This window comes from Phenylobacterium sp. LjRoot219 (genome assembly GCF_964252995.1).
Taxonomy (GTDB): Bacteria; Pseudomonadota; Alphaproteobacteria; order Caulobacterales; family Caulobacteraceae; genus Phenylobacterium.
In genome coordinates this window covers 3,148,904-3,203,219 of record NZ_CAXUQI020000001.1, presented here as the reverse complement: position 1 = coordinate 3,203,219, position 54,316 = coordinate 3,148,904, and the positions used below count along the sequence as shown (strand labels likewise).

Here is a 54,316-nt window from a genome sequence, read left to right as displayed (position 1 = left end):
AGCACGCCGTCGATCGTGGCGGCGCCGACGGGGAAGCCGGCGACCAGGTCCTGCGCTGGATTCTCGGTCGGGTCGTTCCAGCGGAACAGGTCCTCCAGCGGCAGCTGGATGCCGAACTTGTCGTCGATCTCGTCGAGCGTCGCGCGAATGGTCGGCGGCGCCGCGGCGGTCGCGTAGTAGCCGACCTGCGGGCCGTACACGGTGAACTGGCGGCCGTCGTAGTAGAAGCGCCGCTTCTTCTGATCCGAGTTCACGTCGATGACGAAGGCGTTCGGCTTCTTGATCTTGTAGTTGACGACGCTGTCGATCTGCACGCGCTGGCCCTGGTCGGTGACCACGTCGAGGCTGGTGTTGGACATCAGTCCGACCGCCGGCAGGGTTGCGAGGTAGGCGCTCATGCGCTTCAGCGCCGCCAGGGCCTCGGGATCGACGCCCTGGCCGGGGGCCATGGCGATCGCCGGCGGCGCCTGGGCTGCGGGGAGCGACGCGGGCTGCGAGAAGCCGGGCGACGTCGAGACGAGGCAGAGGCTCAGGCAAACGCCGGCAACGGGCAAAATTCGCATTGGTTCGGCCTCTCTGCCTGCTCGGCGACGGGCTTGAAAACTACCACCGGGCCCATGCCGAACCTATGCGACGAAACCCTGAGAAGCTGTGGCGTGCGCCCCCAGGAACCCGCGGCGGTTGCATGGGTGGGGCGGGAAGTTTCCGGCGTTCCCCTCATGGTTCCACCCGGTAGGTGGCGGACCGGGCGGGCTGTAGCCTCGCCAATCCTCTTTGGCGGTCTGAAGCACCATGAGCGAGCGGGCTGCGGCGAGCCCCGGGCGGCTGTTGAGCGCGGCGCTGGCGATCCTGGCGATCAGCGTCGCGGCCTGGGCGCAGGATTGGCCGGGCAAGCCGGCGATCACGCCGGACCTGCAGGCGGCGATGGCGCAGGCCGACGCCGGCTCCCCCGCCGACCTGCTGCGCTTGGCGGACGCCGGGCGTCCAGACGCGCAGTTCTACGCCGCGACCATGCTGATGTTCGGCCGCGGCTCGGTCGCCAAGGACCCGGTGCGGGGCTGCGCCTATGCGGAGAAGGCGGCCGCTAGCCGGCCCGACGCCTCGCATCTGGCGGGCGAGTGCTACCGGCAGGGCGTCGGCGGCCGGCCGGACCCGGCGAAAGCCAAGGCGGCGTTCGAGCGGGCCGCCCAGATGGGCTTCGCGCCGTCGAAATGCGCCCTGGGCGAGCTGCTGCTCGCCGAGCCCGGCCAGGGGCCGCGCGGGCTGGCGCTCTGCAAGGAGGCCTCGGCGGCCGGCGACGTCGACGCGACGGTGGCGGTGGCCGACGCCTACTTCGAAGGGCGCGGCGTGCGGGCCGACCACGCTGAGGCGCGCAAGTGGTATGAGAAGGCCGCGCCGTCGAACCCGCAGGCCGCCCGGCGGCTGGGCGAGATGTACGCCCAGGGCGACGGCGGCAAGCGCGACACGAAGAAGGCGCTGAAGCTCTGGCAGGACGCCGAGAAGGCCGGCGACCCGCTCTCGGCGATCCTGGTTGCCGACCAGCTGTTCTCGCAGCTGACCGGCGGCAAGAAGCCCGGTCCGGGCACCTACGCCTTCAAGGGCGGCATCCCGGTGGCCGACATCGAGGTGGTCGAGCAATGGTACCGCGAGGCGCAAGCCCATGATCCGCGGCCCGACGTGCAGAAGCGCGCGAAGGACGCCTTGGCGGTCCTGGCGAGCTTCAAGACCGCCGCCAAAGAGGTCCCGTCGAAGCGCTAGCGACGCGTAGTCACTGCAGCGCCATGTCCAGGGCGGCGCCCCGGCCCAGGGTACGGCTGGCGCCGCCGACGCGGATGTCCAGCGGCTCGCCCTCCAGCAGCGTCGCGTGGACCCCGCCGGCGTCGATGCGCACCGCCACCGAGCGGCCCTTCCAGCAGGTGCGGAAGGATAGGCTGCGCCAGGTCGGCGGCAGCTTCGGATCGAGCGTCAGGGTGTCGCCGCTCAGGTCCAGGCCGCCGAAGCCGAGCACCACCGCCTGCCAGATCCCGCCGAGGCCGGCGATGCGTATGCCGCCGGCGGCGGCCGGTTCGGGGTCGAAGGCGGAAATGCGGTGCAGGTAGCGCAGCGCCAGTTCGGCGTCGCCGAGACGCGCGGCGACCAGCGCATGCATCGCCGGGCTGAGCGAACTGCCGTGCGCGCAGCGCGGCTCGTAGTGGCGGAAGTTGGTCTCGGCCGTCTGGTCGGGAAACGCCTCCGGCAGCAGGGCGACGAGCGCCACCACGTCGGCCTGCTTCACCACCTGCGAGGCCTGGGTCCGCGCGTGGCCGATCACGACGTCGATCGGCAGCGTGCGGTCGGCGTAGGCGGCGAGGTCGAGCGGCTCCAGCGCATGATAGCCGGCGAACTGTTCGTAGAGGCCGGTGGCCGGATCGAAGCCGGTGACGATGCGGTCGACCGCGTCGCCCCAGTCGGCCAGTTCGTCGTCGCCGAGCGCCAGCTGCGCGCGCAGCGCCGCGGCGCGCTCCGGCCAGCGGGCCTGCAACGCCTCGACGGTGTCCAGTCCACGGGCGATGTTCCAGCGCCCCATGACGTTGGTGAAGGCGTTGTCGTCGATGTCCTCGTGGTATTCGTCCGGCCCAATGACGTGGCGGATGTGCCGCCGTCCGTCCGCCTCCGGGACGGCTCGCGAGGCCCAGAACCGGGCGGTCTCCAGCAGGATCTCCGCGCCGGCCGACAGAAAGAAGGCGTCGTCCTCGGTGGCGCGCCAGTAGCGCCAGACCGCATGGGCGATGTCGGCGCTGACGTGCTGCTCGATGGTTCCGCAGAGGACGTCGACGAAGGCGCCGGTGGGCGAGATCACCTGCGCCGGCGTGGTCTCCTCGCCGGTGTCGGCGGATTCCCAGGCGTAGAGCGCGCCCTTCCAGCCAAGCCGTGCGGCCTTGGCGCGCGCCGCCGGCAGGGTGCGGTGGCGGTACATCAGCATCGCCCGCGCCGCCTCCGGCCAGACGGCGGTGTAGAACGGCAGCAGATAGATCTCGGTGTCCCAGAAGACGTGCCCGAAATAGGCGTCGCCGGAGAGGGCGCGGGCGCCGACCGAGACGCTTTCGTCCTCGGGATTGGCGGCGCTGGTCAGGTGGTAGGCGGCGAAGCGGACCACCCGCTGCACGTCGTCGTCGCCCTCGATGACCACGTCGCTCGCGCTCCAGCGCTGGTCCCAGGCCGCCTCGTGCGCGGCCAGCACGCCATCCCAGCCGAGCGCCTGATTGCGCGCCAGCGCGGCGGTGGCCCGCCCGGCGACGTCGTCCTCGGGCGCGTCCTGCCGCGCGACCGCGACCTGACGGTCGAACTCCACCATCTGGCCGGCGACCGAACGCCAGCGCCAGACCCAGCGCAGCGGGAACGGACGTTCAGGCTCGAGCGGCGCGCCGCCGACCCGCAGAGCGGCGGCTCCGGCCATCGCCAGACCCCGCGCCGAGCCTTCGGTGCGCCAGGCCCCGAGGTCGGGCTCCAGTCGCACCGGCTCCATGCCCAGGTCGGCGAAGGCGAAGGTCGCCTCCAGCTGAACCTCGACCCCGTCGCGATCCAGCGAGAACTGCATCAGCTGAAGGCCCGCCGCGCGGTCCGCCTGCGACAGCAGCCGCAGTTCGCGCCCGGTTCCGGTGACGCCGGCCGGACTGCGATGCGTCCAGCCGGACAGCAGCACGCCGCGGCGCATGTCGAGCTGGCGCGCGCTGCGCAGCACGTCGCCCTCGCGCGCCAGCACCACCTTGCCGTCGAGGCAGATGCGCACGCGCGACCAGTCGGCGATTGGCACCAGGGCGGGCACCGGCGGCTCGACATTAGGGGTGTCGAACAGGCCGGCGACGTAGCAGCGCGGCCAGGACGCCCAGCGCAGGTAGCCGAGCCAGCTGAGCCAGGTCGGCCCGCGGCTCACCGAGCGCGCCGCGCGCATGCCTAGGAAGCCATTGGCGAGTGCGAAGCGGGACTCGACGGCGCTTTCGGTCAGCACGCTGTAGCCGCGATGGCTCAGCACCCAGCCGCGGCGGCTGGGCTCGAACGCTTCGTGCATCATGGGGCGCTCCTCGGCGGCGCGCGCGCGCAGCGAACCGGCGGCCAGGGCGACGACGTCGACCTGGTCCAGGTCGGTGACGACGAGGTCGGCGCCGGCGTCGCGCAGCAGCTCCTCGTCGCCGAGGCGGGCGACGCCGATCGACGCCATGCCGCCGGCGCGCGCCGCCTGCACCCCGGCCGGGGCGTCTTCAACCACCACGCACTGCGCGGGCGGCGCGCCCAGCGCTTCGGCGGCGAGCAGGAAGAGCGCGGGATCGGGCTTGCCGCGCGGCACCTCGCGGCCGTTGAGGTCGGCGTCGAAGATCGACAGCAGGGTGCGGCCGTCGGGCAGCGGCAGCCGGCGCAGCATGGCGGGGGCGTTTTTCGAGGAGGAGGCGAGCGCCAGCCGCACGCCGGCGGCATGCAGCGCGGCGGCGAAGCGGACGGCGTCGGGGAAGGACTCGAACGCGCCGTCGGTGATCAGCCGCTCGATCAGCGCCTGCTTGGCGGCGGCGTAGGCCGGCGCGCGGGCGGCGGCGTCGGGCGCGCCGAGGCCCTCCAGCGCGGCGCGGGCCCCATCCATCCGTGGCCGGCCGGCGACGTGCGCCTGGTAGAATTCGGTGGTGAAGCCGCTCGGGTCGGCGAACCCAGCTAGCGCTTCGCGCCAGGCGCGCTCGTGCGGCGAGGCGACCAGGACGCCGTCGACGTCGAAGATGGCTGCCTGCATCGTCCGGCCCTCGATCGAGGCGCCCCACGGCGGGCGTTATAGGCGCTGAACGCGGGCTTGCCCCTGGCGCCGACACCCGAGGCGGGCATGGGGCCTCACCGGATCATCGCCTCAGGCCTCGGCCTCCGGCGGCCCGTCGACCGGCGCGCGGATCCGGCAAACCAGGCCCTCCGGCGCGTAGGTCAGCTCGGCCGGCTCGCCCAACTCGCCGGCCAGCACCTTGCCGAACAGCCGGGCCCCGAACCCGGTGCGCGGCGGCTCGCTGACCGGCGGACCGCCGCTCTCGCGCCACTCCAAGGTCGCCGTCGCACCGGTCCGCTCCCAGGTCAGCTGCACGCGGCCGTCGGGCCGGGACAGGGCGCCGTACTTCACCGCGTTGGTGGCCAGTTCATTCAGCGCCATCGACAGCGCGATCGCGGTCCGCGGCGAGATCCGCACCTTGGGCCCGGTCAGCGCGATGCAGCCGCCGTGGTTGTAGGCCCGGGTCGTCTCCTTGGTGATCTCGCTCAGCTCCGCGCCGCGCCAGTTCTCGCGGGTCAGCACGTCGTGGCCGGTGGCCAACCCGATCAGCCGTTCGCTGACGGCGGCTTCGACCTCGCGGGCGACGCCGTGTTCGCGCAGGGTCTGGCTGACCAGCGACTGGACCGTGGCCAGGGTGTTCTTCACCCGGTGGTTCAGCTCGTTGATCAGCGTCCGGTGGCGCTTCTCGGCGGCGCGCACCTCGGTCACGTCGGCGCCGCTGCCCACATGGCCGCGGAAGGCGCCGGAACGGTCGAACCGCGGCCGCCAGTAGAGCTGCAGGATCCGCACCTCGCCGTCCGGGCGGCGGAAGCGGGCCTCGTAGCTGGCCGCGCTCTGGGTCGCCCGCGCATGGGTTCGGGTCAGCAGCAGGCCGGCGCGGTCCTCGGGATCCAGCGCCTCCATCCAGCCCTCGCCGAGCAGTTCGCGCGCCGGCCGGCCCAGGGCGTCGGCCATGGCCTGGTTGACGAACTCCAACTTGCCGTCCGCGCGGCTGAGCCAGGCGGCCGCCGGCGTCTCGTCGGCGATCTCGTGGTAGCGGGCCTCGCTCAGCGCCATCCGGCGCTCCGCGGCGCGCACCTGGGTGATGTCGCGCCACACCACCCCGACGCCGCCGGCCAGCGGAAAGGCCCGCACGGACAGGACCCGGCTGCGGCCGCGGACGCGCAGCCCGAGCTCGGCCTCCTCGGCCGCGCGCCGCCCGGCGACCCGCCGGGCGAGCTCGGCGAAGGCGCTGTCGCTGGGCAGGCCGGCGATCCCCCACAGCTTCAGGCCCAGGATGTCCTCGCGCGCGCAGCCCAGCAGCTGCTCGGCGGCCGCATTGCAGTCGGTCAGGCGCCAGTCGGCGTCGACGCTGAGGAAGCCCTCGCCGAGCCCGTCGACGATCTCACGGGCGCGCTCCTGGGCTTGAACGGCGACGCCGGTGGCGGGATCGGTAGTCAGGCTCAAGCGGCTTCTCCGCATCGGCGCACGCGCCCCCAGGAGCGGGCCGGTGAGCCTCCACGGCCGGCCGGCGCAAGCCAATCGGGCGAAACCCCAGGGGAGGCCGCAGGGCCCCGCGAGCGCTGTGTGGGCGGGATTCGCCGGCGCGTGGAGCGGCCTCGCCGGGGCGCGAAACCGCCCGGGCGCCACATATTTCAACTTTGCCGTGCCGGAAACGTATCTCCGTTACCTAGAAACTAAGCACGATACGTCGTCGTGACGTCGGCGGATTGCGCGGCTTTTTCGCCCCTGCATCCTGGCCTCGCAAGTCGATGCGCGACACGTCCGCCGCGCGATTCATTCCGCGGGCAAATAAAGCGGCAGGGAAGAAGCGTTCAGAGGAGAGTGAACACCGTTATTCGAATGCACCAGATGGGGGATGGCGTGGTCAAATTCTCTAAGTCGACCTTGGTTACAGGCGTATCGAGCGTTGCAATACTGGCGCTGTCCGCCGCGAGCGCGGCGGCGCAAACCTCGACAGCACCGCCGGACGGCGACCGAGCCGCCACCGTTGATACGGTGATTGTTACAGGCACCCGCACCACCGGCCTACGCGCCGTGGACAGCCCCGCGCCGATCCAGGTGCTCGGCGCCCAGGCCCTGTCGCGGGTCGGCCAGCCGGACCTGATCCAGGGGCTGGCGCAGACCATACCGTCCTTCACCGCCGAGGCGTTCGGCGGCGACACCGCCAACCTGACCCTGACCGCCCGCCTGCGCGGCCTCAGCCCGAACCACACCCTGGTGCTGGTCAACGGCAAGCGCCGGCACCCGACCGCCAACCTGCACGTCCTGGGCGGGCCCTACCAGGGCGCGGCCAGCGCCGACCTCAGCCTGATCCCGGTCGCGGCGATCGACCACGTCGAAGTCCTGCAGGATGGCGCCGCCGCCCAGTACGGCACCGACGCGATCGCCGGGGTCGTCAACATCATCCTGAAGGACAAGTCCGCCGGCGGCATGCTCGAGGGGACCGCCGGCCAATACTACAAGGGCGACGGCGAGACCGGCGCCGTCTCCGCCAACTTCGGCGCGCCGATCGGCCCGAATGGCTTCATCAACCTCACTGGCGAGATCCGTTTCCACGACTTCAGCCAGCGCGGCGGAGCCGACCAGCGGATCTCGGACGTCGACGGCAATCTGCTGCCCGGCACGCCGGCCGAATGGGTCAACATTCCCGGCTATCCGCGGGTGAACCGCATCCTCGGCGACGCCCAGCAGACCATCAACAGCGTCTTCTACAACGCCGGCTACGACGTCGGCGCGGTGCAGCTCTACAGCTTCGGCAGCTTCGCCTACCGCCGGGCCGAGGCCTACGAGAACTTCCGCGTGCCGAGCCGGGTGGTCGCCTCGCCGGTGCTCGGCGTGCCGGGGACCTACGGCGATCCGGACGCCATCGTCTTCGCCCCGCTCGGCTTCAGTCCGAAGGAGGCCCTGCGCGAAACGGACTACGCCGCGACCGTCGGGGCCAAGGGCGAGGTCGCGGGCTGGACCTGGGATCTCGGCACGACCTACGGCCGGGACATCAACGACATCTACACGCGCAACTCGGCCAACGCCTCGCTGTTCGTCGACACCCACTTCACGCCGACCGAGTTCTACGACGGCACCTTCAAGAGCACCCAGTGGACCACCAACCTCGACCTCACGCGGGAGTTCGAGGTCGGCCTGGCGGCGCCGCTGAACGTCGCCTTCGGCGGCGAATACCGCCGCGACACCTATTCGATCACCAGCGGCGACGCGGCGTCGATCTACAAGGAGGGCGGCCAGTCCTATCCCGGCTTCCAGCCCACCGACGCCGGCAGCCACGAGCGGGAGAACTACGCCCTCTACCTCGACCTCGCGACCTCGCCGATCGAGAACCTGAAGGTCGACGTCGCCGGCCGCTACGAACACTACAACGACTTCGGCGACACCACCGTCGGCAAGCTCACCGCGCGCTACGACTTCACCCCGATGTTCGCGCTACGCGGCACGGTGTCGACCGGCTTCCGCGCGCCGACCATGGCCGAGTCCTTCTATTCGGCGACCAACGTCTCGCCGGACTCGGCTTTCGTGCAACTGCCGCCGAACTCTGAGGCTGCGACGCTGCTCGGCTTCGAGCCGCTGAAGCCCGAGAAGTCCGAGAACCTCAGCTTCGGCCTGGTCGCTCACCCGGCCACGAACCTGTCGATCACGCTCGACGCCTACCAGATCAAGGTGAAGCGGCGGATCATCGGCACCGGCGCGCTGCTCGGCCAGGACGGCACGACCATCATCTCCCAGGCCGTGCTCGACGCGATTGCCGCCCATGGCAACGTTCTCGACCCCAGCGTCAGCTTCGTCGGCGCGACCCTGTTCACCAACGGCGCCGACACCCGCACCCGCGGCGTCGAGCTGATGGTCACCTATCGCAGCGACCTCGACGACTACGGCACGATCGATTGGAGCCTGGCCGGCAACTACAACAAGACCACCCTGACCGACATCGCCCCGGTGCCGGCGGCGCTGGTCGGCGGCATCGGGGCGCTGCTGTCGCCCACCGCGATCAGCGACCTGACCACCGCCTCGCCCAAGGCCAAGGTGACCGCCGGCGCCTTCTGGGCCATGGGCAAGTGGCAGGTGAACGTCCGCGAGACGATCTACGGCCCGGTCACCGAGGTGGTCAGTCCGGACGGCACCGGCGGCGGCCCGGACGCCGTCGAGTCGCACATCGGCACGACCGGGATCACCGACGTCGACGTCGCCTACCACGTGACCGAGAACATCAAGGTCGCGGTCGGGGCCAACAACCTCTTCAACAAGAAGCCGCCGAAGATGGCGCAGTTCGCCCCCGACGGCGGGCTGGCGGACGGCAGCAACGTCTATGACGCGCCGCTGACGATCAGCCCCTGGGGGATCAACGGCGGCTACTACTACACCAAGCTCACCTACAGCTTCTGAGTTCTCGCCGGCGCGTCGCGCACGGCGCGCCGGCCCCTCGTTTTTCCGGATGCGAAGGGGATTTCTCCGGGATGGAACATCAAGTCGGGACCGGCGCGGGCGTACTCACGCGTCGTAGATTCTTCGAGCAGCTCGCCGCGGCGGGCGGCATGTCGCTGGCGGTCGCAGGGCTCGAGGCCCTGGGCTTCGGCTTCGGCTCGGCCCAGGCCGCGCCGCCGGCGCTGAGCGGGGCGACCAAGGGCAAGAAGGTGGTGATCCTGGGCGCCGGCCTGGCCGGCATGACCGCAGCCTACGAGCTCGACAAGGCGGGCTACCAGGTTCAGGTGATCGAGGCGCGCAGCTTCGCCGGCGGGCGCTGCCAGACCGCGCGCAAGGGCTTCAAGTACACCGACCTCGCCGGCTACAGCCAGACCTGCGACTTCGACGAGGGGCACTACATCAACCACGGCCCGTGGCGGATCCCCTACCATCATCGCTCGACGCTTTATTACACCAAGCTGTTCGGCGTCCCGCTGGAGAGCTTCGTCAACGACAATGACGCGGCCTACGTCTACTTCGAGAAGGGCGAGGGGCCGCTGAAGGGCAAGCCGGTCCGCAAGGGCGAGGTCGCCGCCGACGCACGCGGCTACGCCGCCGAACTGCTCGCCAAGTGCGCCAGCAGGGGCAACCTCGACGCGCCGCTCTCGGCCGAGGACCGCGCCAAGTTCATCGAGTACGTGATCCACGAGGGCCGGCTCAACCCGAAGGACCTGAGCTACACCGGCGCCGAGGGGCGCGGCTTCGCCGTCCATCCCGGCGCCGGGATCGACCCCGGCCCCGGCAAGCCGTCGGCGCCCTACGCCTTCAAGGACGTGCTGGATTCGCGCGCCTGGCAGGTGCTGAGCTCGGTCACCGAGTTCGAGCAGCAGCGCACCATGCTGCAGCCGGTCGGCGGCATGGACCAGATCGCCAAGGGCTTCGAGCGCCAGGTCGGCCGGCTGATCCGCTACTCGACCAACGTCGAGAAGATCTCCCAGGGGCCGGACGGCGTCAGCGTCGCGGTGCGCGACGCCGGCGGCCAGCCGTCGGTGATCACCGCCGACTACTGCATCTGCACCATTCCGCTGTCGGTGCTGCGCGGCATCGACATGGACGCCACCACGACGTTCAAGACGGCGATGGCCGATGTCGCCTATGCGCCGGTCAACAAGATCGGCCTGCAGATGAAGCGACGGTTCTGGGAGGAGGACCACGCGATCTACGGCGGCCACGTCTACACCGACATGCCCGGGATCAACTCGATCTCGCTGCCGTCCTACGGCTGGCAGGGGCAGAAGGGCGTGATCCTCGGCTACTACGCCTTCGGCTCGGAAGCGGCGCGGATCAGCGCGATGCCGCCGAAGGAGCGGGCGGCGTTCGCGCTGGCGGCAGGCCAGAAGGTCTTCCCGCAGTATCAGGAGAGCTTCGAGAACGCCTTTTCCTTCTGCTGGCACCTGGCCGAGTACAACCTCGGCGGCTGGGCCGAGTGGTCGCCGGAGGCGCGCGCCACCGCCTATCCGGCGCTGGTGAACGGCGAGGGCCGCGTCTACCTCGCCGGCGAGCACATGAGCTACCTCGGCGGCTGGCAGGCCGGGGCGATCGAGTCCGCCTGGCAGCAGGTCGCGCGCCTGCACGCCCGCGTCCAGCAGCAGGTCTGAGCCATGGGCAAGCACAGCGCGTTCGCGGGGTCCGCGGCCCTGCTCGTGGCGGCGAGCCTCGCCGCGCCGGCGTTGGCCGCCGATCCGCCGGGCAAGGAGATGTACATGGCCAACTGCTCGGCCTGCCATCGCCCCGACGGCGCCGGCGTGAAGGGGGCCTTTCCGGCGCTCGCCGGCAACGCCTTCGTCGCCGGTCCGAAGACCCATCCGCTGATGCGGGTGCTCAACGGTCGCGGCGGCATGCCGGCCTTCAAGACCGAGCTGAGCGACCAGCAGCTGGCCGCCATCCTGACCTACGTGCGCTCGAGTTGGGGCAACAAGGCCGACGCGGTGAAGCCGGCCGACGTGGCCGCGGTCCGCAGCGGCCCGGGGCCGGCCCAGGTGCGCAGCCTCCAGGCCCACTGATCCAGACCTACCGACAACGAGGGGAGACCAGATGAAACCCACGCTCTACGCCGCCGCCTTCGGGCTGGCCGCAGCCTTGCTCGCGCAGCCCGCCGCCGCCCAGGAGGTGGTGCGGCTGGGGCCGCCGGAGGGGGCGATCGCCGCGGCGGTCGCCGTGCCCCCGGGCTACGGGATGGTCTATGTCAGCGGCATGGTCCCGCCGGTCATCGACACAAAGGCGGCGCCGGACTCCGTCGCCGCCTACGGCGACACCAAGACCCAGACCCTGGGCGTGCTGCAGCGCCTGTCCGACGCGCTGAAGCTGCGCGGGCTGACCTTCTCCGACGTGGTGATGATGCGGGTCTATCTGGTGGGCGACCCGGCCAAGGGCGGGAAGATGGACTTCGAAGGCATGATGGCGGCCTACAAGCAGCACTTCGGGACCGCCGCCCAGCCGAACAAGCCGGCCCGCGTCACCGTCCAGGTCGCCTCCCTGGTCGGCCCCGGCATGCTGGTTGAGATTGAAGTGCAGGCGGCCGCAAAGCCCTGAGTTCTCCCCTTCGCAGGGGGCCGCCGCCCTGAAGGCGCGCACCACCGCCGCGGCGCTGCGGACGGACCGGTGCGCGCCGATCTGCGTTTGAGGGCCACGCCGGCCCGACATCCCTCCCGTTGATCGCCTGAGCGCCCCGCTGCGCTCGGCCCGCCGTCGCCGGCGCGCGCGTCCACGCCGCGCCTGAGCCGCCGCCGCTCAAGGCGGCGCTTTTTGTCAAGCTCTACCCTTGCAACGAAGTGCGTCCGCCACGACTTGGTCAGTCAGCGTGCGCAGCGAGGCCTCCCAGGCTCAAGGTGTGGGCGCCTGTACAGGATTACCCCGCATGGTCACCGCGCGCCGGAGGCGCGCAAAAGCACTCGGAGCGTTCCGTGAGACAACTCGCCCCCTTCGTCCTGGCCCTGTCGCTGCTCGCGCCGGTCGTCGCCCACGCCGCCCCGGCCGCCGCCATGAGCGAGGAGCCCGTGGTCATCCAGCTGAATCACTGGGACCTCGATCTCCGCCAGCCGCAAGGCGCGGCCACGATGCTGGCCCGGCTCGAGCGCGCCTCGCTGAGCGCCTGCGGCGCCTCGCCCTTCAGCTACCGCCTGGTGCAGGACGAAGTCCGCGCCTCCGCCTGCTATCGCGAAAGCCTCGACCGCACGGTGGCGGCCCTGGGGGCGCCGGCGGTCACCGATCTGCATCGCGCCCGCGCCAACTGAGCCTGCGTCGATCGTCAGCGGCGGCGGGCCTCCCGCCGTCGCTTTTGTTTCTGCAGTGAATTTTAGCCCCGGTCCCAGGCCGCGGGCGCGCCTGATTTGGGCGCCGGGCGCCTGCCGCTCCAGCAAAGCCCGGCGTCGACGGCCTCCAGCCAAGCTGGGCCTTGTGATGTGACGTCATGTTACGCAACCCTGGGTCTCGGCTTCAGGGCACGTCAGTTCGTCCAGGGCCGAAGAGGAACGCCGTTAGGGGGTTGTCATCAACCTCAATACGGATCCGAAGCAAATGAAGCGTCTCATGACTTTGACGGCAGTGGCCGTCGCCCTCGTCGCCGGTCCTGCGGCGGCGGAATCGATCCGCATCTCGACCGCCGGCAAAGCGCCGGAACAGGTCAAGGCGGAGGTCTACAAGGCCGCCGCGCAGCTTTGTCGGGCTGAAGCCGCCGAGTCTGGGCTCGGCGTCTACACCCACTCCAGCTGCGTGAAAGCCACGGTGAACGCCGCGCTGGCCAGCGTGCCGGCGCAGACCAAGCTCGCCGCCCGCTAAGGCGCCCGCCGGGGCCGCGGCGCGGTCCCGGCGGAACGGCGGGCGCCGACGCAAAACCTCCGCAGAAGCGGCTTAGGCAGACCTGTTTTCCAGTGTTGGAGGATCGCGCGTTGAATGCTGTGACCCCGGTGCGTATGGCCGGGCTTGTGCTGGTTCCCGACGCCGAACTGGTGGAGGCGGTGGCCAGGACCCCGCTCGATCAGTACGTCATCTGGAACGGCCGCTCGCGGGGCGGCCGGCCGAACTCCGTCCTCACCCAGGCGCTGACCTGCGTCGAGGCGGTCTGGACCCCGATCCCCTTGCGGATGCTGCTGCGCCAGGCGGCGCGGCTGTCCGGCGGCTACGGCCTGCGGCCGGAGGCGGTGAAGAAGGGCCTCTGGAGCCATCAGGCGGCGACCCCGGCCTGTTATTTCCTGGTCCGCGCCACCGCTGGCGGCGAGTACCGCGCGGTCACCGACGTGCCGCGGCCCTCGTCCTGGCCGCAGCCGATCCGCGCCGGCGAGGTGGTGCTGAGCCCGAGCGGCCGGCTCGACCTGGCTGTGCAGGCCGAGCGGCCGATGGCGCCAGCGTACGCCCGGCGCTGACGGTCAGCTGGCTGCGGTCACCAGGACGGCAGCGCCTCGGGGTTGGCGATCACCGCGCCGCTGTCGGAATTGACCGCGACCCGGTGCTGCTGGCCGTCCTTCAGGATCGCGACATTGTAGGCGTGGACGTCGGTGCTGGGGTCCGCGGCGCCTTGGGCGATCCCGGCCGCGACGGCCGGCGCGCCGCGCATCGCCGATTCGGCGGTGCGGATGGCGTCGGCCAGCGGGATCTTGGCGTTGGTCACGAGGCTGGCGTTCTTTTGCCCCTGCCAGTTCAGCATCGACGTCGGCGTCTTGGTTTCCGTCAGCGTGAGGGGCTTGTTGGCGGGCTTGTGGTACCGCTGGAACCTGATCTCGTTGCCTTGCGCCAGGGCGACGTCGTAGCCGGGAATGCCGTCGACGTTGTTGTAGCGGATCTCGGCCACGCGCCCGCCGCTCAGCTGTTCGATCGTCGCCACCGCGCTCGGCAGGGCGGTGGGGTCCCCGCCGAAGCCGGCGAGGTTGATGTTAGGGATGGGCTTCATCCCCACGCTCTGGCCAAGGGCTGGAACCGCGGCCGCCAGGCTGCCGGTGGCGACCAGGACAAGAAGCAGAGCGCGCATGTCGTTTTCCTCGCACGTTGTCCCCCGCGCAAATGCTAGCGCCGCCGCAGGAAAGTTTCGCGCTCACCGACACCTGACCCGGGGTGCGGAAATTCCTGAGGGCGTCGTCAGGGTCGCCGTCAGTTCCTGACGGTGCATGCTGTGGGCGCCGAAGTGCGAGTAAGTCGCGTTAGACGCAGGCTCCTACACCCCAAGCCATAGCTTGACGGTGAGTTGTCGGGAGCCGTCCTGCTCAGGCCGCCGCCCGCCAGTATTTCCCGTGTGCTGGATTGTCAGACTAGATCAACGGCGAGACCGCCCGCCGGAAACCGCCAAACCCTGATGAACTCAAAAGGGAATGGCGGTGAGAGAGGGATTCGAACCCTCGATAGAGTTTCCCCTATACACGCGTTCCAGGCGTGCGCCTTCAACCACTCGGCCACCTCACCCCGCAGACCAGGGCCGAGGCCCCGGGCGGAAGGCGCGCAATATACTGACGCGGCCTAGCCGGGCAAGCGCCGCTTCGCTGTAGCCTGCAATCGTTGGGGATTGAACAGGCTGGCGGGCGCGGCGGCGACCAGCGCGGCCTCCAGTCGGCGGCTGTCGGCGAGCCAGCGCGCGAGCTCGCGATCGGGCGCTTTCTTCTCCGTGCGCAGCGCCTGCTGCGCGGCGGCGAGCCGGCTCGAGGCGGCGCGCAGGTCGCCGCGCTGGGCGGCGAGGTCCTCGCCGTCGAGCCGCTCGTCGATCAGGCCGAGCCGGGCGCGAGCCCCCGCCAGCATCAGGATCGCGCTGGTCTGGTCGCCCGCCTCGATCTCGGCGCGGGCGGCGGCCACCGCGCGGCGCGCATCGTCCATCAGCCGGCCGACGTCGACCGCCTCGCGGCCGGCTGCGGGGCAGGCGGCGGGATCGAGCGCCCGGACATAGGCCGCCAGGCCGGCGAGCACGGCGGGGGCGGGCTCGGGGCCGTCGAACTCCTCGGTGACCAGGCCGTGGATGAAGCCCTCCAGCGCGCGGCCGTCCGGCGCCTGGTCGACCTGCAGCGCGGCCTTCGCGCCGCTGAGGTTGGGGATCGGCTTCGGATTGGCGCGGCCGTCGCCGCGATGGCTGGAGAACAGCGACTGGGTGACGTCGGCCGTGCCCGGCCCGCCGGAGACGCCGGGGAACAGGAAGTCGGGATTGTCGTGGCCGTTGCGGTGGCAGCTCTCGCAGGTCAGGCCGGCGCGGGCGGCCTGGCCGCCGAGCAGCAGCGGGGTGCGGAAGGCGGCGCGGCCGACCTCGACGCTCAGCGCCTGCGCGGGGCCGGCGGCCGGCCGCAGGCACTCGGTCGGCTGGGTGGCGATCGCGCGCGCCGGGTCGGCGTCCGGGGCGATCCAGCGCAGGGCGCGAATCGGCGGGTCGCCGTCGCCGGCCAGCGCCAGCCCGGCGACGACGGACGCCATGGCGGCGAGGGCTAACGCAGCTGCGGGTCGCCGCCGTGGTCGATCCAACGGCGCAGCTCCTCGGCCTCGGCGCAGCCGTAGGCGCAGACCGCGTCGAGCCGGGCGAGCAGCAGCTTCGCGCCGGCGACGTCGCCGCGCTCGACCTTCAGTTCGCCGTAGTATTCGCTCGCCCCGCGGTGGTCCGGCGCGACGGCCAGCGCCTGGCGGTAGTAGGCCTCGGCGCGGGCCAGGTCGCCCTTCCTGCGCCAGGCGTAGCCCTGGTAGGTGAGGATGTCCGGGTGCGGCCCGAACATCGCCTGGGCCTGCTTCAGCTCGGCCAGCGCGTCGTCGTAGCGCCGCTCGTTGATCAGGCCGACCGCGGTCGCGTAGGCGCGGTCGCCGGCCGCCGCGCCGGCGAAGATCAGCGGCTCCTGCCGCGCCGCGCTGGGCTTGGCCGCGGGCTGGCCGGACAGCGCGCCCTGCACCTGGTCTTCCGCCGCCTTCAGCGCCGTGGCGTCGGCGCAGGCCGCGCCGCAGGCCTGGGATTTGGCCTTCAGCCAGTCGAGCTGGGCCTGGGCCCCGGCCGGGTCCTTCATCTGCGCTTCGGCGACGCCCAGGCCGCCATGGGCGGCGATGTCGTCGGGGGCGAGCTTGACGGCTTGAGCGTAGGCGCGGCGCGCACCCTTCCAGTCGCCGTCGCCGGCCGACGCCTGGCCCAGCAGCCGCCAGGCCTCGGCGTTGTCGGGCGTGACGCCGGTGACGCGCTTGAAGGCCCGCGCGGCGTCCTTGTACTGCCCGGCCGCCAGGGCCCCGACCCCGCGGGCGTACTCGGCGGCTGTGTCATAGCGCTGCGCCGAGGCGCTGGGGGCCGAGTCCATGCCGCTGCCGGCGGCCAGCGCCGCGCCGCCCAGCGCTGCAGTGGCCGCGCCGGCGACGAAGCCGGCTGCGAGACAGGCCGTCAATCTGCGCATGGGCGATCTCCCGGATCAGCGTTTGGCGAAATCTGCCACAGTTGCCGGCGAGCGTCTCGCGCCACGCGGGGCCAAGCGACGCCGCGGCCAAGCCAGGTGCATCGGCGCGGTCCGCATCCTATCTTTGGGGCCGTCCAGAAGGAGCATTCGCGATGTTCGGAGCCAGCAAGTCGCTCGAACTGCCGACCCAGGAGACCGCGCTGCCAGGCCGCGCGCATCCGATCCCCACCGCCGAGACCCATTTCGTCAACGGCCGGCCGCTGAAGGGGCCCTATCCCGAGGGGCTGGAGACGGCGGTGTTCGCCATGGGCTGCTTCTGGGGCGTGGAGCGGATCTTCTGGAAGATCCCCGGCGTCTACGTCACCGCCGTGGGCTACGTGAACGGCGTCACCCCCAACCCGACCTATGAAGAGGTCTGTTCGGGGCGCACCGGCCACACCGAGGCAGTGCTGGTGGTCTACGACCCGAAGGTGGTCAGCTACACCCAGCTGCTGAAGGTCTTCTGGGAAGGCCACGACCCGACCCAGGGGATGCGCCAGGGCAACGACATCGGCACCCAGTACCGCTCGGGGATCTACACCGCCGACGACGCCCAGACCCAGGCCGCCGAGGCCTCGCGCGCGGCCTTCCAGAAGGCGCTGACGGAGAAGGGCTACGGCCAGATCACCAGCGAGATCGAGCCGGCGGGGCCGTTCTATTTCGCCGAGGACTATCACCAGCAGTACCTGGCCAAGAACCCGAACGGCTACTGCGGGATCGGCGGCACCGGCGTGAGCTGTCCGATCGGCGTCGGGCTGGACGCCTAAGGCGGCCTGGGTGAGCCCGGAGGCCTTCGCCAAGGCGGCGCTCGGCCTGCCGGGCGCCAGCGTCGTCGTCCAGTGGGGCGACGACCACGTCTACAAGGTCGGCGGCAAGATGTTCGCCGTCACCAATACCGCCGGGACCACCCTGTCGGTGAAGGTCAGCGAGATCGCCTTCGAGGCGCTGACCGAGGCTGGCCGCGCGCGGCCGGCGCCCTATCTGGCGCGGGCGAAGTGGGTGTTCTTCGACGACCTGTCGGCGCTCGACGCCGCCGAAGTGGCCGACTGGCTGCAGACCGCGCATACGCTGGTGGCGGCGAAGCTGACCAAGGCCGCGCGGCGCGAGCTGGGGCTGGCTACTTAGGTCTTGTCATCCCGGAACGCGGGCAGCGCGTGTCCGGGATCCAGGGACACGGCGATGTGCGGTTGGACGCGGCGTCGCCACGGGCGAGGGTCAGATTTCGGCGTGATCCCGGTCTTTCGCTGCGCGAAAACCGGGATGACAGCGAAGGAGGGGAGGATCTACGCCGCCTCACTCCTCCAGCAGCTTGCGCAGCTCGCCGATCGCGGTGGCGGCTTGCGAGCGGCGCTGGCGCCAGAGCAGCAGGGCGATCGCCCCGGCGGTGGCGCCCATGAAGGCCCAGGCGCCGAACAGCCAAGCGGCGGCGGCGAGCGCGAAATAGTAGGAGCGGACCCCGCGGTTGAACGACGACAGCGCCGGGTTCAGCAGCCGGGCAGTGATCTCGCCGTAGCGCCGCTGCTCGTCCGGCTCGGAGACCAGCGGCGCGGCCCCGAACGCGGCCAGGCAGTAGTTCATCTGCCGGATCGACCACATGAAATCCAGCAGGCCGCGAGCCAGGGCGATCAGCACCAGCGACAGCTGGCCCTCGAACACCAGCCGCGTCGAGGTCTCGATCACCACCAGGCTGGAGGCCGAGCGGAACGCGCCTTCGCCGCTGAACAGGCCGCCGGCCAGCGCGGCGATCAGGATCAGGTTCGAGGAGGCGAAGAAGGAGGCCGAGCTCAGCGCGTGGCCGAGCAGTTGGCCGTCCATGAAGCGGTTGTCGCGCCCGGCCATGTTGCGCATCCAGGCGATGCGGATGACCGTCATGTCGGTGTTCAGCACGCCGCCATGGCGGGCGAGCAGGCGCAGCAGCGGCTCGTAGCCGAGCCAGCAGACGAGGAAGAAGGCCAGCGCCCCCAGGTTCAACGCGCTCAGGTCAGCACTCCAGGATCAGCTTGGTGGCGTTGGTGTTCGGCAGCCGCAGCGAGATCAGCATCGCCGCCGCCATCGCCACCGAGACGTAGATGTAGAAGCCTTCTTCGTGGCCGGCCTGCTTGAACCACAGGGCGACGTATTCGGCGGTGCCGCCGAAGATGGCGTTGGCCAGCGCATAGGGCAGGGCGACCCCCAGCGCCCGCACATGGGTCGGGAAGAGCTCGGCCTTCACCGCCGCGTTCACCGCGCTGTAGCCGGACAGGATCAGCACCAGCAGGGTCATCAGGGCGAAGGCCATCCAGGGCGAGTCCGTCCCGGCGATCAGGCTGAACAGCGGGAAGGTGGCGACCGCGCCCAGGCCGAAGGCGATCGCCAGCGAGGTCCGCCGGCCGATGAAGTCGGAGGCCAGGCCGACCAGCGGCAGGATCAGCATGTAGACGAACAGCACCGCGGCGGTGATCGCCGTGGCCGTGTCCTTGGTGAAGCCCGCGGTGTTGACCAGGAACTTCTGCATGTAGGTCGTGTAGGCGTAGAAGGCCAAGGAGCCGGCCGCCGTCAGCCCGAGGATCGCGGCGCTCTCGCGCGGGTACTGGCGGAACAACATGCCGGTGCTGGCGCGCTCGGCGCCTTCGGCCTGGGCGGCCAGGAAGGAGCGGGTCTCCTGCAGGCCCGAGCGGATCCAGAAGACGACGATCGCCAGGACCCCGCCGATCGCGAACGGGATGCGCCAGCCCCAGGCCTCGAGGTCGGCGGGCGACAGCGTTCGCTGCAGCACGATCAGCACCGCCAGGGCGGTCAACTGGCCGCCGATCAGGGTGACGAACTGGAACGACGACCAGAAGCCGCGGCGGTCCTTGCCGGCCATCTCGGTCATGTAGGTGGCGCTCGCGCCGTACTCGCCGCCAAGCGACAGGCCCTGCACCAGCCGCGCGATGACCAGCAGCACCGGCGCGGCCATGCCGATCGAGGCGTAGCTGGGAATCAACGCGATGGCGAAGGAGCCGACGCTCATCAGCGCCACCGAGGCGGTCAGCGCCGCGCGCCGGCCGGCCCAGTCGGCGTACAACCCCATCAGCCAGGCGCCGAGCGGTCGGGCGAGGAAGCCCACGGCGAACACCGCGGCGGCCTGCAGCAGTTGGGCGGTCTGGTCGCCCTGCGGGAAGAAGTGCTTGGCGAAGTAGAGCGCGAAGGAGGAGTAGACGAACCAATCGTACCATTCGACCAGGTTGCCGGCCGACCCGCCGAGGATGGCGTTGATCCGCGCGAGCGGCGACAGCCGGGCTTCCGGCGGCGCGCCCAGGCCCGTCCCGGCGTCCGTCGTCGCGTCGCTCGTCGTCGTCTCTAGAGTCGCCATGCATCCCCCTCGTGGCGCGGGGGGATGCTAGCGGATTGTCGGCGGCAGGCCAGAGATCAGATCGCGGGATCGGATCGCGAGGCGCGCCGCCGGCGTCAGATCTGGCCCATCAGGACGAGGATGACGAGGATGACCAGCACCAGGCCGAGGCCGCCGCTCGGGAAGTAGCCCCAACTGCGGCTGTAGCCCCAGCTTGGCAAGGCGCCGATCAGAGCCAGGATCAGGATGATGATCAGTATGGTCCCTAGACTCACGGGGCTGCGTCTCCTTCCGTTACATCGCGCTCCGACCTGAGGCGTGGAGAACGACGGCGGACGGCGCAGGTTCCGGAAGGCGGGAAGCGCCCGGCTAGTCGGCGGCGTCGGCGGTGTGCAGCCGGCTGTCGCGGTCCTTGGAGCCCAGGGCGTACATCATGCCGATCCAGCCGCCCTTGATGCTGGAGAGCGCGACCAGGGTGACCACCGCGAGCGTGCCGAGCAGGATCGGGACCGAGTAGACGGCCGGCGCCTGCCAGACGATCGGGAAGAACAGCAGCGGCGCGATGATCAGGTGGCCGACCAGCAGGATGGTGACGTAGGCCGGGCCGTCGTCGGCCGGGTAGCGCGCCAGGTCGTGGTCGCACTTCGGGCAGCGGTCCGAGACCTTCAGGTAGCGCCAGAACAACTTGCCCTCGCCGCAGGCGGGACAGCGCCCCTTCAGCCCGCGGAACACGGCCGGAAGCAGCGGATGAACGATCTCAGCCATGGGCGGTCATATGCGCTCTTGCGGCCGAAAACGTAAGGCCCAGGGCATCCCGTCGCAGGCGGCGACAATCCTGCGGTCACAGAAACGTGGGGATCGCCGCGCCGAGCGCCGTCTAAGCTCGCCGGCAACAAAACAAACAAAACGAGGGAGGCGCAGGGTGAAGCGCATCTATTACGGCTGGTACGTCGTGGCGATCGCGACGGCCGTCTACATGTTGATGATCGGCGCGACCTTCGCCGCCTTCGGCCTCTACGTGCTGCCGGTTTCGGCCGAGTTCAACCTGTCGCGCGCGGACATGAACACCGCGCTGATCCTGATGAACCTCGGCAACGCCTTCCTGGCCCCCTTCATCGGCCGGCTGCTCGACCGGGTCCCGGCGAGGCGGATCATGATCACCTGCGCCCTGCTGATGGGCGGGAGCTTCCTGGTGCTCGGCCTGTCGCACTCGCTGTGGCTGAGCGCGGCGGTGCTCGCCGTGGCCCTGCCGGCCGCCTACCTGGGCGCCGGCACCCTGACCATGACCGTGCTGATCGCCCGCTGGTTCACCGCCCAGCGCGGCCGCGCCATGGCGCTGGCGGCGATCGGCATGTCGCTCGGCAACATCACCGTGACGCCGCTGGTCGGCATGGTGATCGAGAACCAGGGCTGGCGCACGGCGCTGCTACTGTCCGGCGGCGCGGTCGCGACGCTGCTGATGGTGCTGGCCCTGGTGTTGCGCGAACGGCCGGGCCCCGGCGACGTCGAGGGCGGCCGCGCCGCGGCGGCGCCCGCGCCTGCGGTCCACCCCGCCGCGCCGGCGGTTCCGGCGAAGGTCGGCGCGATCCTCAAGGCGCCGCAGTTCTGGTCGCTCAGCCTCGGCGCGTCGCTGGCGATGGCCGTCGGCCAGGCGCTGGCGATCACCCTGGTGCCGCTGGCGGTCGGCAACGGCCTGACCCTGATCCAGGCCACCAGCCTGATCTCGGTGATGGGCGGGGCGGCGATCGCCGGGACCCTGCTGCTCGCGGTGGTCGCCGACAAGGTCGACCGGGTCAGCCTGCTGGCGGCGCTGTTCCTGGCCGGCGCGCTGATCAATGTCGGGCTGCACTTCGAGCACAGCTATGCGCTGCTGGTGGGCAGCGCCGGCCTGCTCGGCCTGACCCTCGGCGCGGCGACGCCGGCCTTCTACGCCCTGCTGGCGGACCGCTTCGGCGCGGCCTCGTTCGGCACGGTGCGCGGCCTGACCATGCCGGTCATCGCCGGGCTCGGAATGATCGCCATCCGCCTTGCCGGCGAGGTGTTCGACCGCACCGGCGGCTACGAGCTGATGTTCAGCGCCTTCGTCGTCGCCCAGCTGGTCGCCGCGGCGCTGATCTTCCTGACCCGCTTCGTCAGCGCCCCGATCGTCGCCGGCGCGCCGGCGAGAGCCGCCACCTCCTAGGGGGCGGCGGCCACTCGCCGCGAGGCTCGCGCGAGTCTCGCGGCGCGATGGTCAACGCTTGACGGGGTCAGCGCTTGACGTCGTTGGCGGCGCCGGCGACGGCGGTGCCGGCGGCCTGCACGTCACGGCCGAGGCCGGCGACGGTGTTGCAGCCCGAAACCCACAGGGCCGCGGCGGCGGCGGCCATGACAATAACCAGACGCATCTAGAGGTTCTCCCCGACTTTCGCAGAGCGATGAAGACGGGGCGGCGCCTATAGTCAAGAGCGCGGCGGGAATTGCGCGAGCTGACCGAGCCGTTCGCCGAGCCGCTTTACATGGCTGCCCGGCCAATAGACGCGGCCGCATGTCGCACAGGCGCGGAACGGGCCCGGCAGGTCGCGCGCCTCCTCTGGTATCCGCGCCAGATCCGCCGGTTCGGCGTCGCTCAGCGGCGCATTGTCGACCAGGCAGCGGCTGAACGGAGCCAGCCGCCAGTCGATCGGCAGGGCCGCGGCCAGGCTCTCGGCCTCGGCGTGGGCTCCGCGGCCTTCGACCAGCACGGCGCGCGGGTGGGCCTCGACCGCCAGCCGCTTGTCGCGGGTCACCAGCACCCGGTTCTCGGCGCGGGCCAGCGCCAGCAACTCGGCGTCGCGCTGTCCCTGGGCGAGCTGGGTGTCGTAGCCCGCCGCGCGCAGCAGCCGCGCCAGGCGCAGCAGCATCTCGTCGCAGAGGAAGCGCATCTGCATGGTTAGCGCAGCCGATAGCTGACGGTGGTCACCACCCGCAGCTTCTTGAACACCTGGGAATTGGCGTCGTAGCCGACCTCGTCGCGGCCGAGGATCTCGAACGAGCCCTGGGTCGCCGCGCGGATGCCGCCCAGCTGGGTCCCGGCATCGCGGGCGAACTGCTGGGCGCCGCTGCGGGCGCTGGCGGTGGCCTGGGCGATCATCGCCGGCCGCACGTCGTTGAGCTTGGTGAAGACGTAGGACGGGCCGGTGTAGTCCTGCAGCACCACGCCCTGGCGGATCAGCTGGTCGAGCTGGCGGGTGGTGGCCTGCACCCGGTCGACGTTGGTGGTGCGCACGATCACCGTCTGGGCGACGCGGTAGCGGGCGGCGACGTTCTGCTGCTGGTACTCGCGGGCGAACTGGTCGGTGACCTCGAGCCGGCCGAGGTCGATCTCGCCGGGCTGGTAGCCCTGGGCGGCGAGGAAGCCGCGCACCGCGGCGGTGTCGGCGTCGATGTCGGCCTGCACCGCCTGCAGGTCGTCGCCGGCGGCGGCGAACTTCAGCGGCAGCACAGCGAGGTCGGCCTTGACGATGCGCTCCGACAGGCCGCGGACCGTGACGCTGCGGTCGCCGACCCGCGCGTACTCCACGCCCCGGCCGATCAGCGCCCCGGCGAGCGCCAGGCCGACGGCGAGCAGCGCGCCGACGATGGCGGCGGGAAGGATGCGGTTGGCGTTCATCGGAGTCTCACGGCGGCCGGCGGCGGAGTATGCTTGACGCATGAACGCCTTGGCCGGCCAGTTGGTGCTCGCGCTGCATGTCGCGGTGATCGGCTTCAACGTCGCCGGGCTGATTGCTATCCCGCTCGGGGCGCGGCGCGGCTGGCGGATCGTGCGCCTCCGCTGGCTGCGGCTCGTCCATCTCGGCTCGCTGGCGGTGGTGGCGGTGCAGGCGGTGTTCGGCCGCGCCTGCTTCCTGACCTTCTGGCAGGACGACCTGACCGAGAGCGGCCGCACCGACCCGCTGATCATGCGCTGGGTCAACAGCCTGCTCTACTGGCCGCTGCCGATGTGGGTGTTCACCGCCCTCTATCTGGCGGTGTTCGTCTATGTGCTGGCGCTCTGGCGCTGGGTCCCGCCGAGCTCCGGCCGGCGGCTGGCGCGCGGTTAGTTTGTTTTCCGAACTAGCGGCGTGCTAGCTGAGCCGATGAATGAGGACGCTCGCATGATCCTGTCCCGGCGCGCCGCCCTGGCCGCGGCGCTGACCACCGCTTTCGCCGCCGCCACTCCGGCCCTGGCCGCCCGCCGGCTGTTCGGGCCCGCCGGACGGCCGGTCGGGATCAACCTCTACATGGTGGCGGCGAGCTACCGCGCCGATCCGGAGGGCACGCTCGAGGCGCTGGCGAAGATCGGCTTCCGCGAGTTCGAGACCGACCTGTCGGGCCCGGCGCCCGAGCGGGTCCGCGCGGCGCGCGAACGCGCTGGCCTGGCCTGCGCCTCGGTCAGCGTGCTGCCGACCCCGCTGCGCGGCGGCCCCAGCCTAGCGACCGATCCAGGCGAACTGGCCAAGGCGGTGCACACCATCGGCGCGGACTATCTGGTCTGCACCCTGTTCCCGCTGCCGCCCGGGGTGGAGATGCGGCCGCAGCCCGGCGAAAGCGTCGAGCAGATGCTGGCGCGGGTCTCGCGCGGGCTGAGCGCCGACCACTTCAAGCGCACCGCCGAGATGCTCGACGCCAAGGGCGAGGCGCTGCGCCGCGAGGGCGTCAAGCTGGCCTACCACAACCACAATCCGGAGCTGGCCCCGCTCGGCGAGACCAACGGCCTGGCGATCCTGCTGGAGCACACCGACCCGAAGCGGGTGGCGTTCGAGATGGACGCCGGCTGGGTGGTCGCCGCCGGCCACGACCCGGTCGAGCTGCTGCGCGCCTACCCGCAGCGGTTCAAGCTGATGCACGTCAAGGACATCGCCCCGGCGCACAAGACCAACACCGCGCTGAAGGCCGACACCATGGAGGTCGGCTCCGGCGTGGTGAACTGGCCACGGGTGCTGCGCGCGGCCGTGGACTCCGGCGTGCGCCACTTCTCAGTCGAGCAGGAGCCGCCCTACAGCCGCATGCCGCCGCTCGAAGCGGCGCGGACGGCCTATGCGTATCTGAGCAAGCTGGAGATCTGAGCCGCGCTTCTCAGCCGCTCGTCCCCGCGAAAGCGGGGATCCAGGCTTTTTGTTTACGCGCGGGATTAGGAACCACGAAAGACACGAAAAACACGAAAGGACTGGCGTGGAGAGCGGCCTCCTCGGCGACGATCCGGACGCGATATGGACCGGCCTCGGCCGGTCGAGCCACCTGGGGCCCCTTTCGTGTTTTTCGTGCCTTTCGTGGTTCCAAAAAGCCTCGGTCCCCGCTTTCGCGGGATGACGGGTGTTGGTTCTGTTGCGGAGCATCGGCGTTCTCCCTCGCGGAAGGAGCGCGCCCATGGATGACGATCTCGACGGCCTGTCGCGCGAGGAGCTGATCGCCGAGGCGAAGCGGCTGCGGGCCGGCATCCGCAGGCATCGCGACGCCAGCGGCCAGGAGCTCTGCTGGCACCATCCGGCGCTCTGGGGCCTGCTGCCGGAGCCGCTGGACCCGGCGATCGCCGTGCCGCCCTGGCCGAAGTTCCTGCGCGGCTGCGTCCGCTACCGCGAATCCCTCGACGCCCAGGCGCCCGGCGCACCGGTCGACGACCGGGAATTCGGCGAGGAGTGAGGTCGCGGTCCTCCCCCAGAAGACGGGGGCGTCGCATATGCCCTAAACGCCCCCTCAGTCGGTTTCGCCGACAGCTCCCCCGCTGCGCGGTGGAGCATCTTTGCGTCCAGATCCTCCACCGCGCAGCGGGGGAGGTGGATCCGCCGAAGGCGGAGACGGAGGGGGCGTTCGGCCTGGGCGATCGTCCTCCCCCCGAGGGGAGCATCTAGTCAGTCGCTGTCCATCTTCAGCGCGGCGATGAAGGCTTCCTGCGGGATCTCGACCTTGCCGAACTGGCGCATGCGCTTCTTGCCGGCCTTCTGCTTGTCGAGCAGCTTGCGCTTGCGGCTGGCGTCGCCGCCGTAGCACTTGGCCGTCACGTCCTTGCGCAGCGCCCGCACCGTCTCGCGGGCGATGATCCGGCCGCCGATCGCCGCCTGGATCGGGATCTGGAACATGTGCGGATTGATGAGGTCCTTCATCTTCTCGACCATGCCGCGGCCGCGGGCCTCGGCGCGGTCGCGGTGGACCAGCATCGACAGGGCGTCGACCGGCTCGGCGTTGACCAGGATCGACATCTTCACCAGGTCGCCCGTGCGGTATTCCTCGATCTGGTAGTCGAAGGAGGCGTAGCCCTTCGAGATCGACTTCAGGCGGTCGTAGAAGTCGAACACCACCTCGTTCAGCGGCAGATCGTAGACCACCAGGGCGCGGGAGCCGACGTAGCTGAGCTCGCGCTGCGAGCCGCGGCGGTCCTGGCAGAGCTTGATCACCGAGCCCAGGTACTCGTCGGGCGTCAGGATCGTGGCCTTGATCCACGGCTCGGAGATGCTGTCGATCTTGACCGGGTCGGGCAGGTCGGCCGGGTTGTGCAGCTCGATCTCCGAGCCGTCGGTCATCTTCACCTTGTAGACGACCGAGGGGGCGGTCGCGATCAGGTCGAGGTCGAACTCGCGGCTGAGGCGCTCCTGGATGATCTCCAGGTGCAGCAGGCCGAGGAAGCCGCAGCGGAAGCCGAAGCCGAGCGCGGCGCTGGTCTCCATCTCGTAGCTGAAGGAGGCGTCGTTCAGGCGCAGCCGGCCGATGGCGGCGCGCAGGTCCTCGAAGTCGGCGGCGTCGACCGGGAAGAGGCCGCAGAACACCACCGGCTGGACATCGCGGAAGCCCGGCAGCGGCGTCGTCGCCGGCCGGCGCTCGTCGGTGATGGTGTCGCCGACTGCGGCGTGGGCGACTTCCTTGATCTGGGCGGTGATGAAGCCGATTTCGCCGGGGCCGAGGCCGTCGGTGTCGGTGCGCTTGGGGTTGAAGACCCCGATCCGGTCGATCAGGTGGGTCGAGCCCTGCTGCATCATCTGCACCCGCTGGCCCTTGCGCAGCGAGCCGTCGATCACCCGGACCAGCACCACCACGCCCAGGTAGGCGTCGTACCAGGCGTCGACCAGCAGCGCCTTGAGCGGCGCGTCGGGATCGCCCTTCGGCGCGGGCAGGCGGGTGACGATGGCTTCCAGCAGCTCGCGGATGCCGGCGCCGGTCTTGGCGGAGGTGAGGATGGCGTCGGAGGCGTCGAGTCCGATGACGTCCTCGATCTGCTGGCGCACCCGGTCAGGCTCGGCGGCGGGCAGGTCGATCTTGTTCAGGACCGGGACGATCTCGTGGTTGTTGTCGATCGCCTGATAGACGTTGGCCAGGGTCTGGGCCTCGACGCCCTGGGAGGCGTCGACCACCAGGATCGAGCCTTCGCAGGCGGCCAGGCTGCGCGAGACCTCGTAGGCGAAGTCGACGTGCCCTGGGGTGTCCATCAGGTTGAGGACGTAGGTCTCGCCGTCGTCGGCCTTGTAGTGCAGCCGCACGGTCTGGGCCTTGATGGTGATCCCGCGCTCGCGCTCGATGTCCATGTTGTCGAGCACCTGCTCGGTCATCTCGCGCTGGGTCAGCGCGCCAGTCTCCTGGATCAGACGGTCGGACAGCGTCGACTTGCCGTGGTCGATGTGCGCGACGATGGAAAAATTGCGGATCTTGTCGAGCGGGGTCGTCATGGGGCGTGCGTCTAGCACAAATCGGGCGGTTCGCGAGACGCGCGACGGCCTGTCGCGGCGAACACGGTTAAGCGTCCGTTAAACTGGACTGGCTCATGACTGCCCCTGGGCGGGTGCGGTTTAAGAGACGAAAAGGCAGGAAGAGCCCCCAATGGATCGTCGCACGCTACTCCTCTCGGGCCTGGTGAGCCTGGGCTCCGCCGGCTTGGCCCAGGCGCGCATCGCGCCGACCGATCCGACGGCGCCCGCCGACCCCTATGGTTCGGGTCCGCCCGCGCCGGCGCCGACGATCAATTCCAATCCCAGCTATCCGGCCGCCCCGGAGGCGCAGACCTACAGCCGCGACGAGATCGTCAACAACGTCTCCGACTTCATGGGCGTCACCGCCGAGAGCGCCGGCGCGATGGTCGAGAAGCTCTTCTCCCAGAACGGCCGGCCGACCGGCTACATCGCCGGCGAAGAAGGCTCGGGCGCGTTCGGCGTCGGCCTGCGCTACGGCCGCGGCCTGCTGTATATGAAGGACCGTCCGCCGATGGAGGTGTTCTGGCAGGGCCCGTCGGTCGGCTGGGACGTCGGCGGCAACGCCAGCCGGGTCTTCACCCTCTGCTACAACCTGCAGGTTGGCGACGCGATCTACCAGCGCTTCCCGGGCGTCGAAGGCACCGCCTACTTCATCGGCGGGCTGGGCGTGAACTACCAGGCCGCCAACGGCATCATGCTGGCCCCGATCCGCGCCGGCGTCGGTTTCCGGCTGGGCGCCAACGCCGGCTATCTCGCCTATTCGCGCCGGCGCAACATCCTGCCGTTCTGAGCCCGTTGCGTTCAGGGGACCCGGACAGCCGCTGCGCGGCGTCCGGGGCGCCCCTCCGGGCTAGTGCTTCGTCCGCCCGGAGATGAAGTCGATCAAGGCAAGGATCAGGGCCGAAACGACGAAGGTCAGGTGCAGGCCGACCAGCCAGGCGAGCCGCTGATTCTCCATCGGCTCGCCCTGGGCGACCCGCAGGAAACTGTTCAGCAAGGCGATGGCGCTGATCGCCACGACCGAGGCGATCAGCTTCATCTTCAGGCCGGAGTAGTCGATGGCGCCCATCCAGGCCGGCCAGTCCTCATGGCCGTCGGCGTCGATCTTCGAGACGAAGTTCTGGTAGCCCGAGAAGATCACGATCAGCACCAGGTTGCCGGTCAGCGACAGGTCGATGAGCGACAAGGCCAGCAGGATGGCCTCGCCGGGGTTCATCTCCGTGAGGTGGCTGAGCTCGTGCCAGATCTCGACGGCGAAGACGTAGAGCAAGGCGGCCAGCGCCAGCGTCAGGCCGATGTAAAACGGCGCCATCAGCCAGCGGGAGCGGAACAGCCAGAGTTCGAGCACACGCTCGATCGTCGGCTTCCGAGGGACGCGCACTGGAGGGGGGACGCTCGGCTCCACCATGGCGGGAGCGTAGCCCGCCAGCGCGACCGCGCATTAACGCGCAGCAAGGCCGCGCGGACGGGGCGACGGCCCTAGTCCTTCGTCCGCATCGCGATCCAGGCCATCACCGCCAGCAGCACGCCGGAGATGACGAACGTCAGGTGCAGATAGATCAGCCAGCGCAGGGTGTGCTCGCTGAAGGTCTCGCCCTCGGCCAGGCGCATGAAGGTGCGCAACAGGGCGATGGCGCTGATCGCCACGATCGACCCGGCGAGCTTCATCTTCATGCCGGAGAAGTCGACCGACCCCATCCACTTGGGCCGGTCCTTGCTGTTGAGCGGCTCGATCTTGGCGACGAAGTTCTCGTAGCCGGAGAAGATCACCAGCACGAGCAGGTTGCCGGCGAGCGACAGGTCGATCAGCGACAGCACCATCAGGATCGCCCGCTCCGGCGACATGGTGTTGAGGTGGCTGAGTTCATGCCACGCCTCGGCGGCGAAGATGTAGAGCAACCCGCCTAGCGCCGCGACGAGGATCGCGTAGAAGGGGGCCATCAGCCAGCGCGAGCGGAACAGCCATAGCTCGAAGGTCCGCTCGACGGCCGGCTTGCCCGAGGGATCGACCGAAGGGGCTGGGCCCGGCTCCACCATGGGCGAAGCCTAGTCCGCCCCCTCCGCCGCGCGCATTAACGCGCAGCAAGGGGGCCGCGGGTCAGCGCACCGAGCTGGAGTCGCCGAGCAGGCAGGGCAGGGTCTGGAACATGATCCGCAGGTCGAACCACAGCGACTGTCGCTCGATGTATTCGAGATCGAGCGCCACCCGGCGCTGGACGGCCTGGGGGGTGTCGACCGGGCCGCGCGAGCCTTGCACCGCCGCCCAGCCGGTCAGGCCGGGCTTGATACGATGGCGGTGGGCGTAGGTCTTGACCGGGCGCCGGGCCTCTTCGCCGGCCACCAGCATCCCGATGGCGTGCGGCCTGGGCCCGACCAACGACATCTCGCCGCGGACGACATTGAGCAGCTGCGGAAGCTCGTCGAGGCTGGTCTTGCGGATGAAGCGGCCGACGCGGGTCACCCGGTCGTCGTTCGCCGACACCTGGCGCCTGGCCAGGGCGTCCTCGGCCTCGATCCGCATCGAGCGGAACTTGAGCACCTGGAACTCCTCGTTCAGGAACCCGTGCCGCTTCTGCCGGAACAGGGCCGGGCCCGGGCTGTCGAGGCGAATGGCGATCGCGATGACGGCCAGCAGCGGCGCCAGGAAGATGAGCGCGGCGCAGCTGACGACGAGATCGAGGGCGCGCTTCACCGCATAGTCGAAGGTGGAGCGGTCGCCGCCGGCGATCTGCTGCAGGCCGAAGGTGGCGATCCGCTCGTTCGACGCGCGTGCGGCGCTGTCGTCCTCGTCATCCAAAAGGACGGCGATCGGGTTGGGAATCTCGCTCAGCAGATCGGTCAGCTGGCTGATCCGGGCGGTGGCCGCGGCCGGCACGGCGATGATGACGCGGTCGACGTAAGGCAGCATCCGGCGATCGAGCAGGTCGGCGGCTTTGCCCAGAACCGGAACCCCGGCCAGGGTCGGGCCCACGCGATCGATGCGGTCGTCGAACACGCCGAGCACGTTCATCGCGCCCTTGGTCTCCAGAGCCCAGCGGATCAGCCGCTCCGCGGCCGGCGTCGCGCCGACGATGACGATATTGGGCGTCAACCTGCCTTGCGCCCGGAAGCGGGCGACGACCTGGAACCAGATGGCGTGCAGGCCGCACAGGCCGGCGACGACGCTAACCGCCCAGGCCAGGTCCGGGCGGGCGAGGGGGCCGAACGCCAGCGTCGCGCCGCAGCCCGCCGAGGCCGCCGCCGCCGCCGTGGCGAGGTGGCGCCACCGCGCCTCCTGAGGGCAGAAGCCGTAGCCGCGGAAAGCGAGCAGCAAGAGCCAGGCGAGTAGGGCGCCGGCCAGCGCCTCGGGCCGGGCCGAGGCCTGCGCGCTTGCGAACACCGTCGCGGCGAGCAGCAGGAAGGCGGCGTCGGCGGTCATGAAGGCGCGGGCGAGCAGCCGGCCGGACATCCGATCCCGCGGGCTGGTCAACTGGACCGGGCGCATCGGGCCACGCCGATCGGCGTTCGCCTCCGCAGCCTGGGGAATGTAGTTGCCGTCAGGCATGCACGCTTCCTCTCGCTGTGGTCCAGCTAGAGGATTAGATTGAGCATTCCCTTAAGGCGCGACGCGGCAGTCTAAGAATAAGCGCCATCGTGGTCGCGAGGCCAAAATATGTACTGGGTCTAACTGGAGGGGCTCGGAAAGTATAGTTGACGAGATGTGACCGGTTGCCTGCGGGCGACGGTCGCGGCGGCCTGCGGCTTTGGTCGCCGCAGGCCGCCGCCTCGATCAGCTCCTGAGCTTCGCGCCGACCGCCTTCTCGGCAGCGGCGACGATCTTGGCCGACAGCGCCTCGATCTCGGCGTCGGTCAGGGTCTTGTCGCGCGGCTGGACGGTGACCTCGACGGCCACCGACTTGGCGCCGTCAGGCACCCCTTGCCCCTGATAGACGTCGAACACCCGGGCGTCGGCGATCAGCTGCTTGTCGGCGCCGAGGATCGGCCGCACCAGCTCGCCGGCCGGCACGTTGGCGCCGACCACGAAGGCGAAGTCGCGCGACAGCGGCATCAGCGGCGACAGCTCCAGCGCGGGCTTGGTCTTCACCGCCTTCTTCTTCGGCTCCGGCACGGCGTCGAGATTGAGCTCGAAGGCGTAGAGCGGGCCCTGGGCGTCGAGCAGCTTCAGCACGCTGGGGTGCAGCTCGCCGAACTCGGCGACGACGGTCTTCGGGCCGAGCTGCAGCCGGGCCGAGCGGCCGGGATGCCACCAGGGCGACGACTGGCCCTGGACGACCTGCAGCGCGGGCGCGCCGAGTTCTTCCAGCAGAGCCATGAGGTCGGCTTTCAGGGCGAACAGGGCGTCCGGCTTCTGGCCGTCCCAGCGGCGCGGCGGGCGCGGCGCCACCAGGGCGGCGATCACCGCCTGCTGGTCGGCCGGCTGGTCGCCGCGGAACACCGGGCCGATCTCGAAGTAGGCCACGTCGGCGAAGCCCTTGCGGGCGCTGCGCGCGGCGGCCTCGGCCAGGTTCGGCAGCACCGACGGGCGCATAGTCGACAGGTCCGAGGCGATCGGATTGGCCAGCATCAGCTGCGGCTGGCCGCCGCCGAACGCCTCGGCCCAGTCCTGGCGCAGGAAGCTCCAGGTCACCGCCTCTTCGAAGCCGCGCGCCGCCAGCGCCCGGCGGGCGGTGCGGACGCGGTTCTGGCGCACGGTCAGCACCCCACCGGACGGGGGCGCAAGCTCCGGCAGCGGCTCGGCCGGCAGGGCGTCGTAGCCCTCGATGCGGGCGACCTCTTCGACGAGGTCGGCCTTGCCCTCGATGTCGCGCCGCCAGGTCGGCGGGGTGACCTGGTCGCCGTCGATCTTGAAGCCGAGCTTGCCGAGGATCTCGTCGATCCGCGCCGGGGTCAGGTCGAGGCCCGAGAGCTTCTTCACATAGGTCCGGTCGAAGGTGATCGGGCCGGGCGCGGCGGGCGCCTCGCCGGCCACGCGGATCTCCGAGGCCTCGCCGCCGCCGAGCTTCTGGATCAGGTAGGTGGCGAGTTCCAGGCCGGGGACCACCGACTGCGGGTCGACGGTGCGGGCGAAGCGGTACTGGGCGTCGGAGTTGATGCCGGTCAGCCGTCCGGTCTGGGCGGTACGGATCGGGTCGAACCAGGCGCTCTCGATGAAGACGTCGACGGTCTCGTCCGAGACGCCGGTGGACTCGCCGCCCATCACGCCGCCCAGGCCGATCGGCCGTTGGCCGTCGGCGTCGGCGATGACGCACATCTCCGAGGTGATGTCGTAGGTCTTGCCGTCGAGCGCGATCAGCTGCTCGTCGGCGTGCGCCGCCGACGAGGGCTCGGCATGCGAATGCGGCGCGACCGCCCCGCGGCCGAGCCGGGCCTCGATCACCTGGCCGGACAGCTTGGCGACGTCATAGACGTGCAGCGGCCGGGCGCGGTCGAGGGTCAGCAGGTTGGTGATGTCGACCATCATGTTGATCGGGCGCAGGCCGACACCGGCCAGCCGCCGCTGCAGCCACTCCGGCGAGGGGCCGTTCTTCACGCCGCGGATCACCCGGCCGGCGAACACCGGGCAGGCCTCGCCGTCGACGCGGATCTCGATCGGGCAGGGGAAGGCGCCGGGGACGGTGACGCCGCCGTGCGGGATCTGCGTCCCGAGGCCGGCGGCGGCGAGGTCGCGGGCGATCCCCTGCACGGCCAGCCAGTCGGAACGGTTCGGCGTCACCTCGAAGTCGATGACCGCTTCCAGGCCGAAGACCTCGGCGGCGCTGGCCCCGACGACCAGTTCGTCCGAGAGCTCGAGGATGCCGTCAGACTCCTCGGCGATCTCCAGCTCCTTGGCCGAACACAGCATGCCGTTGGAGACCACGCCGCGGACCGGCTTGGTCTCGAGCGTCACGCCGAGGCCCGGCACATAGGCGCCGATCGGGGCGTAGATGGTGGTCAGCCCGGCGCGGGCGTTCGGCGCGCCGCAGACGATCTCCTTGCGGCCGTCCTTGGTGTCGACCTGGCAGACGCGCAGGCGGTCGGCGTTCGGGTGCTGCGCGGCCTCGACGATCCTGGCGACCGAGAAGGCGGCGAGCTTGGTCGCCGGATCGTCGACATGCTCGACTTCCAGGCCGGCCATGGTCATGGCGGCCACCACCTCATCGACGGTGGCGTCGGTCTGCAGATGCTCTTTGAGCCAGGAGAGGGTGAACTTCATCGGATCGCTCTCCTCAGCTCAGGCCGGTGGCGGGGTTCGGCGCGGCGAAGGCCGAGAAGCCGTAGTGGGCGAGCCAGCGCGGGTCGGCGGCGAACATGTCGCGCAGGTCCGGCATGCCGTACTTCAGCATCCCCAGGCGGTCGACGCCGAGGCCGAAGGCGAAGCCCTGCCATTCGTCCGGATCGAGGCCGCAGTTGCGCAGCACGTTCGGGTGGACCATGCCGCCGCCGAGGATCTCCAGCCAGTCGGAGCCCTCGCCGATCTTCACCGCCCCGCCGGAGCGGTCGCACTGCACATCCATTTCGGCGCTGGGCTCGGTGAACGGGAAGTGGTGCGGACGGAAGCGGGTGACCACCGCCTCGGTCTCGAAGAACCGCTTGGTGAAGGTGTCCAGCGTCCACTTCAGGTGGCCCATGTGGATCGCCCGGTCGATCACCAGGCCTTCCAGCTGGTGGAACATCGGCGTGTGGGTGGCGTCGCTGTCCGAGCGGTAGACCCGGCCCGGCACGATCACCCGGATCGGCGGCGCCTGGCCCTGGGCGATCCAGGCCGGCAGCTTGCCGCCCTTGGCCTGCTGCATGACCCGCACCTGCACCGGGCTGGTGTGGGTGCGCAAAAGCTTGCGTTCGCCGTTCTCGTCTTCCGGCAGCCAGAAGGTGTCGTGCATCTCCCGCGCTGGATGCTTCGGCGGGAAGTTCAGCGCCGTGAAGTTGTGGAAGTCGTCCTCGATGTCGGGACCTTCCGCCAGGCCGAAGCCCATCTCGGCGAAGATGGCGATCATCTCGTCGAGCACCTGCATCGTCGGGTGCACCCGGCCGCGCCGCTCCGGCGGCGCCGGCAGCGTCAGGTCGACGCGCTCGGAGGCCAGCTTGGCGTCGAGCTCGGCGGCCTCCAGCGCGGCCTTGCGCGCGGCGATCGCCTGGCTGACCCGGTCGCGCAGGCCGTTGATCTGCGGCCCGCGCTCGCGCCGCTCGTCCGGGCTCATCGCGCCCAGCGTCTTCAAGAGCTCGGAGATCGAGCCGGACTTGCCGAGCGCGGCGACGCGCACGGCGTCGAGCGCCGCAAGATCGGCGGCGGCGGCGACGCGCCCGCTGATCTCGGTTTCCAGTTGGGAGAGGTCGGTCATGACGGCGCTTGCTCTAGAGCAGGATCGGGGAGAGGGGAACTCTTCCAACCGCTCACCCCGGCGAATGCCGGGGCCCAGATGGCGAACGTCGGCGCGCGGGTTGGAGCGCTGGCGTCGAGCCATCCGAAATCAGCGGCTGAATTCTGGGTCCCGGCCTTCGCCGGGATGAGCGGCTATTGAGCTTGAACGGGCTACAAACAAAAAGCCCTCCGGCTCGCGCCGGAGGGCTCTTCGAAGATGGGATGCGATCCCGATCCTTTTAGGCCAGGGCGGCGCGAACCTTGTCGGCGATCGCCTTGAAGCCGACCGGGTCCTGACCGGCGATGTCCGCAAGCACCTTGCGGTCCATCTCGATCCCGGCCTTGTCCAGGCCGTGAACGAACTGCGAGTAGGTGAAGCCTTCCAGGCGCGCCGCGGCGTTGATCCGTTGGATCCACAGCGAACGGAAGTTGCGCTTCCGGACCTTGCGGTCGCGGTAGGCGTACTGGCCGGCCCGGTCCACGGCCGCCTTGGCGGCGCGGATGGTGTTCTTGCGGCGCCCGTAGAAGCCCTTGGCTTGCTCCAGGACCTTCTTGTGCTTGGCGTGGGCGGTGACGCCCCTCTTAACGCGTGCCATCTGTCAGAGTCCTTCTTAGAGGCCGTAGGGCAGGAAGATCTTGATGATCTTGGCGTCGGCCTCGCTCATCACCTTCGTCCCGCGGTTCTGACGGATGTACTTGGCGTTGTGGCTGATCAGGCGGTGGCGCTTGCCGGCGACGCCGGCCTTCAGCTTGCCCGACGCCGTCATCTTGAAACGCTTCTTAGCGCCCGACTTCGTCTTCAGTTTCGGCATTTCACGTCGGAGCGATGAAGCCCCGTCCTCTTGGCGTGTTTACAAACCGCCATGGCATGCCTTGGTGGCCAGGCGGTTCCCGAAGGGCGTGGCTGATACGCGAAAGCCGGGGCGATGGCAAGCGACGGCCGAGGCCGGACGCGCGGCCGCCGGCCGCAGCCTCACATCATCGCGTCGACTTCGGAACTGGCCGCCTCCGGGGCGGTCTCCCAGCGGCCCAGGCCATAGTCGCCCTTGATCGTCGTGCGGTGCATGACCCGGTGGTGCTTGGGGTCGCAACCGCAGGCCTGGTGCAGCATCCGCCAGTTGTCCCAGACCAGCATGTCGGTGGGCTTCCACTGGTGATAGTAGGCCGCGATCGCCCGCTCGACCTCAGCCCAGACCTCGTGCAGCAGCGCGTCGGCGTCGGCCAGGTCCATGCCTTCGATGCCGCGCGCGCCATAGGGCGACATGTGCAGGACCTTCTCGCCGGTCTTGCGAGTCCACACCGCCGGGTGGATCGCCCGCGGCAGGGTCGCGGCGAGCTTGGCGAGTTCATCGCCCTTGCCCTGGATCTCGCGGAAGGTCTTCGGCAGGCCGAACCGCTGCTCGGTGTAGCGCAGGTCGAGCGTGTAGATGAGGTTCAGCGTCTCGATCTTCGCGCGGATCTCCGGCGACATCGCATTGTAGATCTGGACGCCGTCGGCGAAGGCGGTGAGCCCGCCCTCGGGCGCGATCGCCTCGGCGCGCAGCACGCCGGCGCGGTTCAACTCGTTGTTGTAGCTGTGGTCGAAGTGCCAGGGCTGCCAGGTCATCAGCGGTTGGCCGTCGATCTCGACGATGGCGGCCTTCGGGTCCGTGCGGATGGTGATGACGCCGGGCAGCTTATCCTCGTCGAGGCGCTCGACCATCTTCACCGGGTGCTCCTTCAGCGGGCCGAAGACCTCGCTGATCATCACTTGCATCTGGCTTGTCGGCTCGACGTCCTCGAAGACGATCATGCCCTGCTGCTCGAAGACCTCGTTGATCCGTCGCCGGACCGCCTCGTCCTTGAGGGTCGCTTGCGTCACGCCGCGGATCCGCGCGCCGAACGGCAGATCCTCCTGAAGGGCTTTCACCTCAATCGACGCCATGTCGCTACGCTCCCTGACTGCAGCCGCCGGTTCGCCCTCTGGTGCGGATCACGTAGTGATACGCTTGAGGCGTATAGTGATATCTTAAGGCGGGCGGCCCAGCGGCCGTCAAGCGTGGCCACGTGTCTGCGGCGGAAACGAAAACGGCCGCCCGAAGGCGGCCGCTCGTCAGATCGGAAGGTCTGGCGCGCGCTTAGCGCGGCGCCAGGATCATGATCATCTGCCGGCCTTCCATGCGCGGCTCGTACTCGACCTTGGCCACCGGCTCGAAGTCGGCCTTCACCTGCTGCAGCAGCTTCATGCCCAGTTCCGGGTGCGCCAGTTCACGACCGCGGAAGCGCAGGGTGACCTTCACCTTGTCGCCCTCCTCGAAGAACCGGGTCATCGCCCGCTGCTTCACTTCATAGTCGTGCTTGTCGATGTTGGGGCGGAGCTTGATCTCCTTGATCTCCACCACCTTCTGCCGTTTGCGCGCCTCGTTCTTCTTTTTCTGTTCCTGGAACTTGAACTTTCCGTAGTCCAGGATCTTGCAAACGGGCGGATCCGCGTTCGGCACGATCTCCACCAGGTCGAGACCAACTTCTTCCGCAGCTTCGAGCGCGGAAGAGGTGGGCATCACGCCCTGTTTTTCACCGTTCTGATCAATGAGCAGAACTCGGGGAACGCGGATTTCATCGTTGATGCGCGGCCCGTCTTTGACGGGAGGCGCCTGCATGGGGCGGCGAATAGGGGTCGGCTCCGGGTTGTTGATACGCAAACGCCGGTTCGCTTCCACAGCGGACCGGTGCTGATCGAGTATATGCGTGAGGGTTACCGCGGTATCAAGCCGCGCCCGCCCTCGCACCGATCAAACTTTGTGCCCGTTGCGCCACGGTCGCGACCGCCAGGTCGGACAATCGCTCGGCGCGCAGCACCGCGACCTGGCCGCGGGGGGCCGACAGCGCCGGGTCCGAGGCGCTGGAGAACAGCACCACGGTGGGCGCGCCGGCGGCGGCGGCCAGGTGCAGCGGGCCGGTGTCGTTGCCGACCGCCAGCGCCGCCTTGGCGCCGAGGACGGCGATGCGGCCGAAGTCGGTGCGGCCGGTCAGGTCGCGGGCGCGCGGCACCTCGCGCTGGATGGCGTGGGCCAGCGGCGTCTCCTGCGGCCCGCCGATGATCACGATGTCGAAGCCCTTGGAATAGAGGATGCGGGCCAGCTCGCCGTACTTCTCGACCGGCCAGCGCTTCTCCGGCCGGTGGGCCGAGCCGCCGGGCACGAACATCACGTAGGGGCGGGGCTTGACCCCGCCGGCCACCGGCCGCTCGGCTGGCAGGTTCTTCCAGACCCACGACAGGTCCGGCGGCGGCGCGGTCCCGGGCTCGGTCGGCGCGTCCGGCCAGATGCCCGCGTACATCAGCTGGTCGGCCTGGCGCTCGAGCGTGTGCATCGAGTTGCGCAGCGGATTCTGGTGCGGCAGGGCGCAGCCGAAGGCGATCCCAGACCAGGCCGGCGGCTTGGGCCGCAGCGCCTGGAAGATGCGGCCTGAATGGGCCGAGGTCTGCAGGTCGTAGACCCGGTCGTAGCCGGCCTGGCGTATCCGCTTGCGCAGCGCCATCCACTGGCCGAAGTTTTCTGGCCGGCCGTCGGTCTCGACGCGGTTGAAGTAGGGGCAGCTCTTGGCCAGCGCCTCGAACGGCGGAGTGGTCAGCAGGGTGATGTGCGCCTTGCGGTGCGCCTCGCGGATCTTCTTCATCGCCGCCAGGGCGAGCACGAAGTCGCCCAGCGCCGAGAGCTTGATGACCAGGATCTTCTCGACCTTGCGCGGCGACATCAGGCTCGGGCCTCCAGCACCCGTTCGTAGGCCGTAAGCGTGGCTTCGCACATCGCCTCGACCCGGTAGAGGCTCCGCGCGCGGACCTGCGCGGCGGCGCCCATGCGGTCGCGGCCGGCGGGGCCAAGGTCGATCGCCTCGGCGAGGGCGTCGGCCCAGGCGCCGGCGTCGCCGGGCGGGGCCAGCCAGCCGGTCTCGCCGGCGACCACCGTCTCCAGCGTGCCGCCGTGGGCGGCGGCGATCACCGGGCGGCCCATGGCCTGCGGCTCGACGGCGGCGCGGCCGAAGGACTCCGGCACGGTGGTCGGCAGGATGGCGAGGTCGCAGAGCAGGAAGGCGGCCGGCATGTCGTCACAGTGTCCGACAATCCTGATCGCTTCCTGAAGACCGGCGGCGGCGATCGCCCCGGCAAGTTCCTGGCGGTAGTCGGTGCGGCCCTGATCGTCGCCGGCGAACAGGATCAGGAAGTCGTCGCGGCCCTGCGCGCGCAGCCGCTGCGCCGCCTCGACGATCGTCAGGTGGCCCTTAATGCGGGTGAGCCGCCCGGCCAGCAGGATCTTGGTGCGGCGGTCGTCCGGGGCGATCCCCCAGGCCTGGTTGAGCGCGTCGACCCGCTCGGGCGCGATGTGCGCCGGGTCGAAGCGGTCGAGGTCGACGCCGCGCGGGATGGCGACGACCTTGGCCGGATCGATGCGGTGCTCGGCCAGCACGTGGGCGCGGGTGTAGTCGGAGTTGGCGATCACCAGGTCGCCGCGGGTCATCACCGCATTGTACCAGCGCTTCAGCCCGCTCTTGGCCTTGTAGATGCCGTGGTAGGTGGCGACGAAGGGCGTGCCGGTCGCCTGCGCCGCCCACAGCGCGGAGAAGGCCGGCGCGCGCGAGCGGGCGTGCACCAGGCTGACCTTCTCGCGGCGGATCAGGTCGACCAGGCGCGCGGCGTTGCCGAGGATCACCAGCGGGTTCTTGGAGTGCGCCGGCAGGGTGACGAGCCGCCCGCCGTCGGCCTCGAGCCGCGACACCATCCGCCCGCCGCGGCTGGCCACCAGGGCGCGGCCGCCGGCCGTGGTGACCGCGCGGGCGATTTCCAGCGCGCTCAGTTCGGCGCCGCCGGTCTCGAGTTCCGGGACGACCTGGAGAAGGGTGAAGTCGGATGGAAGCGCCACGGCCCTTGCTTAGCGTCAAAAGCAGTCGCGTAAAGGGCCGCGACGGACCGCGACGCGCTGACGCGGCGGCCACCGCGCGCTAAGAGGCGGGCATGAGCGAGACGAGTGGATTTCTGGCGCGCCCGGACGGCGAGCGGCTGGCCTGGCGGCGGGTGGCGGGCGCGGGCCCGACGGTGGTCTGGCTGAGCGGCTATCGTTCGGACATGGCCGGCAGCAAGGCCGAGGCGCTGGCCGAGTGGGCCAAGGCCAAGGGGCGCAGCTATCTGCGCTTCGACTACTTCGGCCATGGGGAGTCTTCCGGCGACTTCGTCAAAGGCACGATCACCCGCTGGCGCGAGGACGCGCTGGCGGTGATCGACGAGATGACCGAGGGACCGCTGGTGCTGGTCGGCTCGTCGATGGGCGGCTGGATCGCCTGCCTGGCGGCGATGGCGCGGCCCGAGCGGATCGCCGCCATGACCTTGATCGCCCCGGCCCCCGACTTCACCACCAAGTTGATGCCGACGCGGTTCCCGCCGGAGGCGCTGGACGCCATCCGCGACGCCGGGGTCTGGATGCAGCCGTCGGAGTACGGCGATCCCAACCCGATCACCCGGGCCTTGCTGGAGGACGGCGCCCGCTGGTCGATCCTCGACGCGCCGGTGCCGATCACCGCGCCGGTGCGCATCCTGCAGGGCGGCGAGGACCCCGACGTGCCCTGGCGCCACGCGCTGGAGCTGGCCCAGGCGATCAAGAGCGTCGATGTGGTCTTCAGCCTGATCAAGGACGGCGATCACCGGCTGTCGCGCGAGCAGGACATCGCGCGGCTGGTCGCGGCGGTGGACGAGTTGGCTTCCTAAAAGCCTGTCATCCCGGAAGCCGCGCCAGCGGCTGTCCGGGACCCATGAACACATTGCGTGCAGATTGGCCGCCGAACGGCCGCGCGCTCCTGGGCATCGCCGTGTTCATGGGTCCCGGTCTTTCGCTGCGCGAAAACCGGGATGACAGCTATGGGGCGCGTTCTTCCGCGTCCAGCACCGCCCGCAGCCCTTCGCGATAGGTCGGATAGGCCGGCCGCCAGCCGAGCTCGGCCTTGGCCAGCGCGTTCGAGACCCGTTTGCTCTCGGCATAGAAGCGCTGCGCCGCTGGCGGCAGGCGGGCGTCGGCCAGGGCGACCTCGGGCGGCGGCGGCAGGCCGAGCAGTTCGGCGGCGTAGCCGACCACCTCGCTGTTCGGGCAGGGCAGGTCGTCGCACAGATTGTAGGCCGCCCCGGCGCGCGGCCGGGCGATCGAGGCTTCCAGGCCGCCGGCGAGGTCGTCGACGTGGATGCGCGAGAACACGTGGCCGGGGCTGGTGATGCGCCGCGCGCGGCCTTCCCGCAGCCGGTCGAAGGTCGAGCGCCCGGGCCCGTAGATCCCTGGCAGCCGGAAGGCCTGCACCGTCAGCCCCATGCCGCGGCCGACCTGCCACCAGTCGCGTTCGGCCCGCACCCGGCGCGCCCCCTCGACCGACAGCGCCGCGAGCCGGCTGGTTTCGAACACCCAGCCGCCGCGCCGGTCGCCGTAGACGCCGGTGGTCGACAGGTAGCCGATCCAGTCGGGGAAGGCGCGGGCGGTGGCCAGGGCGGGGACCAGGGCCTTCAGCGCCGGGCAGCCGTCGGCGGTCGGCGGCGCGCTGACCAGGATCGCCTGGGTCGTCGCCAGCGCCGCGGCCAGCCGGGCCGGATCGTCGAGCGGGACCGGCTCTATGCCCCGGTCCTGCAGGCGCACGGCGTCCTCCGGCCGGCGGCAGCTGGCGGCGATCGCCCAGCCGTGCGGACGCAGGCGCCTGGCCAGCGCCTCCGCGGCGAATCCATACCCGAACGCGAACAGCCGCAAGGTCTACTCCGCGGCGGCCACGGACTCCGCCTGGGCGGCTGCGGCGGCGGCGGCGCGCTCCGCGTTCCAGTGCGAGACGCAGGGGATTTTCGACAGGTCGGCCCGGTCGGCGTAGGCGCGGGCGATCTCGGCGACTTCCAGCAACAGCCCGTCCTCCAGGGTGATCGGATCCAGACCATAGGCCAGGAGCCGCCGGTTCTCGACCGCCAACTCGTTCTCCTCGGCCTCCTGGCGCGGGTTCGGCTGGTGCGACACCTGCGCGCCGGTCAGCCGCGCGACCATCTCGGCGAGCTCGCGCACCCGCCAGCACTCGGTCATCTGGTTCATCACCTTGACCCGCTCGCCGCGCTTGGGCGGGTTGGCCAGCGCCAGCTCGACGCAGCGGACGGTGTCCTGGATGTGGATGAAGGCCCGGGTCTGCCCGCCGGTCCCATGCACCGTCAGCGGGTAGCCGACCGCGGCCTGCATCAGGAAGCGGTTCAACACCGTGCCGTAGTCGCCGTCATAGTCGAAACGGTTGATCAGCCGCGCATCGAGGCGGGTCTCGCGGGTCTGGGTGCCCCAGACGATGCCCTGGTGCAGGTCGGTGATCCGCAGCCGGTCGTTGCGGGCGTAGAACTGGAACAGCAGCGCGTCCTGGGTCTTGGTCAGGTGGTAGATCGAGCCGGGATTGGCCGGATAGAGGATCTCGCGCGCCTCCCAGCCGCCCGGCGTCTCCATCTGCACCGTCAGATAGCCTTCCGGGATCGCCATGCCGCTCGCGCCATAGCCGTAGACCCCCATGGTGCCGAGGTGCGCCAGATGGATGTCGAGGCCGCTTTCGACGACGGCGGCGAGCACGTCGTTGGTGGCGTTGAGGTTGTTGTCGATGGTGTAGCGCTTGTGCTGCGCCGACTTCATCGAATAGGGCGCGGCGCGCTGCTCGGCGAAGTGGACGACGGCGTCCGGCCGCCAGGTCCGCAGCAGCGCCAGCAGGGCGTCATAATCCTTGCCAATGGTGAGCCGGTGGAAGTCGACGCTCCGCCCGGAGATCTCGCGCCAGGCCGCCAGCCGTTCCTCGATGCCGGCGATCGGCGTCAGCGAGCCGGCCTGCAGCTCTTCGTCGATGCGCCGGCGCGACTGGTTGTCGGCGATCGCCACCTCATGGCCCTGGGCCGACAGATGCAGCGCGGTGGGCCAGCCGCAGAAGCCGTCGCCGCCGAGGATCAGGACGCGCATCGGTTTTCGCTGCCCTCACGTTCAAAGGGCTAACTCACGAAACGCGGTTTGGGCGCCGCTCCCCTCGGGGAAGGGCTGCGGCAACGCCCAAACGCCCCCTCAGTCGGCTTCGCCGACTGCGCTCAGATCCTCCACCGCGCAGCGGGGGCGGTGGATCGCGCCGTCAGGCGCGAGACGGAGGGGGCGTTTGCGGCGCCGCTTACAGCAGGTCCTGGATCATCTTCCGCGCCGCGTCGGCGAGGTCGGGGCGGCGCAGCGCGAAGGCGACGTTGGCGCGCAGCAGGCCGAGCTTGTCGCCGCAGTCGTAGGTGACGCCTTCGTACTCCAGGGCGTGGAAGTCCTGGCGGCGCATCAGGGTCGCCATGCCGTCGGTCAGCTGGATCTCGCCGCCGGCGCCGCGTTCCTGGGTCTCGAGGATCTCGAAGATCTCCGGCTGCAGGATGTAGCGGCCGGAAATGAACAGGTTGGAGGGCTCGGTCCCCGGCGCGGGCTTCTCGACCATGCCGGTCATCCGGTTGACCCGGCCGTTCTGCGCCTCCAGCGCGACGATGCCGTACTTGTGGGCCTCGCCTTCCGGCGCCGGCTCGACGACGACGACGTTGCCGCCGACTTTCTCATAGGCGTCGACCGCCTGGGCCAGGGCCGGGCGCTCGGCGGCCATCAGCATGTCCGGCAGCATCACCGCGAACGGCTCGTCGCCGATCACGTCGCGGGCGCACCAGATGGCGTGGCCCAGGCCGTGCGGCGCCATCTGGCGCACGAAGCTCATCTGGCCCGGCTGCGGCAGGTCGCGACGCACCTCCTCGAGGATCGCGGTCTTGCCCTTGGCCTCCAGCGCCTGCTCGATTTCGGGCGCCGCGTCGAAGTAGTCCTCGATCGCGCCCTGCCCACGTCCGACAATGAAGACGAAATGTTCGATGCCCGCGGCGCGAGCTTCTTCGACGACGTACGAAAGGATCGGGCGATCCACTACGTTGAGCATGTTCTTGGGCGTGGTCTTCGCCCCCGGGAGCACCCGGGTACCCAGTCCGGCCACCGGCAGCACAGCCTTACGCACGCGTTTCGTCATCAAGTCCTCCGACCTTTCTTCTTCCGCCTGCTGGGCGCTTGGCGGAGCCTCACACGCCTTCACGGCCCTTACGATCCGGTGAAGGCGCCTGGGAAGCACCTGCGCCCGCCAGAGCGCAACATCGCGACAGCTTGCGACAAAATTGCGCTTGCCTAGCATGATCACGATTACGGGATCACACGAACACGTGTATGACTCGCCTCGCCGGGGGATTGTCCTCCAGGGGAGCCTAGCCAATGAAGATGCGCGTTCTGACCACGGTCGCCGCCGCCGCCGTCCTGGCCGCGAGCCTGTCCGCCTGCCAAAAGAAGGCTGAAGAAGCCAACACCGGCAACACCGCTGAAGTGGCGGCCCCGGTCGACACCGCCAACACCATGGCGCCGGAAGCCGGCAACACCGCGATGGACGCGGGCAACGCGATGGCCGGCAACGCCCCGGTCGAAGCGAACGCCATGGCCGGCAACGCCATGGCTGGCAACGCCGCGACCGGCAACGCCCAGTAAGAGTTTCTGCGTGCGGCCGCCCCGGGGGGCGGCCGCCGCATTTTGCGAGCCTGAGCCGCTATTCGACGGTGACGGACTTCGCCAGGTTGCGCGGCTGATCGACGTCCGCGCCCTTCTGCACCGCCACATGATAGGCCAACAGCTGGATCGGCGCTGACAGCACCAGCGGCGCGATCAGCGGGTCGCAGCGCGGCGCGGTGACCACCACCTTCGCGCCCTTCGGCGCATGGCGCTCGCCGTCCGGATCGGTGATGAAGATCACCTGGCCGCCACGGGCCATCACCTCGCTCATGTTCGAGGCGGACTTCTCGAAATAGCTGTCGAACGGCGCGAGGATGACGATCGGCGTCTGCTCGTCGACCAGGGCGATCGGCCCGTGCTTCAGTTCGCCGGCGGCGTAGCCTTCGGCGTGGATATAGCTGATCTCCTTGAGCTTCAGCGCGCCTTCGAGCGACAGCGGGTACATCGGGCCGCGGCCGAGGTAGAGCACGTCGCGGGCCTTGGCGACCTCGACGGCGACGCTGCGCACGGCGTCCTCCAGCTGGATCGACTCGGCGATCAGCCGCGGCGCCTCCAGCAGCACCCGCACCATGCGCTTCTCTTCGGCCTCGTCGATGCGGCCGCGCGCCCGGGCCGCGGCGATCGCCAGCGCGGTCAGCACGCTGACCTGGGCGGTGAAGGCCTTGGTCGAGGCGACGCCGATCTCCGGGCCGCAGTGGATCGGCCAGATCACGTCGACCTCGCGGGCGATGGTCGACTCCACCGTGTTGACGATGGCGGCGCTCTTCATCCCCTTGGCCTGGCAGTAGCGCAGGGCGGCCAGGGTGTCGGCGGTCTCGCCCGATTGCGACATCGCCACCGCCAGCGACCGCGCGCTCAGCGCCGGCCCGCGGTAGCGGAATTCCGAAGCGATCTCGACGTCGACCGGCAGGTCGGCGAGCTGCTCGATCAGATACTTGCCGAGCAGGCCGGCGATGTAGGAGGTGCCGCAGGCGACGATTTGGATCCGCTCGACCGTGGCGAAGTCGAAGTCGCCCGGCACCGTGGTGCGGTCGGTCAGGGTGTCGACATAGGCGGCGATGGTCCGCTGACAGCCCTCGGGCTGATCGTGGATCTCCTTCTCCATGAAGTGGCGGTAGTTGCCCTTCTCCATCACCGCGGCGGAGGCCGGCAGGATCTTGATCGGCCGTTCCGCGGGCAGCCCGGCCTGGTCGAAGATCTGCGCGCCACGGTGATCGATGACCGCGTAGTCGCCGTCCTCGAGGTAGGCCACGCGGTTGGTGAAGGGCCCGAGCGCCAGGCCGTCGGAGCCCAGGAACATCTCGCCGTCGCCGAAGCCCAGCGCCAGCGGCGGGCCGTTGCGCGCGCCGAGGATCAGCTCGCGCTCGCCGCCGACCAGCACGCACAGCGCATAGGCGCCGCGCAGCTTGTCGAGCGTGGCCTTGAAGGCGGCGACCGGCTCCAGCCCGTCGTTCAGCGTCTCGTCGAGCAGGTGGGCGACCACCTCGGTGTCGGTGTCGCTGGCGAACACCCGGCCCTTGGCCTGCAGCGCGGCCTTCAGCTCGGCGAAGTTCTCGATGATGCCGTTGTGCACCACGGCCACGCGGCCGGCGATGTGCGGGTGGGCGTTGCGCTCGGTCGGCGCGCCGTGGGTCGCCCAGCGGGTGTGGCCGATGCCGGTCGAAGCGGGCAGCGGCGCTTCGGCGAGCACGGCTTCCAGTTCGCGCAGCTTGCCGGGGGCGCGGCGGCGCTCCAGCTTGCCGCCGACCTGGGCCGCGACGCCGGCGGAGTCGTAGCCGCGATACTCGAGCCGCTTCAGGCTCTCGACGAGACGCTCAGCGACAGGCCTGGTCCCGACGATGCCGATGATGCCGCACATGGGCTATGTCTTCCTTTATGGTACACCGCGCGAATGCGGCCACGCTCTGACGCTACGGCCTTTATCACTGGCTAAGCGGTCGTGAACTAAATCTCAGTTTCGCATTCCTTCGAGAACATCCGATGAGCAAGCGCGCCTACTTTGGCACCGACGGCATCCGCGGGCAGGCCAATCTTCACCCGATGACGGCGGAGGTCGCGCTGCGCGTCGGCCTCGCCGCCGGCAAGCTTTTCAAGTCCAAGGACGAGCGCCGCCACCTGGTGGTGATCGGCAAGGACACCCGGTTGTCCGGCTACATGATCGAGCCGGCGCTGGTCGCCGGCTTCACCAGCGTCGGCATGGACGTGCGCCTGTTCGGCCCGCTGCCGACGCCGGGCGTGGCGATGATGACCCGATCCTTGCGCGCCGATCTGGGCGTGATGATCTCGGCCTCGCACAACGCCTTCTCCGACAATGGCATCAAGCTGTTCGGCCCGGACGGCTACAAGCTGTCGGACGAGCGCGAGCTGGAGATCGAGGCGTTGATGGACCAGGGCCTGCAGGAAGGCCTGGCCTCGCCGAGCGGCCTTGGCCGGGTGACGCGGATCGACGACTGCCAGGCGCGTTACGTCGAGATCGCCAAGGCGACCTTCCCGCGGCGGCTGAACCTGAACGGCATGCGGGTGGTGGTCGATTGCGCCAACGGCGCCGCCTACAAGGTCGCGCCGACCGCGCTCTACGAACTGGGCGCAGAAGTGATCCCGGTCGGGGTCTCGCCGAACGGCTTCAACATCAACGAGGAATGCGGCTCGACCCATCCGGGCGCCATGCAGCGCCTGGTCAAGGAGTACCGCGCGGACATCGGCATCGCGCTGGACGGCGACGCCGACCGGCTGGTGATCTGCGACGAGAAGGGCTCGGTCATCGACGGCGACCAGATCATGGCGCTGATCGCCGCCCACTGGGCCAAGCGCGACCGGCTGAGCGGCGGCGGGGTGGTGGCCACCGTGATGTCCAACCTCGGCCTCGAGCGGTTCCTGCAGGCCAAGGGGCTGAAGCTGGAGCGCACCCAGGTCGGCGACCGCTACGTCATGGAGAAGATGCGCGCCGGCGCGTTCAACCTCGGCGGCGAGCAGTCCGGCCACATCATCCTGCGCGACTACGCCACCACCGGCGACGGCCTGCTGGCGGCGCTGCAGGTGCTGGCGGTGCTGCGCGAGAGCGACCAGCCGATGAGCGCCCTGGCCCGCCAGTTCGAGCCGGTGCCGCAGCTGCTGGAGAACGTCCGCTTCGCCTCCGGCAAGCCGCTGGAGACCAGCGCCGTGCAGAAGGTGATCGCCGACGCCGAACAGCGGCTGAACGGCTCCGGCCGGATCGTCGTGCGCGCCTCGGGCACCGAACCGCTGATCCGCATCATGGCCGAGGGCGACGACGAGACCCTGGTCAACCAGGTGGTCAAGGAGATCGCCGGCGTCGTGAAGCAGGTCGCGGCCTGAGCCTTCCTCCCCCTCGCAGGGGAGGAGCGGACTAATTGAACAGATTGCCGAGGTGGACCTGCAGCAGCTCGTCCGTCGGGCCGGTGACGGATTCCAGGTCGAAGTCGCGGGCGAGCGCCACCAGCATCAGCGGGGCGATGACCAGTTGCGGGAAGTCGGCGGTGCCGGCGGTGCGCAGCTCGCCGGCGGCCCGCGCCCGCTGCAGCAGGGCGGAGACGCGGCGCAGCATCGGGACGACGATCTCCTCGCGGTAGAACCGCGTGGCCTCCGGGAAGCGGATGGTCTCGGACATGATCAGCCGGATCACGTCGCCGGTGCGGGTCTCGGCGAGCCGCTGCAGCAGCGCCGTGAGAACCGCTTCCAGCGCCGCCTTCGGCCCGGCGACGTCGTCCTCCAGCAGGGCGGCCATGGCGGCGGCGACCGGCGCCATCTCGGCGCGGATCGCGGCGGCGAACAGCGCCTCCTTGTCCTTGAAGTGCAGATAGACCGTGCCCTTGGCGACCTCGGCGCGGCGCGCGACGTCTTCGATCCGCGTCGCGGCGAAGCCGTGGGCGATGAACTCCGCGAGCGCGGCCTCCAGCACCGCTTCGCGCCGCTCCTGGGCCATGAGGTCCCGCCGGTTGCGGGGTCTTGGCGTCTCGCTCATGGCGCTAGTCCAGCGTCCGGCGCGAGCGGGCCAGGGTCAGGCTGGCGACGACGAACAGGAAGGTCAGCAGCGCCAGCAGGTCGGGGATCATGTCGGCCAGCACCTGGCCCTTCAGCAGCGAGCCGCGGACGACGCGCAGGAAATGGGTGATCGGGATCGCCTCGCCGAGGATCCGCGCCCAGTGCGGCAGGCCGAGGAACGGGAACAGGAAGCCCGACAGGAACAGCGACGGCAGCAGGTAGAAGATCGTCAGCTGCATGGCCTGCAGCTGGCTGCGCACCAGGGTGGAGATCAGATAGCCGAGCGACAGGTTGTTGACGATGAACAGGAAGAGGCCGGTCGCCAGCGCCAGCCAGCCGGCCGGCGTCTGGGCCATCGGTACGCCGAACAGCAGCCGGGCGAGCAGCAGCACGATGACCGACTGCACCAGGCCGACCAGCACATAGGGCGACAGCTTGCCGATCATCACCTCGAGCGCGTTGGCCGGGGTGGCCAGCAGGGTCTCCATGGTGCCGCGTTCGACCTCGCGGGTGACCGCCATGGCGGTCATCATCACCAGCGTCATCGACAGGATGATCGCCAGCAGCCCCGGCACGATGTTGAAGGCGGTGATGCCCTCGGGATTGTACAGCCGGTGGACGACGACCTCGAAGGCCGGCACAGGAGCCGGCCGCGCGCCGACGCCCTGCAGGTCGTGGCGCAGGGCCTGCTCCGGCAGGGCGGCGACGGCGGCGGCGACGCCGGCGGCGGCCATCGGATCGCTGGCGTCGATCTCCGCCAGGATCTGCGCGCCGTCGTTCTTCAGCACCCGCTGCGAGAAGTCCGGCGGGATGGTCAGCGCCAGCGCGATGTCGCCGCGGCGCATCAGCCGGTCCATCTCGGCTTCCGAGGTCGGCAGGAACCTGACGTCGACGTAGTCGGTGAGCTCGAGGGTCGCGACGACGGCGTCGGCGAGCCGGCCGTGGTCGTGCGCCATCACCGCCGCCGGCAGGTGGCGCGGGTCGGTGTTGATCGCGTAGCCGAACAGCAAGAGCTGCACGAGCGGCAGCACCAGGATCATGGCGTAGGTGATCCGGTCGCGCCGGAGCTGGGTGAACTCCTTGGCCATCACGGCGAAGACGCGCAGCGGCGACAGCCCGCTCATGAGGCGTACCGATCGTCGGTCTTGCGGCCCATCAGCTGGATCAAGACGTCCTCGAGCGAGGGCTTCACCTCCTCCCAGCGGAAGGGTGCGCGCCGGTAGGGGGCGATCGCCGCCTCCAGCGCCGGCCGGTCGGTCCCGCTGACGTGCAGCGCGGCGCCGAAGGCCGAGGCGCTGAGCACGCCGGGCCGGTCCTCCAGCTCGCGCGCCACCTGCTCGATGTCGGGGCCTTCGGCGTTGAAGGTCGCCAGGTCCGAGCGGGCGACGATCTCCTCGGCCGTGCCGCGGGCGATCAGCTCGCCGAACAGGATGTAGCCGATGTCGTGGCAGCGCTCGGCTTCGTCCATGTAGTGGGTGGAGACCAGGACGGTGAGGCCGTCCGCCGCCATCGAGTGGATCTCGTCCCAGAACTCGCGCCGCGCCTTGGGATCGACGCCGGCGGTGGGCTCGTCGAGCAACAGCAGGCGCGGCTCGTGCAGGGTCGCGGCGGCCAGCGCCAGCCGCTGCTTCCAGCCGCCGGAGAGCGCGCCGGCGAGCTGGCTGCGGCGGTCCTGCAGTCCCAGGCGGCGCAGCGCCTCGGCCACCCGCGCCGGCCGGTTGTCGAGCTCGTAGACCCGGGCGACGAACTGCAGGTTCTCCTCGATGGTCATGTCTTCGTAGAGCGAGAACCGCTGGGTCATGTAGCCGGTCTGGCGCTTGATCGCCTCGCTCTGGGTGCGGAAGTTCAGCCCCAGCACCTCGCCTTCGCCGCTGTCCGGCGTCAGCAGCCCGCAGAGCAGCCGCAGGGTGGTGGTCTTGCCCGAGCCGTTGGGGCCGAGAAAGCCGGTGATCCGGCCCTCCTCGACGGTGATCGAGACGTCGCGGACCACGTGCTTGTCGCCGAAGCTCTTGTTCAGGCCGCGGACATCGATGGCGGCGGTCATCGGCGCGGCAGGTCCCGAAGCGCGCCGGCGACGTCCATCGGCTGGCCGGGCGTCAGCGCCAGCGGCGCGGAGGGGACGGCCTCGACCAGGAAGACCAGCTTCTGGCGGGCGTCGAGGCTGTAGATCACCGGCGGGGTGTATTCCGGCCGGGAGCTGACGAAGTCGATGACCGCGGTCATGCCCTGGCGGCAGCCGTCGCAGCCGATCACCACCCGGCGGCCGGGCGGGTAGCCGTTCACCAGCGCCTGCGGAACGTAGAAGCGCACGCGGATCTCGTCGGTCGGCACAATCGTCACCACCGGGACGTTCGGCGGCACAGTCTCGCCCGGCTTGAACATGATGTCGTCGATCCGCCCGGCGCGCGGGGCGGTGGGCGCCAACTCGTCCAGCTCGCGCTGCGCGGCGCTGAGGCCGGCGCGGGCCTCGGTGACCTGCGCCTGCGCGCCTTCGATCGCCGCGGCGGCCGCGCCGAGCTGAGTGCGCGCCGCGTCGCGCCGGCCGAGCGCGGCGAGGTGCGTGGCCCGGGTCTGGTCGATCTGCAGCTGGGCGACCGAGCCCGGCTTCTCCCGCTGGGCGGCGGACAGGCGGCTCAGCTCCGCGCCGGAGCGCTCGGCGTCGGCGACCGCCGCGGCGAGGTCGGCGCGGGCCCGGGCCAGCGCCGCCTGCTGGCCGGCGACCGAGGCCTGGTTGGCGGTGATCTGCGCCCGCGCCCGGTCGGCCTCGGCGGCGCGCACGGTGGGGTCGATGCGGAACAGCGGCGCGCCCGGGGCGACCGACTGGCCGCGGCGTACGGCGATCGTCGCGACCGTGCCGGCGACCGGCGAGGCCATGAAGATGTTCTCGCTGACGACATAGCCGGTGAACAGCTCGTCGCTGCGGCGGTGGGGCTTGAGCACCAGCCACAGCACGACGGCCAGCACCGCCACGACGGCGAGGACGGGCAGGGCCTGCGGCGGCAGGCGGCGGCGCTCGCGCGGCGGGAAACTGGCGGTCTCAGCCAAGGGGTTCTCCTGCGGCGGATGCGGCGCGGCGGGCGTCCCAGCCGCCGCCGAGCGCCTTGTAGAGCGCTACGGCGTCCTGGGCGGCGGACGCGTCGGCCTGGGCGACGGCGTCCTGCGTGGTCAGCCAGGACTGTCGCGCCTCGAGCACGTCGAGGAACGGGATCAGGCCGTTGCGATAGCGCACCTGGGTGGTGTCGGCGGCGTCGCGGGCGGCCTGCTCGGCCGCGCGCAGCTGGGCGAGGCGGCGGCGGTCGGCGCCCAGTCGGCTCAGCGCGTCTTCGACCTCCTTCAGCGCCGTCAGCACCTGGGCGTCGTAGGCGACCAGCGCTTCCTGGGCCTGGGCTTCGCGCAGGCTGACCGTCGCGCGGCGCTGGCCGCCGTCGAACAGCGGCAGGCTGGCGCGGCCGGCGGCGTTCAGCTGCAGGCTGTCGGCCTCCAGCAGGGAGGCCAGCGACAGGGAGATCAGCTGCGCGGCGCCGGTCAGGCTGATCCGCGGGTAGAGATCGGCGACCGCGACGCCCTGGTCGGCGACGGCGGCGGCCAGCCGGCGCTCGGCGGCGCGCAGGTCGGGCCGGCGCAACAGCAGCTCGGACGGCAGGCCGGGCGGAACCTGCGGCGGCGTCGCCGGGGCGGGGGGCGGGGCCGCCAGGCGCTGGGCCAGCGCCATCGGCGGCTCGCCTAGCAGCACGCCCAGCGCATGCAGTCGTCCGGCCCGCTGGGCGATCAGGTCCTCGCGGGTTGCGGCGAGCTGCTCGATCTCGCGCTCCTGGCGGCGCTCGTCGAGGCTGGTGACGATCCCGTGGCGCGCGCGCGTGCGGACGAAGTCCAGCAGCTCACGCTCCGCGGCGAGGTGGGTCTCGGCGATGGCGATGCGCCGCTGCAGCGCGCGGTACTGCAGGTAGCTGTTGGCGACCTCGGCCCCGACTAGCACCTCGGCGTCGCGCGCCGACCACTCGGCCGCCAGCGTGCGCGCCGTCGCCGCCTCCACCGCGCGGCGCTGGCCGCCGAACAGATCCAGCTCCCAGGCCGCGTCGAAGCCGACCTGGTAGGTGTCGAACTCCAGGCCAGGAATGCCGAGCGCGGACGCCGGCGAACCGCCGGGCGTGCCGAGGCCGAGCAGTTCGCCGGGCACCGCATTCTCGCTCAGCCGGGTGTGCGCCGCCTGGCCGCTGGCGTTGAGCGTCGGCAGGCGGCCGGCGCCGGCGATCCGCGCCTCAGCGCGCGCCTGGCGGATGCGGGTCGCCGCGACGCGAATGTCGGGGTTGGCGGTCAGCGAGCGGGTCACCAGATCGGTGAGGGTCGGATCGTCGAACCCGGTCCACCAGGCGGCGAGGTCGGCGCCGCGCGCGCCGGCGTCGGTGGGCTCGGCGAAGGCGACCGGCGGGCGGACGTTCGGCGATCGGTAGCCGGGCCCTACGACGCAACCGCCGAGGAGCAACAGCGCGGACGCCGCGCAAAAGGCGAGGGCTCTGGCCACCCCCGGAGGCTGATCTTGAATGACCGGTCAGTCAATTAACTGGCGAGGCGTTCTGTCGCAGAACCCGTTATGCTTAAGCTCGGGGCAACCCTACCCAAGCCTGAATCGTTATGACATAGTCGTAATAATCCGACCCGCTGAGAGGTCGGAGGCAACGGTTTGGGAGGTCGCATGGGGCGCCATTTCGCCCTCATCGGAGCTGGCAAGCCCGATCAGCGCGCTGCGCGGTCGATGGCCTGTCTCGCCTTCGTCATTTTACTAAGCATCGCCTTCTGGGCCGGCGCCCTTTGGATCGCCGACTTCCTGATCCGCGTCGGGTCGCTCGGCTACTGAGCCCCCGAACCTGAGCTAGGTCCGACTGCCAAATCGCCACGGCGCGCCGCTTCCGCGCGCCGGGCCGATACCTCCAGAACCTCAGATCCGCCCGATGCTTGTGTAGGCGAAGCCGCGGGCGCGCATGTCGTCCGGCTTGTAGATGTTGCGCAGGTCGACCAGCACCGGCTTGTTCATCAGGAGCTTCATCCGGTCGAGGTCCAGCGCCCGGAACTGATCCCACTCGGTGATGATCACCAGCGCGTCGGCGCCTTCGGCCGCGGCGTAGGGGTCGTCCTTGAACTCCACCCGCGGCAGCATCTGCTTGGCCTCGTGGCCCTCGGGGTCGAAGGCCTGCACCCGCGCGCCCGCGGCTTGCAGCGCCGGGATGATGTCGAGGCTGGGGGCGTCGCGCATGTCGTCGGTGTTCGGCTTGAAGGTCAGGCCGAGCACGCCGATGGTCTTGCCGGCGAGGTCCTGGCCGTCGACCGCGGCCATCACCTTCTGGCTCATCGCCTTCTTGCGCTTGTCGTTGACCGCCACCGTGGTCTCGATCAGCTGCATCGGGGCCTGATAGTCCCGCGCGGTCTTGACCAGCGCCAGGGTGTCCTTCGGGAAGCAGGAGCCGCCGTAGCCCGGGCCGGCGTTGAGGAACTTGCCGCCGATCCGCTTGTCGAGGCCGATCCCGCGGGCGACCTGCTGCACGTCGGCGCCGACCGCTTCGCACAGGTCGGCGATCTCGTTGATGAAGGTGATCTTCATCGCCAGGAAGGCGTTGGCCGCGTACTTGATCAGCTCCGAGGTGCGCCGGCCGGTGAACTGGATCGGCGTCTCGTTGAGATACAGCGGGCGGTAGAGTTCGCGCATCACCGCCTGGGCCCGCTCGTCGCTGGCGCCGACCACCACCCGGTCGGGGCGCTTGAAGTCCTCGATCGCCGCGCCCTCGCGCAGGAACTCCGGGTTCGACAC

The 54,316-nt window shown here is 70.4% G+C and carries 54 protein-coding genes and 1 tRNA gene (2 of these 55 cut by a window edge); 19 read left to right on the top strand and 36 right to left on the bottom strand.

Annotated elements, in window-relative coordinates; all coding sequences use genetic code 11:
- On the bottom strand, positions 1-563 hold the 5' portion of the coding sequence (locus tag ACSQ14_RS15650; RefSeq protein WP_436014375.1) for a DUF2092 domain-containing protein. It extends 232 nt beyond the left edge of the window; only the first 563 of its 795 coding nucleotides appear in the window; it begins with the start codon at positions 561-563; the stop codon falls past the left edge of the window.
- Between the two features lie 229 nt (positions 564-792).
- Here ACSQ14_RS15650 and ACSQ14_RS15645 point away from each other — a divergent pair, with 229 nt between their 5' ends.
- Entirely contained in the window at positions 793-1,758 is a 966-nt protein-coding gene (locus ACSQ14_RS15645; RefSeq protein ID WP_436014373.1) for a tetratricopeptide repeat protein, read from the top strand.
- 10 nt (positions 1,759-1,768) lie between these two features.
- Here the strand turns inward: ACSQ14_RS15645 and ACSQ14_RS15640 are convergent, their stop codons facing one another.
- Both ACSQ14_RS15640 and ACSQ14_RS15635 read right to left on the bottom strand, forming a co-directional pair.
- The gene (locus tag ACSQ14_RS15640) at positions 1,769-4,756 is read right to left on the bottom strand and encodes an HAD-IA family hydrolase (protein WP_436014371.1); all 2,988 of its coding nucleotides are present in this window, start codon (positions 4,754-4,756) and stop codon (positions 1,769-1,771) included.
- Between the two features lie 111 nt (positions 4,757-4,867).
- Positions 4,868-6,223 carry a sensor histidine kinase gene (locus ACSQ14_RS15635; protein ID WP_436014369.1) on the bottom strand — a complete coding sequence of 452 codons (1,356 nt, stop codon included), beginning with the start codon at positions 6,221-6,223 and terminating at the stop codon, positions 4,868-4,870.
- A gap of 552 nt (positions 6,224-6,775) precedes the next feature.
- Here ACSQ14_RS15635 and ACSQ14_RS15630 point away from each other — a divergent pair.
- From ACSQ14_RS15630 to ACSQ14_RS15600, 7 genes are all read left to right on the top strand, one after another.
- The gene (locus ACSQ14_RS15630; protein ID WP_436014367.1) at positions 6,776-9,172 is read left to right on the top strand and encodes a TonB-dependent receptor plug domain-containing protein; all 2,397 of its coding nucleotides are present in this window, start codon (positions 6,776-6,778) and stop codon (positions 9,170-9,172) included.
- Between the two features lie 71 nt (positions 9,173-9,243).
- Complete coding sequence (locus tag ACSQ14_RS15625; protein WP_436014365.1) at positions 9,244-10,848, top strand: FAD-dependent oxidoreductase; 1,605 nt, start codon at positions 9,244-9,246, stop codon at positions 10,846-10,848.
- A gap of 3 nt (positions 10,849-10,851) precedes the next feature.
- Positions 10,852-11,253 carry a c-type cytochrome gene (locus ACSQ14_RS15620; RefSeq protein ID WP_436014363.1) on the top strand — a complete coding sequence of 134 codons (402 nt, stop codon included), beginning with the start codon at positions 10,852-10,854 and terminating at the stop codon, positions 11,251-11,253.
- A 31-nt stretch (positions 11,254-11,284) separates the two neighbouring features.
- The gene (locus ACSQ14_RS15615) at positions 11,285-11,782 is read left to right on the top strand and encodes a RidA family protein (RefSeq protein WP_436014361.1); all 498 of its coding nucleotides are present in this window, start codon (positions 11,285-11,287) and stop codon (positions 11,780-11,782) included.
- Positions 11,783-12,153: 371 nt separating this feature from the next.
- On the top strand, positions 12,154-12,483 hold the full coding sequence (locus tag ACSQ14_RS15610; protein WP_436014359.1) for a UrcA family protein: 330 nt from the start codon (positions 12,154-12,156) through the stop codon (positions 12,481-12,483).
- Between the two features lie 295 nt (positions 12,484-12,778).
- Entirely contained in the window at positions 12,779-13,027 is a 249-nt protein-coding gene (locus tag ACSQ14_RS15605; RefSeq protein WP_436014357.1) for a hypothetical protein, read from the top strand.
- A gap of 110 nt (positions 13,028-13,137) precedes the next feature.
- Positions 13,138-13,611, top strand: a complete 474-nt coding sequence (locus ACSQ14_RS15600; RefSeq protein ID WP_436014355.1) for a hypothetical protein — start codon at positions 13,138-13,140, stop codon at positions 13,609-13,611.
- A 17-nt stretch (positions 13,612-13,628) separates the two neighbouring features.
- Here the strand turns inward: ACSQ14_RS15600 and ACSQ14_RS15595 are convergent, their stop codons facing one another.
- The 4 genes from ACSQ14_RS15595 to ACSQ14_RS15580 all read right to left on the bottom strand — a co-directional run bounded on the left by ACSQ14_RS15595 (position 13,629) and on the right by ACSQ14_RS15580 (position 16,581).
- Complete coding sequence (locus ACSQ14_RS15595; RefSeq protein WP_436014353.1) at positions 13,629-14,213, bottom strand: PepSY domain-containing protein; 585 nt, start codon at positions 14,211-14,213, stop codon at positions 13,629-13,631.
- 338 nt (positions 14,214-14,551) lie between these two features.
- Positions 14,552-14,641: transfer RNA gene (locus tag ACSQ14_RS15590), tRNA-Ser, on the bottom strand.
- Positions 14,642-14,695: 54 nt separating this feature from the next.
- Entirely contained in the window at positions 14,696-15,631 is a 936-nt protein-coding gene (locus ACSQ14_RS15585) for a hypothetical protein (RefSeq protein ID WP_436014351.1), read from the bottom strand.
- Between the two features lie 11 nt (positions 15,632-15,642).
- Positions 15,643-16,581 carry a tetratricopeptide repeat protein gene (locus ACSQ14_RS15580; protein WP_436014349.1) on the bottom strand — a complete coding sequence of 313 codons (939 nt, stop codon included), beginning with the start codon at positions 16,579-16,581 and terminating at the stop codon, positions 15,643-15,645.
- 152 nt (positions 16,582-16,733) lie between these two features.
- Here ACSQ14_RS15580 and msrA point away from each other — a divergent pair, with 152 nt between their 5' ends.
- Positions 16,734-17,387 carry a peptide-methionine (S)-S-oxide reductase MsrA gene (gene msrA / locus ACSQ14_RS15575; protein WP_436014347.1) on the top strand — a complete coding sequence of 218 codons (654 nt, stop codon included), beginning with the start codon at positions 16,734-16,736 and terminating at the stop codon, positions 17,385-17,387.
- Positions 17,388-17,397: 10 nt separating this feature from the next.
- Positions 17,398-17,745, top strand: a complete 348-nt coding sequence (locus ACSQ14_RS15570; protein ID WP_436014345.1) for an MmcQ/YjbR family DNA-binding protein — start codon at positions 17,398-17,400, stop codon at positions 17,743-17,745.
- Between the two features lie 168 nt (positions 17,746-17,913).
- On the opposite strand, the gene ACSQ14_RS15565 is transcribed toward ACSQ14_RS15570, so the two are convergent.
- The 4 genes from ACSQ14_RS15565 to ACSQ14_RS15550 all read right to left on the bottom strand — a co-directional run bounded on the left by ACSQ14_RS15565 (position 17,914) and on the right by ACSQ14_RS15550 (position 20,698).
- Entirely contained in the window at positions 17,914-18,600 is a 687-nt protein-coding gene (locus ACSQ14_RS15565; RefSeq protein WP_436015444.1) for a DUF599 domain-containing protein, read from the bottom strand.
- A gap of 1 nt (position 18,601) precedes the next feature.
- The gene (locus tag ACSQ14_RS15560) at positions 18,602-19,954 is read right to left on the bottom strand and encodes an MFS transporter (protein WP_436014343.1); all 1,353 of its coding nucleotides are present in this window, start codon (positions 19,952-19,954) and stop codon (positions 18,602-18,604) included.
- A gap of 95 nt (positions 19,955-20,049) precedes the next feature.
- On the bottom strand, positions 20,050-20,208 hold the full coding sequence (locus ACSQ14_RS15555; RefSeq protein WP_436014341.1) for a DUF3309 family protein: 159 nt from the start codon (positions 20,206-20,208) through the stop codon (positions 20,050-20,052).
- 94 nt (positions 20,209-20,302) lie between these two features.
- Positions 20,303-20,698: a DUF983 domain-containing protein gene (locus ACSQ14_RS15550; protein ID WP_436014339.1), complete on the bottom strand. Its 396-nt coding sequence runs from the start codon at positions 20,696-20,698 to the stop codon at positions 20,303-20,305.
- Between the two features lie 157 nt (positions 20,699-20,855).
- Between ACSQ14_RS15550 and ACSQ14_RS15545 the strand changes: the two genes are divergently transcribed.
- Positions 20,856-22,115: an MFS transporter gene (locus tag ACSQ14_RS15545; protein ID WP_436014337.1), complete on the top strand. Its 1,260-nt coding sequence runs from the start codon at positions 20,856-20,858 to the stop codon at positions 22,113-22,115.
- A 67-nt stretch (positions 22,116-22,182) separates the two neighbouring features.
- Here ACSQ14_RS15545 and ACSQ14_RS15540 read toward each other — a convergent pair whose 3' ends face one another.
- The 3 genes from ACSQ14_RS15540 to ACSQ14_RS15530 are packed head-to-tail and all read right to left on the bottom strand — an operon-like array spanning position 22,183 to position 23,564.
- Positions 22,183-22,320 carry an entericidin A/B family lipoprotein gene (locus ACSQ14_RS15540; RefSeq protein ID WP_436014335.1) on the bottom strand — a complete coding sequence of 46 codons (138 nt, stop codon included), beginning with the start codon at positions 22,318-22,320 and terminating at the stop codon, positions 22,183-22,185.
- Positions 22,321-22,374: 54 nt separating this feature from the next.
- Positions 22,375-22,842 (bottom strand): DUF5615 family PIN-like protein, encoded by a 468-nt coding sequence (locus tag ACSQ14_RS15535; RefSeq protein WP_436014333.1) that lies wholly within the window; start codon positions 22,840-22,842, stop codon positions 22,375-22,377.
- A 2-nt stretch (positions 22,843-22,844) separates the two neighbouring features.
- On the bottom strand, positions 22,845-23,564 hold the full coding sequence (locus ACSQ14_RS15530; RefSeq protein ID WP_436014331.1) for an SIMPL domain-containing protein: 720 nt from the start codon (positions 23,562-23,564) through the stop codon (positions 22,845-22,847).
- Between the two features lie 40 nt (positions 23,565-23,604).
- On the opposite strand from ACSQ14_RS15530, the gene ACSQ14_RS15525 reads away from it, so the two are divergent.
- The 3 genes from ACSQ14_RS15525 to ACSQ14_RS15515 all read left to right on the top strand — a co-directional run bounded on the left by ACSQ14_RS15525 (position 23,605) and on the right by ACSQ14_RS15515 (position 25,573).
- The gene (locus tag ACSQ14_RS15525) at positions 23,605-23,994 is read left to right on the top strand and encodes a DUF2784 domain-containing protein (RefSeq protein WP_436014329.1); all 390 of its coding nucleotides are present in this window, start codon (positions 23,605-23,607) and stop codon (positions 23,992-23,994) included.
- 54 nt (positions 23,995-24,048) lie between these two features.
- Positions 24,049-24,999: a sugar phosphate isomerase/epimerase family protein gene (locus tag ACSQ14_RS15520; protein ID WP_436014327.1), complete on the top strand. Its 951-nt coding sequence runs from the start codon at positions 24,049-24,051 to the stop codon at positions 24,997-24,999.
- 301 nt (positions 25,000-25,300) lie between these two features.
- Positions 25,301-25,573 (top strand): hypothetical protein, encoded by a 273-nt coding sequence (locus ACSQ14_RS15515; protein ID WP_436014325.1) that lies wholly within the window; start codon positions 25,301-25,303, stop codon positions 25,571-25,573.
- A 209-nt stretch (positions 25,574-25,782) separates the two neighbouring features.
- Here ACSQ14_RS15515 and lepA read toward each other — a convergent pair whose 3' ends face one another.
- On the bottom strand, positions 25,783-27,588 hold the full coding sequence (lepA, locus tag ACSQ14_RS15510; protein ID WP_436014323.1) for a translation elongation factor 4: 1,806 nt from the start codon (positions 27,586-27,588) through the stop codon (positions 25,783-25,785).
- A 151-nt stretch (positions 27,589-27,739) separates the two neighbouring features.
- Here lepA and ACSQ14_RS15505 point away from each other — a divergent pair, with 151 nt between their 5' ends.
- Positions 27,740-28,399 (top strand): DUF1134 domain-containing protein, encoded by a 660-nt coding sequence (locus ACSQ14_RS15505; protein WP_436014321.1) that lies wholly within the window; start codon positions 27,740-27,742, stop codon positions 28,397-28,399.
- 60 nt (positions 28,400-28,459) lie between these two features.
- Here ACSQ14_RS15505 and ACSQ14_RS15500 read toward each other — a convergent pair whose 3' ends face one another.
- The 11 genes from ACSQ14_RS15500 to ACSQ14_RS15450 form a co-directional block, all read right to left on the bottom strand.
- The gene (locus ACSQ14_RS15500; RefSeq protein ID WP_436014319.1) at positions 28,460-28,957 is read right to left on the bottom strand and encodes a TIGR00645 family protein; all 498 of its coding nucleotides are present in this window, start codon (positions 28,955-28,957) and stop codon (positions 28,460-28,462) included.
- A 131-nt stretch (positions 28,958-29,088) separates the two neighbouring features.
- Positions 29,089-29,646, bottom strand: coding sequence for a TIGR00645 family protein (locus tag ACSQ14_RS15495; protein ID WP_436014317.1), 558 nt, complete (start codon positions 29,644-29,646; stop codon positions 29,089-29,091).
- 61 nt (positions 29,647-29,707) lie between these two features.
- A complete protein-coding gene (locus tag ACSQ14_RS15490; RefSeq protein ID WP_436014315.1) occupies positions 29,708-31,153 on the bottom strand; it encodes an exopolysaccharide biosynthesis polyprenyl glycosylphosphotransferase in 1,446 nt (481 codons plus the stop codon).
- Positions 31,154-31,378: 225 nt separating this feature from the next.
- Positions 31,379-33,802 carry a phenylalanine--tRNA ligase subunit beta gene (gene pheT / locus ACSQ14_RS15485; RefSeq protein ID WP_436014313.1) on the bottom strand — a complete coding sequence of 808 codons (2,424 nt, stop codon included), beginning with the start codon at positions 33,800-33,802 and terminating at the stop codon, positions 31,379-31,381.
- Between the two features lie 13 nt (positions 33,803-33,815).
- Positions 33,816-34,928, bottom strand: a complete 1,113-nt coding sequence (gene pheS / locus ACSQ14_RS15480; protein ID WP_436014311.1) for a phenylalanine--tRNA ligase subunit alpha — start codon at positions 34,926-34,928, stop codon at positions 33,816-33,818.
- 259 nt (positions 34,929-35,187) lie between these two features.
- Positions 35,188-35,544, bottom strand: coding sequence for a 50S ribosomal protein L20 (rplT, locus tag ACSQ14_RS15475; RefSeq protein WP_436014309.1), 357 nt, complete (start codon positions 35,542-35,544; stop codon positions 35,188-35,190).
- 15 nt (positions 35,545-35,559) lie between these two features.
- A complete protein-coding gene (gene rpmI, locus ACSQ14_RS15470; protein ID WP_436014307.1) occupies positions 35,560-35,760 on the bottom strand; it encodes a 50S ribosomal protein L35 in 201 nt (66 codons plus the stop codon).
- Between the two features lie 161 nt (positions 35,761-35,921).
- Positions 35,922-36,872 carry a TauD/TfdA dioxygenase family protein gene (locus ACSQ14_RS15465; RefSeq protein WP_436014305.1) on the bottom strand — a complete coding sequence of 317 codons (951 nt, stop codon included), beginning with the start codon at positions 36,870-36,872 and terminating at the stop codon, positions 35,922-35,924.
- Between the two features lie 193 nt (positions 36,873-37,065).
- Positions 37,066-37,587: a translation initiation factor IF-3 gene (gene infC / locus ACSQ14_RS15460; protein WP_436015442.1), complete on the bottom strand. Its 522-nt coding sequence runs from the start codon at positions 37,585-37,587 to the stop codon at positions 37,066-37,068.
- Between the two features lie 106 nt (positions 37,588-37,693).
- Positions 37,694-38,683, bottom strand: coding sequence for a glycosyltransferase family 9 protein (locus tag ACSQ14_RS15455; RefSeq protein WP_436014303.1), 990 nt, complete (start codon positions 38,681-38,683; stop codon positions 37,694-37,696).
- The gene (locus ACSQ14_RS15450) at positions 38,683-39,846 is read right to left on the bottom strand and encodes a glycosyltransferase family 4 protein (RefSeq protein ID WP_436014301.1); all 1,164 of its coding nucleotides are present in this window, start codon (positions 39,844-39,846) and stop codon (positions 38,683-38,685) included. The genes ACSQ14_RS15455 and ACSQ14_RS15450 overlap by 1 nt, the downstream gene beginning before the upstream one ends.
- A gap of 92 nt (positions 39,847-39,938) precedes the next feature.
- Between ACSQ14_RS15450 and ACSQ14_RS15445 the strand changes: the two genes are divergently transcribed.
- Positions 39,939-40,685: an alpha/beta hydrolase gene (locus ACSQ14_RS15445; protein WP_436014300.1), complete on the top strand. Its 747-nt coding sequence runs from the start codon at positions 39,939-39,941 to the stop codon at positions 40,683-40,685.
- 148 nt (positions 40,686-40,833) lie between these two features.
- Here the strand turns inward: ACSQ14_RS15445 and ACSQ14_RS15440 are convergent, their stop codons facing one another.
- From ACSQ14_RS15440 to ACSQ14_RS15430, 3 genes are all read right to left on the bottom strand, one after another.
- On the bottom strand, positions 40,834-41,703 hold the full coding sequence (locus tag ACSQ14_RS15440; protein WP_436014299.1) for an SDR family oxidoreductase: 870 nt from the start codon (positions 41,701-41,703) through the stop codon (positions 40,834-40,836).
- Between the two features lie 3 nt (positions 41,704-41,706).
- Entirely contained in the window at positions 41,707-42,921 is a 1,215-nt protein-coding gene (locus tag ACSQ14_RS15435) for an NAD-dependent epimerase/dehydratase family protein (protein ID WP_436014297.1), read from the bottom strand.
- Positions 42,922-43,120: 199 nt separating this feature from the next.
- Complete coding sequence (locus ACSQ14_RS15430; RefSeq protein WP_436014295.1) at positions 43,121-43,990, bottom strand: UTP--glucose-1-phosphate uridylyltransferase; 870 nt, start codon at positions 43,988-43,990, stop codon at positions 43,121-43,123.
- Positions 43,991-44,226: 236 nt separating this feature from the next.
- On the opposite strand from ACSQ14_RS15430, the gene ACSQ14_RS15425 reads away from it, so the two are divergent.
- Complete coding sequence (locus ACSQ14_RS15425; RefSeq protein ID WP_436014293.1) at positions 44,227-44,493, top strand: hypothetical protein; 267 nt, start codon at positions 44,227-44,229, stop codon at positions 44,491-44,493.
- A 58-nt stretch (positions 44,494-44,551) separates the two neighbouring features.
- On the opposite strand, the gene glmS is transcribed toward ACSQ14_RS15425, so the two are convergent.
- On the bottom strand, positions 44,552-46,372 hold the full coding sequence (gene glmS / locus ACSQ14_RS15420) for a glutamine--fructose-6-phosphate transaminase (isomerizing) (RefSeq protein WP_436014291.1): 1,821 nt from the start codon (positions 46,370-46,372) through the stop codon (positions 44,552-44,554).
- Between the two features lie 122 nt (positions 46,373-46,494).
- Between glmS and glmM the strand changes: the two genes are divergently transcribed.
- Positions 46,495-47,847, top strand: coding sequence for a phosphoglucosamine mutase (glmM, locus tag ACSQ14_RS15415; protein ID WP_436014289.1), 1,353 nt, complete (start codon positions 46,495-46,497; stop codon positions 47,845-47,847).
- Between the two features lie 31 nt (positions 47,848-47,878).
- On the opposite strand, the gene ACSQ14_RS15410 is transcribed toward glmM, so the two are convergent.
- The 5 genes from ACSQ14_RS15410 to ACSQ14_RS15390 are packed head-to-tail and all read right to left on the bottom strand — an operon-like array spanning position 47,879 to position 52,996.
- Positions 47,879-48,493, bottom strand: a complete 615-nt coding sequence (locus tag ACSQ14_RS15410) for a TetR/AcrR family transcriptional regulator (RefSeq protein ID WP_436014287.1) — start codon at positions 48,491-48,493, stop codon at positions 47,879-47,881.
- Positions 48,494-48,497: 4 nt separating this feature from the next.
- Entirely contained in the window at positions 48,498-49,637 is a 1,140-nt protein-coding gene (locus ACSQ14_RS15405) for an ABC transporter permease (protein WP_436014285.1), read from the bottom strand.
- Positions 49,634-50,557, bottom strand: a complete 924-nt coding sequence (locus ACSQ14_RS15400) for an ABC transporter ATP-binding protein (RefSeq protein ID WP_436014283.1) — start codon at positions 50,555-50,557, stop codon at positions 49,634-49,636. The genes ACSQ14_RS15405 and ACSQ14_RS15400 overlap by 4 nt, the downstream gene beginning before the upstream one ends.
- A complete protein-coding gene (locus tag ACSQ14_RS15395) occupies positions 50,554-51,558 on the bottom strand; it encodes an HlyD family secretion protein (protein ID WP_436014281.1) in 1,005 nt (334 codons plus the stop codon). Before ACSQ14_RS15395 ends, ACSQ14_RS15400 begins: the two co-directional genes overlap by 4 nt.
- Positions 51,551-52,996, bottom strand: coding sequence for an efflux transporter outer membrane subunit (locus tag ACSQ14_RS15390; RefSeq protein ID WP_436014279.1), 1,446 nt, complete (start codon positions 52,994-52,996; stop codon positions 51,551-51,553). Before ACSQ14_RS15390 ends, ACSQ14_RS15395 begins: the two co-directional genes overlap by 8 nt.
- A gap of 210 nt (positions 52,997-53,206) precedes the next feature.
- Between ACSQ14_RS15390 and ACSQ14_RS15385 the strand changes: the two genes are divergently transcribed.
- Positions 53,207-53,368 carry a hypothetical protein gene (locus ACSQ14_RS15385; protein WP_436014277.1) on the top strand — a complete coding sequence of 54 codons (162 nt, stop codon included), beginning with the start codon at positions 53,207-53,209 and terminating at the stop codon, positions 53,366-53,368.
- A gap of 81 nt (positions 53,369-53,449) precedes the next feature.
- Here ACSQ14_RS15385 and ACSQ14_RS15380 read toward each other — a convergent pair whose 3' ends face one another.
- Positions 53,450-54,316, bottom strand: partial view of a UDP-glucose dehydrogenase family protein gene (locus tag ACSQ14_RS15380; protein ID WP_436014275.1) — the 3' portion only. It continues 438 nt past the right edge of the window; the window shows 867 of its 1,305 coding nt (coding positions 439-1,305); the start codon falls outside the window, past its right edge; the stop codon is at positions 53,450-53,452.

Excerpts from the sequence above, each read along its gene's own strand:
- lepA (WP_436014323.1), bottom strand. The coding sequence starts at position 27,588 with ATGACGACCCCGCTCGACAAGATCCGCAATTTTTCCATCGTCGCGCAC.
- ACSQ14_RS15425 (WP_436014293.1), top strand. The coding sequence starts at position 44,227 with ATGAAGATGCGCGTTCTGACCACGGTCGCCGCCGCCGCCGTCCTGGCC.
- ACSQ14_RS15490 (WP_436014315.1), bottom strand. The coding sequence starts at position 31,153 with ATGCCTGACGGCAACTACATTCCCCAGGCTGCGGAGGCGAACGCCGAT.
- ACSQ14_RS15405 (WP_436014285.1), bottom strand. The coding sequence starts at position 49,637 with ATGAGCGGGCTGTCGCCGCTGCGCGTCTTCGCCGTGATGGCCAAGGAG.
- pheT (WP_436014313.1), bottom strand. The coding sequence starts at position 33,802 with ATGAAGTTCACCCTCTCCTGGCTCAAAGAGCATCTGCAGACCGACGCC.
- ACSQ14_RS15620 (WP_436014363.1), top strand. The coding sequence starts at position 10,852 with ATGGGCAAGCACAGCGCGTTCGCGGGGTCCGCGGCCCTGCTCGTGGCG.
- ACSQ14_RS15615 (WP_436014361.1), top strand. The coding sequence starts at position 11,285 with ATGAAACCCACGCTCTACGCCGCCGCCTTCGGGCTGGCCGCAGCCTTG.
- ACSQ14_RS15645 (WP_436014373.1), top strand. The coding sequence starts at position 793 with ATGAGCGAGCGGGCTGCGGCGAGCCCCGGGCGGCTGTTGAGCGCGGCG.
- ACSQ14_RS15585 (WP_436014351.1), bottom strand. The coding sequence starts at position 15,631 with ATGGCGTCCGTCGTCGCCGGGCTGGCGCTGGCCGGCGACGGCGACCCG.
- ACSQ14_RS15525 (WP_436014329.1), top strand. The coding sequence starts at position 23,605 with ATGAACGCCTTGGCCGGCCAGTTGGTGCTCGCGCTGCATGTCGCGGTG.
- ACSQ14_RS15515 (WP_436014325.1), top strand. The coding sequence starts at position 25,301 with ATGGATGACGATCTCGACGGCCTGTCGCGCGAGGAGCTGATCGCCGAG.
- msrA (WP_436014347.1), top strand. The coding sequence starts at position 16,734 with ATGTTCGGAGCCAGCAAGTCGCTCGAACTGCCGACCCAGGAGACCGCG.
- ACSQ14_RS15530 (WP_436014331.1), bottom strand. The coding sequence starts at position 23,564 with ATGAACGCCAACCGCATCCTTCCCGCCGCCATCGTCGGCGCGCTGCTC.
- ACSQ14_RS15410 (WP_436014287.1), bottom strand. The coding sequence starts at position 48,493 with ATGAGCGAGACGCCAAGACCCCGCAACCGGCGGGACCTCATGGCCCAG.
- ACSQ14_RS15605 (WP_436014357.1), top strand. The coding sequence starts at position 12,779 with ATGACTTTGACGGCAGTGGCCGTCGCCCTCGTCGCCGGTCCTGCGGCG.
- ACSQ14_RS15400 (WP_436014283.1), bottom strand. The coding sequence starts at position 50,557 with ATGACCGCCGCCATCGATGTCCGCGGCCTGAACAAGAGCTTCGGCGAC.
- ACSQ14_RS15505 (WP_436014321.1), top strand. The coding sequence starts at position 27,740 with ATGGATCGTCGCACGCTACTCCTCTCGGGCCTGGTGAGCCTGGGCTCC.
- ACSQ14_RS15595 (WP_436014353.1), bottom strand. The coding sequence starts at position 14,213 with ATGCGCGCTCTGCTTCTTGTCCTGGTCGCCACCGGCAGCCTGGCGGCC.
- rplT (WP_436014309.1), bottom strand. The coding sequence starts at position 35,544 with ATGGCACGCGTTAAGAGGGGCGTCACCGCCCACGCCAAGCACAAGAAG.
- ACSQ14_RS15495 (WP_436014317.1), bottom strand. The coding sequence starts at position 29,646 with ATGGTGGAGCCGGGCCCAGCCCCTTCGGTCGATCCCTCGGGCAAGCCG.
- ACSQ14_RS15385 (WP_436014277.1), top strand. The coding sequence starts at position 53,207 with ATGGGGCGCCATTTCGCCCTCATCGGAGCTGGCAAGCCCGATCAGCGC.
- ACSQ14_RS15455 (WP_436014303.1), bottom strand. The coding sequence starts at position 38,683 with ATGTCGCCGCGCAAGGTCGAGAAGATCCTGGTCATCAAGCTCTCGGCG.
- pheS (WP_436014311.1), bottom strand. The coding sequence starts at position 34,928 with ATGACCGACCTCTCCCAACTGGAAACCGAGATCAGCGGGCGCGTCGCC.
- ACSQ14_RS15640 (WP_436014371.1), bottom strand. The coding sequence starts at position 4,756 with ATGCAGGCAGCCATCTTCGACGTCGACGGCGTCCTGGTCGCCTCGCCG.
- infC (WP_436015442.1), bottom strand. The coding sequence starts at position 37,587 with ATGCAGGCGCCTCCCGTCAAAGACGGGCCGCGCATCAACGATGAAATC.
- ACSQ14_RS15535 (WP_436014333.1), bottom strand. The coding sequence starts at position 22,842 with ATGCAGATGCGCTTCCTCTGCGACGAGATGCTGCTGCGCCTGGCGCGG.
- ACSQ14_RS15520 (WP_436014327.1), top strand. The coding sequence starts at position 24,049 with ATGATCCTGTCCCGGCGCGCCGCCCTGGCCGCGGCGCTGACCACCGCT.
- glmM (WP_436014289.1), top strand. The coding sequence starts at position 46,495 with ATGAGCAAGCGCGCCTACTTTGGCACCGACGGCATCCGCGGGCAGGCC.
- ACSQ14_RS15560 (WP_436014343.1), bottom strand. The coding sequence starts at position 19,954 with ATGGCGACTCTAGAGACGACGACGAGCGACGCGACGACGGACGCCGGG.
- glmS (WP_436014291.1), bottom strand. The coding sequence starts at position 46,372 with ATGTGCGGCATCATCGGCATCGTCGGGACCAGGCCTGTCGCTGAGCGT.
- ACSQ14_RS15580 (WP_436014349.1), bottom strand. The coding sequence starts at position 16,581 with ATGCGCAGATTGACGGCCTGTCTCGCAGCCGGCTTCGTCGCCGGCGCG.
- ACSQ14_RS15445 (WP_436014300.1), top strand. The coding sequence starts at position 39,939 with ATGAGCGAGACGAGTGGATTTCTGGCGCGCCCGGACGGCGAGCGGCTG.
- ACSQ14_RS15625 (WP_436014365.1), top strand. The coding sequence starts at position 9,244 with ATGGAACATCAAGTCGGGACCGGCGCGGGCGTACTCACGCGTCGTAGA.
- ACSQ14_RS15465 (WP_436014305.1), bottom strand. The coding sequence starts at position 36,872 with ATGGCGTCGATTGAGGTGAAAGCCCTTCAGGAGGATCTGCCGTTCGGC.
- ACSQ14_RS15540 (WP_436014335.1), bottom strand. The coding sequence starts at position 22,320 with ATGCGTCTGGTTATTGTCATGGCCGCCGCCGCCGCGGCCCTGTGGGTT.
- ACSQ14_RS15435 (WP_436014297.1), bottom strand. The coding sequence starts at position 42,921 with ATGCGCGTCCTGATCCTCGGCGGCGACGGCTTCTGCGGCTGGCCCACC.
- ACSQ14_RS15430 (WP_436014295.1), bottom strand. The coding sequence starts at position 43,990 with ATGACGAAACGCGTGCGTAAGGCTGTGCTGCCGGTGGCCGGACTGGGT.
- ACSQ14_RS15550 (WP_436014339.1), bottom strand. The coding sequence starts at position 20,698 with ATGGCTGAGATCGTTCATCCGCTGCTTCCGGCCGTGTTCCGCGGGCTG.
- rpmI (WP_436014307.1), bottom strand. The coding sequence starts at position 35,760 with ATGCCGAAACTGAAGACGAAGTCGGGCGCTAAGAAGCGTTTCAAGATG.